General features: G+C 59.4%; 45 protein-coding genes and 1 pseudogene. 27 read left to right on the forward strand and 19 right to left on the reverse strand.

The annotated features are described in order from the left end of the window. Nucleotides 1–116: 116 nt before the first annotated feature. From msrQ to PMI32_RS05740, 6 genes are all read right to left on the reverse strand, one after another. Nucleotides 117–737, reverse strand: coding sequence for a protein-methionine-sulfoxide reductase heme-binding subunit MsrQ (msrQ, locus tag PMI32_RS05765; RefSeq protein ID WP_008033150.1), 621 nt, complete (start codon nt 735–737; stop codon nt 117–119). Then, nucleotides 737–1,750 (reverse strand): protein-methionine-sulfoxide reductase catalytic subunit MsrP, encoded by a 1,014-nt coding sequence (msrP, locus tag PMI32_RS05760; protein ID WP_008033151.1) that lies wholly within the window; start codon nt 1,748–1,750, stop codon nt 737–739. Before msrP ends, msrQ begins: the two co-directional genes overlap by 1 nt. Before the next feature lie 58 nt (nt 1,751–1,808). After that, entirely contained in the window at nt 1,809–2,663 is an 855-nt protein-coding gene (gene pssA / locus PMI32_RS05755; RefSeq protein ID WP_008033154.1) for a CDP-diacylglycerol--serine O-phosphatidyltransferase, read from the reverse strand. Nucleotides 2,664–2,807: 144 nt separating this feature from the next. Then, nucleotides 2,808–3,824, reverse strand: coding sequence for a ketol-acid reductoisomerase (ilvC, locus tag PMI32_RS05750; RefSeq protein WP_003228216.1), 1,017 nt, complete (start codon nt 3,822–3,824; stop codon nt 2,808–2,810). A 48-nt stretch (nt 3,825–3,872) separates the two neighbouring features. Next, nucleotides 3,873–4,364: an acetolactate synthase small subunit gene (gene ilvN, locus PMI32_RS05745; RefSeq protein ID WP_003205610.1), complete on the reverse strand. Its 492-nt coding sequence runs from the start codon at nt 4,362–4,364 to the stop codon at nt 3,873–3,875. Between the two features lie 2 nt (nt 4,365–4,366). Further along, nucleotides 4,367–6,091, reverse strand: coding sequence for an acetolactate synthase 3 large subunit (locus tag PMI32_RS05740; RefSeq protein ID WP_008033158.1), 1,725 nt, complete (start codon nt 6,089–6,091; stop codon nt 4,367–4,369). Between the two features lie 400 nt (nt 6,092–6,491). On the opposite strand from PMI32_RS05740, the gene PMI32_RS05735 reads away from it, so the two are divergent. After that, nucleotides 6,492–6,911 (forward strand): DUF4124 domain-containing protein, encoded by a 420-nt coding sequence (locus PMI32_RS05735; protein ID WP_008033160.1) that lies wholly within the window; start codon nt 6,492–6,494, stop codon nt 6,909–6,911. A gap of 107 nt (nt 6,912–7,018) precedes the next feature. On the opposite strand, the gene PMI32_RS05730 is transcribed toward PMI32_RS05735, so the two are convergent. The 3 genes from PMI32_RS05730 to mrcB are packed head-to-tail and all read right to left on the reverse strand — an operon-like array spanning nt 7,019 to nt 10,429. After that, on the reverse strand, nt 7,019–7,354 hold the full coding sequence (locus PMI32_RS05730; RefSeq protein ID WP_008033162.1) for a YqcC family protein: 336 nt from the start codon (nt 7,352–7,354) through the stop codon (nt 7,019–7,021). After that, the gene (locus PMI32_RS05725) at nt 7,354–8,088 is read right to left on the reverse strand and encodes a tetratricopeptide repeat protein (protein WP_008033163.1); all 735 of its coding nucleotides are present in this window, start codon (nt 8,086–8,088) and stop codon (nt 7,354–7,356) included. The genes PMI32_RS05730 and PMI32_RS05725 overlap by 1 nt, the downstream gene beginning before the upstream one ends. A 16-nt stretch (nt 8,089–8,104) precedes the next feature. Then, on the reverse strand, nt 8,105–10,429 hold the full coding sequence (mrcB, locus tag PMI32_RS05720; protein WP_008033164.1) for a penicillin-binding protein 1B: 2,325 nt from the start codon (nt 10,427–10,429) through the stop codon (nt 8,105–8,107). Between the two features lie 117 nt (nt 10,430–10,546). Between mrcB and PMI32_RS05715 the strand changes: the two genes are divergently transcribed. The 4 genes and pseudogenes from PMI32_RS05715 to PMI32_RS30775 all read left to right on the forward strand — a co-directional run. Continuing rightward, nucleotides 10,547–12,103, forward strand: coding sequence for a bifunctional aminoglycoside phosphotransferase/ATP-binding protein (locus tag PMI32_RS05715; RefSeq protein WP_008033165.1), 1,557 nt, complete (start codon nt 10,547–10,549; stop codon nt 12,101–12,103). A gap of 91 nt (nt 12,104–12,194) precedes the next feature. Next, on the forward strand, nt 12,195–12,539 hold the full coding sequence (locus PMI32_RS05710; RefSeq protein ID WP_008033166.1) for a pentapeptide repeat-containing protein: 345 nt from the start codon (nt 12,195–12,197) through the stop codon (nt 12,537–12,539). Between the two features lie 257 nt (nt 12,540–12,796). Further along, a complete protein-coding gene (locus PMI32_RS05705; protein WP_007971093.1) occupies nt 12,797–13,069 on the forward strand; it encodes a TfoX/Sxy family protein in 273 nt (90 codons plus the stop codon). 13 nt (nt 13,070–13,082) lie between these two features. Then, nucleotides 13,083–13,202, forward strand: a pseudogene (locus PMI32_RS30775) (cAMP-binding protein); the annotation flags it as partial. 372 nt (nt 13,203–13,574) lie between these two features. Here PMI32_RS30775 and PMI32_RS05700 read toward each other — a convergent pair. The 4 genes from PMI32_RS05700 to PMI32_RS05685 are packed head-to-tail and all read right to left on the reverse strand — an operon-like array spanning nt 13,575 to nt 17,119. After that, nucleotides 13,575–14,423, reverse strand: coding sequence for a ChaN family lipoprotein (locus PMI32_RS05700; RefSeq protein WP_008033168.1), 849 nt, complete (start codon nt 14,421–14,423; stop codon nt 13,575–13,577). A gap of 22 nt (nt 14,424–14,445) precedes the next feature. Then, a complete protein-coding gene (locus PMI32_RS05695; protein WP_008033169.1) occupies nt 14,446–15,213 on the reverse strand; it encodes a heme ABC transporter ATP-binding protein in 768 nt (255 codons plus the stop codon). Next, nucleotides 15,213–16,196 (reverse strand): FecCD family ABC transporter permease, encoded by a 984-nt coding sequence (locus tag PMI32_RS05690; RefSeq protein ID WP_177318892.1) that lies wholly within the window; start codon nt 16,194–16,196, stop codon nt 15,213–15,215. The genes PMI32_RS05695 and PMI32_RS05690 overlap by 1 nt, the downstream gene beginning before the upstream one ends. A gap of 50 nt (nt 16,197–16,246) precedes the next feature. Next, complete coding sequence (locus tag PMI32_RS05685; RefSeq protein WP_008033171.1) at nt 16,247–17,119, reverse strand: heme/hemin ABC transporter substrate-binding protein; 873 nt, start codon at nt 17,117–17,119, stop codon at nt 16,247–16,249. A 166-nt stretch (nt 17,120–17,285) separates the two neighbouring features. Here PMI32_RS05685 and PMI32_RS05680 point away from each other — a divergent pair, with 166 nt between their 5' ends. Further along, nucleotides 17,286–17,603 (forward strand): Rieske (2Fe-2S) protein, encoded by a 318-nt coding sequence (locus tag PMI32_RS05680; protein WP_008033172.1) that lies wholly within the window; start codon nt 17,286–17,288, stop codon nt 17,601–17,603. On the opposite strand, the gene sfsA is transcribed toward PMI32_RS05680, so the two are convergent. Then, nucleotides 17,600–18,313, reverse strand: a complete 714-nt coding sequence (sfsA, locus tag PMI32_RS05675; RefSeq protein ID WP_008033173.1) for a DNA/RNA nuclease SfsA — start codon at nt 18,311–18,313, stop codon at nt 17,600–17,602. The two genes, PMI32_RS05680 and sfsA, sit on opposite strands and share 4 nt — an antisense overlap. Beyond that, entirely contained in the window at nt 18,313–19,485 is a 1,173-nt protein-coding gene (locus PMI32_RS05670; RefSeq protein WP_008033174.1) for a pyridoxal phosphate-dependent aminotransferase, read from the reverse strand. Before PMI32_RS05670 ends, sfsA begins: the two co-directional genes overlap by 1 nt. A 335-nt stretch (nt 19,486–19,820) precedes the next feature. On the opposite strand from PMI32_RS05670, the gene dksA reads away from it, so the two are divergent. The 16 genes from dksA (at nt 19,821) to PMI32_RS05590 (ending at nt 40,799) form a co-directional block, all read left to right on the forward strand. Further along, nucleotides 19,821–20,261, forward strand: coding sequence for an RNA polymerase-binding protein DksA (dksA, locus tag PMI32_RS05665; protein WP_007902025.1), 441 nt, complete (start codon nt 19,821–19,823; stop codon nt 20,259–20,261). 195 nt (nt 20,262–20,456) lie between these two features. Continuing rightward, nucleotides 20,457–21,344, forward strand: coding sequence for a tRNA glutamyl-Q(34) synthetase GluQRS (gluQRS, locus tag PMI32_RS05660; RefSeq protein WP_008033177.1), 888 nt, complete (start codon nt 20,457–20,459; stop codon nt 21,342–21,344). 77 nt (nt 21,345–21,421) lie between these two features. Beyond that, nucleotides 21,422–21,598 carry a hypothetical protein gene (locus PMI32_RS30185; RefSeq protein ID WP_003176118.1) on the forward strand — a complete coding sequence of 59 codons (177 nt, stop codon included), beginning with the start codon at nt 21,422–21,424 and terminating at the stop codon, nt 21,596–21,598. After that, the gene (locus tag PMI32_RS05650) at nt 21,582–24,536 is read left to right on the forward strand and encodes a sensor histidine kinase (protein ID WP_008033180.1); all 2,955 of its coding nucleotides are present in this window, start codon (nt 21,582–21,584) and stop codon (nt 24,534–24,536) included. The genes PMI32_RS30185 and PMI32_RS05650 overlap by 17 nt, the downstream gene beginning before the upstream one ends. 22 nt (nt 24,537–24,558) lie before the next feature. Continuing rightward, nucleotides 24,559–25,995, forward strand: coding sequence for a sigma-54-dependent transcriptional regulator (locus PMI32_RS05645; protein WP_008033182.1), 1,437 nt, complete (start codon nt 24,559–24,561; stop codon nt 25,993–25,995). Between the two features lie 801 nt (nt 25,996–26,796). Further along, nucleotides 26,797–28,197, forward strand: coding sequence for a polynucleotide adenylyltransferase PcnB (locus tag PMI32_RS05640; RefSeq protein WP_008033187.1), 1,401 nt, complete (start codon nt 26,797–26,799; stop codon nt 28,195–28,197). 2 nt (nt 28,198–28,199) lie between these two features. After that, a complete protein-coding gene (gene folK / locus PMI32_RS05635) occupies nt 28,200–28,685 on the forward strand; it encodes a 2-amino-4-hydroxy-6-hydroxymethyldihydropteridine diphosphokinase (protein WP_008033188.1) in 486 nt (161 codons plus the stop codon). Between the two features lie 367 nt (nt 28,686–29,052). Next, nucleotides 29,053–29,853 (forward strand): 3-methyl-2-oxobutanoate hydroxymethyltransferase, encoded by an 801-nt coding sequence (panB, locus tag PMI32_RS05630; RefSeq protein ID WP_008033189.1) that lies wholly within the window; start codon nt 29,053–29,055, stop codon nt 29,851–29,853. Next, the gene (gene panC / locus PMI32_RS05625) at nt 29,850–30,710 is read left to right on the forward strand and encodes a pantoate--beta-alanine ligase (RefSeq protein WP_008033190.1); all 861 of its coding nucleotides are present in this window, start codon (nt 29,850–29,852) and stop codon (nt 30,708–30,710) included. Before panB ends, panC begins: the two co-directional genes overlap by 4 nt. Nucleotides 30,711–30,881: 171 nt before the next feature. Further along, nucleotides 30,882–31,262, forward strand: coding sequence for an aspartate 1-decarboxylase (gene panD / locus PMI32_RS05620; RefSeq protein ID WP_003228271.1), 381 nt, complete (start codon nt 30,882–30,884; stop codon nt 31,260–31,262). A 220-nt stretch (nt 31,263–31,482) separates the two neighbouring features. Then, nucleotides 31,483–33,147 (forward strand): glucose-6-phosphate isomerase, encoded by a 1,665-nt coding sequence (gene pgi, locus PMI32_RS05615; protein WP_008033191.1) that lies wholly within the window; start codon nt 31,483–31,485, stop codon nt 33,145–33,147. 172 nt (nt 33,148–33,319) lie between these two features. Then, the gene (gene acs / locus PMI32_RS05610; protein WP_008033192.1) at nt 33,320–35,257 is read left to right on the forward strand and encodes an acetate--CoA ligase; all 1,938 of its coding nucleotides are present in this window, start codon (nt 33,320–33,322) and stop codon (nt 35,255–35,257) included. Nucleotides 35,258–35,412: 155 nt separating this feature from the next. Beyond that, nucleotides 35,413–36,285, forward strand: a complete 873-nt coding sequence (locus PMI32_RS05605) for an oxygenase MpaB family protein (protein ID WP_008033193.1) — start codon at nt 35,413–35,415, stop codon at nt 36,283–36,285. A 156-nt stretch (nt 36,286–36,441) separates the two neighbouring features. Then, entirely contained in the window at nt 36,442–37,458 is a 1,017-nt protein-coding gene (locus PMI32_RS05600) for a class I SAM-dependent rRNA methyltransferase (RefSeq protein ID WP_008033195.1), read from the forward strand. Between the two features lie 93 nt (nt 37,459–37,551). Further along, nucleotides 37,552–40,503: a DUF748 domain-containing protein gene (locus PMI32_RS05595; protein ID WP_032829087.1), complete on the forward strand. Its 2,952-nt coding sequence runs from the start codon at nt 37,552–37,554 to the stop codon at nt 40,501–40,503. After that, nucleotides 40,503–40,799: a DUF2845 domain-containing protein gene (locus PMI32_RS05590; protein ID WP_008033199.1), complete on the forward strand. Its 297-nt coding sequence runs from the start codon at nt 40,503–40,505 to the stop codon at nt 40,797–40,799. Before PMI32_RS05595 ends, PMI32_RS05590 begins: the two co-directional genes overlap by 1 nt. 275 nt (nt 40,800–41,074) lie before the next feature. Here PMI32_RS05590 and PMI32_RS05585 read toward each other — a convergent pair whose 3' ends face one another. Both PMI32_RS05585 and PMI32_RS05580 read right to left on the reverse strand, forming a co-directional pair. Then, a complete protein-coding gene (locus PMI32_RS05585) occupies nt 41,075–41,434 on the reverse strand; it encodes a BON domain-containing protein (protein ID WP_008033201.1) in 360 nt (119 codons plus the stop codon). Nucleotides 41,435–41,760: 326 nt separating this feature from the next. After that, nucleotides 41,761–42,177 carry a pilin gene (locus PMI32_RS05580; RefSeq protein WP_008033203.1) on the reverse strand — a complete coding sequence of 139 codons (417 nt, stop codon included), beginning with the start codon at nt 42,175–42,177 and terminating at the stop codon, nt 41,761–41,763. A 225-nt stretch (nt 42,178–42,402) separates the two neighbouring features. On the opposite strand from PMI32_RS05580, the gene pilB reads away from it, so the two are divergent. The 5 genes from pilB to yacG are packed head-to-tail and all read left to right on the forward strand — an operon-like array spanning nt 42,403 to nt 47,011. Next, nucleotides 42,403–44,100 (forward strand): type IV-A pilus assembly ATPase PilB, encoded by a 1,698-nt coding sequence (gene pilB / locus PMI32_RS05575; RefSeq protein ID WP_008033206.1) that lies wholly within the window; start codon nt 42,403–42,405, stop codon nt 44,098–44,100. A gap of 2 nt (nt 44,101–44,102) precedes the next feature. Then, on the forward strand, nt 44,103–45,320 hold the full coding sequence (locus tag PMI32_RS05570; RefSeq protein ID WP_008033207.1) for a type II secretion system F family protein: 1,218 nt from the start codon (nt 44,103–44,105) through the stop codon (nt 45,318–45,320). Nucleotide 45,321: 1 nt separating this feature from the next. Next, on the forward strand, nt 45,322–46,194 hold the full coding sequence (locus PMI32_RS05565) for a prepilin peptidase (RefSeq protein WP_008033208.1): 873 nt from the start codon (nt 45,322–45,324) through the stop codon (nt 46,192–46,194). Further along, a complete protein-coding gene (gene coaE, locus PMI32_RS05560) occupies nt 46,191–46,814 on the forward strand; it encodes a dephospho-CoA kinase (protein ID WP_008033209.1) in 624 nt (207 codons plus the stop codon). Before PMI32_RS05565 ends, coaE begins: the two co-directional genes overlap by 4 nt. Then, on the forward strand, nt 46,811–47,011 hold the full coding sequence (gene yacG, locus PMI32_RS05555; protein ID WP_008033210.1) for a DNA gyrase inhibitor YacG: 201 nt from the start codon (nt 46,811–46,813) through the stop codon (nt 47,009–47,011). The genes coaE and yacG overlap by 4 nt, the downstream gene beginning before the upstream one ends. 8 nt (nt 47,012–47,019) lie before the next feature. On the opposite strand, the gene PMI32_RS05550 is transcribed toward yacG, so the two are convergent. Further along, nucleotides 47,020–47,235 (reverse strand): hypothetical protein, encoded by a 216-nt coding sequence (locus tag PMI32_RS05550; protein WP_008033212.1) that lies wholly within the window; start codon nt 47,233–47,235, stop codon nt 47,020–47,022. A gap of 64 nt (nt 47,236–47,299) precedes the next feature. After that, the gene (locus tag PMI32_RS05545) at nt 47,300–47,989 is read right to left on the reverse strand and encodes an energy-coupling factor ABC transporter permease (protein ID WP_008033214.1); all 690 of its coding nucleotides are present in this window, start codon (nt 47,987–47,989) and stop codon (nt 47,300–47,302) included. Nucleotides 47,990–48,173: the final 184 nt, after the last annotated feature.

The following is a 48,173-nucleotide window of genomic DNA, read 5'->3' on the forward strand; positions in this document are numbered from 1 at the left end:
GAAGCAACTCGCTGTCGAAAACTGCGTAACTCTTTGTTTACCAAGGAGTTTTCCGTTTCGACTGCGCCGGAAGTGGGGCGAATTATAGACTTCCAGAATCTGCCGTCAACACCTAATTATGCTTTTCTTGCAGAAGGTGTCTTTTTAGCTATTAAACGCGGGATTCGACGAGCGACAGGCGGTAACCGCAACACCAATAGCAGTGCGCCTATAGAGGCATAGACCGCCCACTCCTTCAGATCGGCACGCACGATCCACAACATATGCAGCAAGCCAAGACCGAGAACTCCATAAGCCAGTCGATGCAGCTTCTTCCAGCCAGCCCCCAACCGACGCTGACTGTAGCGGTTGGAGGTTATCGCCAACGCCAGCAAACAAAGGAACCCCAGCACACCGACAATAATGTACGGCCGCTTGCGCAACTCGACACCCAGCTGCGACCAATCAAAGCCAAGAATGAACGCTATATAGCCACTCAGATGGAGCACTACATAAGCGAAGCACCACAAACCCAGCTGCCTTCGGACAGCAATCCACCCCGCCCAACCAGTGAGCTTCAGCAACGGCGTGAAACTCAATGTAATAAGCAGCAGTACAAGCGCCCCCAACCCCAACCGATCAACCAGCACCTTGCCGGGATCCGGCCCCAGCACATCCGCCCAAGCCTGATAGAGCCAAAGCAGCGGCCACACCGCAGCAGCGATGAAGACACTCACTCGCCAGAACGGATATCGCATCAGTAGTTCTTCCGCAGATCGAGCCCTGTATATAGAGAAGCAACTTCGTCCGAGTAGCCGTTGAACATCTGCGTATCACGCACATTGGGCTTGAACAGACCGCTTGGCAGCCGCCGCTCCCGAGCCTGAGTCCAGCGCGGATGATCGACTGCCGGATTCACGTTGGCATAGAAGCCGTACTCGTCCGCAGCAATGCTCTGCCAGGTGGTTTTCGGCTGCTCGCTGACCAGGCTGATCCGCACGATGGATTTGATGCTCTTGAAGCCGTACTTCCACGGCACCACCAGGCGCAGAGGTGCGCCGTTCTGGTTAGGCAGCTCACGCCCGTACATGCCCACTGCAAGAATCGCCAACGGATTCATCGCCTCGTCCAGACGCAGCCCTTCTACATAGGGCCAGTCGATCAGGGCAAAACCAGAGCGCTGCCCTGGCATGGTCTTAGGGTCCTGCAGCGTTTCGAAGCGAATGAATTTTGCCTTGGAGGTTAGCTCAACAACATTGAGCAACGCAGAGATGGGAAATCCGATCCATGGAATGACCATCGACCAGGCCTCTACACAGCGAAGACGATAGATACGCTCCTCCAGCTGATAAGGCTTCATGAAGTCCTCCAGCGCATATCGCCCCGGCTTACCCACCTCCCCGTCCACCACCACGCTCCACGGTTCGGTTTTCAGAGAACCGGCGTTGGCGGCCGGATCACCCTTGTCGGTACCGAACTCATAGAAGTTGTTGTAGTGGGTCGCGTCCTTGAACGGCGTGATCGCCTCATCCTTGACGGTGACCGCCCCCCACTTGGTAGAAGGAAGTTTTTCGGCAAACCAGGATGGCGCGCTGCCCGCCTCGACATCCGCGTATCGCGCAGCATCTTCAGCACTGGCCCAACGCGGCAAGCTGCTCACAGCCAAGCCCGCAACGGCGGCACCCAAGACATTACGACGAGATAGATAGAGGGATTCAGGCGTGACATCCGACTCATGGCAGTCGGATGACTTGGGGACTTTGATCAGCATGGCAACTCCGCAGCATTGGAGGACAGATGCACCAATAGACTGCGGAGTATGAGGGAAATTACACGCTTTTGTGCCGACGAAGACGTAACAGGTATTGAACCGGGCCAGACGCTGCATAGGCGAGGAAAACCAGCAGCAGGATGCGCGGCGGATCACTGAACACGACGGCAAACACCAGCACCACGGCCAGGATCGCCACGAAAGGTACACGTCCTTTCAGGTCCAGCTCCTTGAAGCTGTTGTACTTGATGTTGCTGACCATCAGCATGCCGGCGGCCGCAACCATCAGCGCAACCAGGAAAGACATCTTGGAGCCCTGAATGCCGTAATCGCTGAACGCCCAGACAATACCCGCAACTACACCCGCCGCAGCCGGACTGGCCAGGCCGATGAAGTAGCGCTTGTCGGCGGTGCCCACCTGAGTGTTGAAGCGTGCCAGGCGCAACGCAGCGCCAGCGACATAAATGAAGGCGACCATCCAGCCGACCTTGCCCATATCGCCCAAGGCCCAGCCAAATGCCAGCAGTGCCGGCGCGACACCGAAGGCGACCATATCGGACAGCGAGTCGTACTCGGCACCGAAAGCACTCTGGGTGTTGGTCATACGGGCAACACGACCGTCGAGACCGTCGAGCACCATGGCGACAAAAATGGCGATCGCGGCAAACGCAAAATACTTGCTCGCGCCAATCGCATCACCTGCACTCAAGGCACTCTGGGCACTCATTGAATTGATGATGGAATAGAACCCTGCGAACAGGTTCGCAGTGGTGAACAGATTCGGCAGAAGATAGATACCACGATGCCGGACTTTACGGCCTTCAGCGTCATGCCCTTCTTCGACGTGTTCATCGATGGGCAGCAGGCTTTCGGCGTCAGAAGCCTGGTTTGGCTCTTCGGGACGTTCGCTCATGGACATTACCTTGCAACGGGGTGGAAAGTTTCGACAGGTGTCTGGGACGACGGTTCGGCCACAAACGATGCAGCTTTATACCAGAACCGGCCTCCTAAACGAAAAAACGCGGCCTAGGCCGCGTTTTCCGTACAAGTGTGCGACTTAGTTTTTGGCTTTGTCGACGATCTTGTTGGCACCGATCCACGGCATCATGGAGCGCAGTTGCTCGCCGATGATTTCGATACCGTGAGCGGCGTTGTTACGACGCTTGGCGGTCATCGAAGGATAGCCGGTTGCGCCTTCGCTGATGAACATCTTGGCGTATTCGCCGTCCTGAATACGTTTCAGGGCGTTGCGCATGGCCTGACGGGATTCGGCGTTGATCACTTCCGGACCAGTCACGTACTCGCCGTATTCAGCGTTGTTGGAGATCGAGTAGTTCATGTTGGCGATACCGCCTTCGTACATGAGGTCAACGATCAGTTTCAGTTCGTGCAGGCATTCGAAGTAGGCCATTTCTGGCGCGTAGCCAGCTTCAACCAGGGTTTCGAAACCGGCTTTGACCAGTTCAACGGTACCACCGCACAGAACGGCTTGTTCGCCGAACAGGTCGGTTTCGGTCTCGTCCTTGAAAGTGGTTTCGATGATACCGGTACGACCGCCACCAACGCCGGCAGCGTAGGACAGCGCAACGTTTTTGGCGTTGCCGGAAGCATCCTGATAGATAGCGATCAGGTCAGGGATACCGCCGCCTTTGACGAACTCGGAACGCACGGTGTGGCCCGGTGCTTTCGGCGCGATCATGATCACGTCGAGGTCTGCGCGCGGAACAACCTGGTTGTAGTGGATCGCGAAGCCGTGGGAGAAGGCCAGGGTGGCGCCTTTCTTGATGTTCGGCTCGATTTCGTTTTTGTACAGGGAGGACTGGAACTCGTCCGGGGTCAGGATCATGACCAGGTCGGCAGCCGCAACAGCGGAAGCAACGTCGGTCACTTTCAGGCCGTGAGCTTCGGCTTTGGCAACGGTCGCCGAACCTTTACGCAGGCCAACAGTGACGTCAACGCCGGAGTCTTTCAGGTTGCACGCTTGAGCGTGGCCTTGGGAACCGTAACCGATGATGGCAACTTTCTTGCCCTGGATGATCGACAGGTCGCAGTCTTTATCGTAGAAAACTTTCATGAATTTCCCCTATATATCCAGGCCGTTCAGGCCATTCGCTAATTTGGTTTAGATGCTGAGTACTTTGTCGCCGCGAGCAATACCGGTTACGCCGCTGCGGACGGTTTCCAGGATCGACGCGGTGCCGATGGACTGAATGAAGCTGTCGAGCTTGTCGCTGGTACCGGTCAATTGAACGGTATACACGCTAGCGCTGACATCGACGATCTGCCCACGGTAAATATCGGTGGTGCGCTTGATCTCGGCGCGCTGGGCGCCGGTGGCCTTGACCTTGACCAGCATCAGTTCGCGCTCGATGTGAGCACTTTCCGACAGGTCGACCAGTTTGACCACTTCGATCAGCTTGTTCAGGTTCTTGGTGATCTGCTCGATGATCTCATCGTGACCAACGGTGGTCAGCGTCAGACGCGACAAAGTCGGGTCTTCGGTTGGCGCCACGGTCAGGCTTTCGATGTTGTAGTTGCGCTGCGAGAACAGGCCGACTACACGCGACAGAGCACCGGGTTCGTTTTCCAGAAGCAAGGAAATAATGTGCCGCATGATTAAGTACGCTCCGTCTTGCTCAGCCACATATCGCGCATGGAGCCGTCTTTGATCTGCATCGGGTAGACGTGCTCGCTGGTGTCGACAGCAATATCGATGACCACCAGGCGATCCTTCATGGCGAATGCTTCTTCCATCTTCGACTTCAAGTCTTTCGAGTCGGTGATGCGCACGCCGACATGGCCATAGGCCTCTGCCAGCTTGACGAAGTCAGGCAACGATTCCATGTAGGAGTGCGAGTGACGGCTACCGTAGCTCATGTCCTGCCACTGACGAACCATACCCAGAACGCCGTTGTTCAGGATGACGATTTTGACCGGCAAACCATATTGCAGACAGGTGGACAGTTCCTGAATGTTCATCTGGATACTGCCCTCGCCCGTTACGCAGGCGACGTCGGCATCCGGAAAGCTCAACTTGATACCCATGGCCGCCGGGAAACCGAAGCCCATGGTGCCCAGGCCACCGGAGTTGATCCAGCGGTTCGGCTTGTTGAACTTGTAGTACTGCGCCGCGAACATTTGGTGCTGACCCACGTCGGAGGCAACAAAGGCATCGCCCTTGGTCACTTCGCACAGGGTTTCGATCACGGTCTGCGGCTTGATGACACTGCCGTCGCCCTTGTCGTAAGGGAACAGGCCGCGATCACCGCGCCACTCATCAACTTGCTTCCACCAACTGGCAACGGACTCCTTGTTCGGGGTCTCGCCGATTTCCTTGAGGATCGCGACCATTTCGGTCAGGACGCTTTCCACCGGACCAACGATCGGCACGTCGGCCTTGATGGTCTTGGAGATCGAAGCCGGGTCGATGTCGATGTGAATGATCTTGGCATTCGGGCAGAACTTCGACGCGCCGTTGATGACACGATCGTCGAAGCGTGCGCCGACTGCGAGGATCACGTCAGCATGGTGCATCGCCAGGTTGGCGGTGTAGCTGCCGTGCATGCCGAGCATGCCGATGAACTGACGGTCGGTGCCAGGGTAGGCACCCAGACCCATCAGGGTATTGGTCACTGGCAGGTTGAGCATCTTCGCCAACTCGGTCAGCGGCGCGGAGCCACCACCGAGAATCACACCGCCGCCTGCGTACATCACAGGGCGCTTGGCCGCCAGGAGCATTTCGGCTGCCTTGCGGATTTGTCCGGAGTGACCGCGAACGGCCGGGCTGTAGGAACGCAGCTTGGCTTTTTTCGGGAAGATGTATTCGAACTTCTCGGCCGGGTTGGTCATGTCTTTCGGGATATCGACAACGACCGGACCAGGACGACCGGATTGCGCCAGGTAGAACGCTTTCTTCATGACTTCCGGGATTTCCGACGCGTGCTTGATCATGAAGCTGTGCTTCACGATCGGCCGGGAGATACCGATCATGTCGGTTTCCTGGAACGCATCGGTGCCAACCATGTTGCTAGGCACCTGGCCGGAAATGACCACCATCGGAATGGAGTCCATGTAGGCCGTGGCAATACCGGTAATGGCGTTGGTTGCGCCCGGGCCGGAGGTCACCAGTACCACACCGGCTTTACCGGTGGCACGGGCGTAGCCGTCAGCCATATGGGTCGCAGCCTGTTCGTGACGAACCAGGATGTGGGTCACTTCCGGTTCTTTGAACAGGGCATCGTAAACATGAAGAAGAGCACCACCCGGGTACCCGTAGATGTACTTGACGCCTTCGTCACGCAAAAAGCGGACGAGCATCTCACCGCCAGATAAAAGCTCCACGTTGTTCACCTCTAAAACGCCAGAATACCGCCCACATACAAGAGGACGGGTCTTAATAGGTTTACTTCTCGGCAGAGCATGAGCGACGGTGGTCGCCGACTACGTCAGCACTGACTGAGCAAGTATTGGGATCGTCCCAAGTGTTGCGGGGCTTTCCCACCCAGCGCGAGGTAACGCGTTGCGGGTGTAACAGGTCGGCGCGGATGTGCGCCTCATGATCTGCCGAGTGGGTCTGCTTCTGGCAGTCCCTCTACAGCGGACTTTGGATTCTTCTGTTTCGTCCCCTGCAAGTCAAGTCGTCAATGTGCTTTATTGAAGTAAGCACATGAGAAAGCAAGAAAAAACCGCTAAACAGCAACTGTGTTAGCTTCAATTGCGCAACCCAATACAAGGAAATGGCATGCGAACGTTTTTCCTGACCGCCAGCCTGCTGATCGCCATCAGCCCTATGTGCATGGCCGCTCAGATTTACACGTGGGTCGATGAACAAGGCGTTACCCACTTCGATGCGCAACCGCCCGAGGGCCGGCAAGCCACGACCGTGGTCACGCCCTCCCCTGCAAACAAGCCGGCTACGCTGCCCCGCAGTAACGCCATTGGCGATCAACAGGCCATCGATAAGACCGTTAAAAAACAGGTCGCCGAGCAGCAAGCGCAGCTAAAGGTATTCTGCGAGCAGGCGCGGACGAACCTGGCTCAACTGCAGAACAATCCGCGGATACGGGAGGATGTCGAGGGTGAGATGCGCCGCCTGACCGACGAGCAACGTCAGGAACGGACTGCTGAAGCACAAAGACAGATCGCTGAAAACTGCCTGTAGGAGCCGAGCTTGCTCGCGATGGACGCGAACGATTACACGCTCGATCTAAAAAAACGCGTCGCCATTTCGTTTTTCGCGAGCAAGCTCGCTCCTACAGGTGATCGGGGTCAGCGGGAGGCGGTGATCAGTTGGTCGAACTCTTTGAGCAGCACCTGCAACTGCCGATCCTTGCCCTGGACATTGCGACTGGCGAAGACCATTTCCGCCATCTCCTGAATGCCCGAGGCATTGGGCAACGGCAAATCCTGCTCGAGGATCGCTTTCATGCGCGGCAGGAAGATCCATTGCAGCCACTGCTCGAAATCCAGCGTATCGACCGAGAACGGCTCGACACTGGACAGTGCTTCAGTAGAGGGCGAGACCTCGTCCCACCACCCCTGAACACGCAGTTCACGCTCGATCAACAGCAGCTGCTCGGCAATTTTCGGAAAGCGTGCGTCCATCACAGCGAAACCTTGGCCTTCTGACGGGCCAGTGTAGCGCCAGCGGAATCACCCTGCTTATCACGTGCCTGACCGATCAATTCCCACAGACTGGCCTGAAGTGCCGGACGCCCATTGGCGAGGGTCAGACCACGACGAGCGAACTGCTCGGCTTGTGCCGCATCACCTTGAGCCATGCGAACCTGCGCCAGACGATAAAGCACTTGCGGCTCACGCGGTGCAACACGCTGGGCGCGCTCCAGACTGGAAGAAGCACCGTTGAGGTCACCGCCAGCCTGTTGCTGCTGAGCAGTGGTCAACAGCGCCAATACCGGACCGTCCAGCTGTTCATCAGCTGACAGACCACCGGCGCTCGACGAAGGAATCCCGCTCGGTGTCGATGGCATGCTGTAGCTGCCCTGATTGATCGGGGCCGACTGGACTGGCGAAGTGTCGATCGGACCCGAAGTGATCGGGCCTGGCGTAATCGGCGAAGTGCTGATCGGTGCCGATGCAACTGCACCGCCACCCGGCACCATCACCACGACGCCGGTGTCACCTTGCGGGATCGCCTGGGCCTGGGATTGCACAGGACGTTTAACCGTCGTTTGACGAAAACCGCCATTGGCCGAAACACGTTCACTGTTGGAAACGGCACTGCCGGAATCCACAACCGGAATCGAACCACGCTGTACGCTGGAGCAACCGCTGAGCAAAGCCACGGCGGCAACCGCTGGAATCAACCATTTGTTCACTTGAAACCCTCTTTGCTTAATTCATCCAGCCCTTGACCCAATCCATCACCGTTTCACCGTTAATAGGGCTTTCGCCACCACAAGCAGCGCCGGGAGGCGGTTCGCTGCCGCGAATATACGGCATCTGCACGGCGCCTGGGCAGTTGGCATCAGAGCCTTGTCCGGTATGTGAATCGACCCAGGCCTGAACCACATTATCCGGCTGCGGCATGTCCAGCGGCAACGGATCGGCCTTGCGCATGAAACTGGTCCAGACCTGCAACGCGCCAGTGGCACCGGTAAACGGTGTCTTGCCGTTGTCATCGCGCCCCAGCCACACCACCGCCAGCAAGTCCTGACTGAAACCGGCGAACCAGCTGTCTCGCGAATCGTTACTGGTACCGGTCTTGCCGGCCAGCGTCAGGGTTTTCGGTAACACGTTGTAAACCGAACTGCCGGTGCCTTCGCGCATGACCCGCTGCATGGCACTCTGGATCAGGTAAATGGACGCCGGATCGAAACGCTGCTGAATCTGGAACGGATACCGCTTTAGCGGTTCGCCTTCCGCCGTCAGCACGCTACGAATCCCGCGCATCGGCGTATTGAAGCCACCATTGGCGAGAGTCTGGTACATGGTCGCCACTTCGATCGGGGTCATGCCGCCGGCACCCAGCAGCATCGACGGGAATGCCGGAAACTCGCGACTCACCCCCAGGCGCGCCAACGTCTTCAAGACATTCGGCACGCCCACCGCCAACCCGAGCCGCGCGGTCGACAGGTTGTAGGAGTGCGCCAGGCCCTGATAAAGGAAAACAGTGCCATGGGAGCGGCGATCATAGTTTTGCGGTTTCCAGACCTGCCCGTCCGCGCCTTTTACCGAGAAGGATTCGTCTGACAGCCAACTGGTCAACGTGTACTGGCTAGGTTTCTCAAGGGCTGTCAGATAAACCGCCGGCTTGATCAACGAACCGATCGGTCGCACAGCATCCAGCGCCCGGTTGAACCCGGCGAAGCTCGCCTGGCGACTGCCGATCATGGCCTGGACCTCACCGGTTTCCGGGTTGGTCACCACCATCGCTGCTTCAACGTCATCGGAACCTTTACGGCCGGACAAGCGCTTGAACGTATCGTTGACCGACGCCTCAGCTTTCATCTGCAAAATAGGATCAAAACTGGTGAAGATCCGCAGGCCTTCTTCGGTCAAGTCTTCGTCGCGATAGTCTTCGCGCAGTTGACGTTTAACCAGATCGAGAAACCCTGGGAACGAACTGTCGGCCAGTTTGCCGCGCGTCGTCACGCCCAAAGGCATTTTCTTCGCCGCAGCGACCTGCTCGGCGGAGGCGACGCCTTGCTGCTCAAGCACATCGAGCACCAGGTTGCGCCGCTCGAGCGCCCGTTCCGGATTGCGACGCGGGTTGTAATAGGACGGTCCCTTGACCATGCCCACCAGCATCGCGACTTGATGCAGTTTCAGCTCGGACAACGGCTGCCCGAAGAAGAACTGGCTGGCGAGGCCGAAACCGTGCACCGCGCGCTGGCCATCCTGACCGACGAACACTTCATTGAGGTAAGCCTCAAGAATCTCCCGCTTGTCGTAATGCAGCTCAAGCAGCATCGCCATCATGGCTTCGGTGAGTTTGCGGCTCAGGCTGCGTTCGCTGGTCAGGTAGAAGTTCTTGACCAACTGTTGCGTCAGGGTACTACCGCCCTGGGTCATCTTGCCGCCAGAGGTGTTGACCCAGATGGCGCGGACAATCGACTTCGGCGACACGCCCCAGTGGCTATAGAAGTCCCGGTCTTCTACAGCGACCAGGGTTTCCAGCAGATACGGCGGCACCTGATCGATGTTGATCAGAATGCGGTCTTCGAGATTCTTCGGATAAATCCCGCCGATCAGCAGCGGTTCCAGCCGCACCACAGAAAGCTTCGAACCGTTGGTCGCCGAAAGTTCGGCCACGTAGTCGCCGGAGAATCGCACGCGTACGGGCTGGGCGCTCTCCATGCCTTCATAGAACTGGAAACCACGGGTATTCAAGTCAACGGTGTTGCCGTTGACCGCTGCTGCGCCGGGGCCGTTGCTCACGCTTTCGCGGCGATAGCCCAGGGCGTCGAGCTCGGTGAGGAAGTCTTCCTTGCTCAGCTTCTGGCCGGTGAACAGCTCGAGCGGGCGCGCATATACCTTGGCCGGGATAGTCCAGCGCTTGCCGGAGAACTTCTCCTGAACAATAGCGTCGAGGTAAACCGCAAACCCGGCGAGCACCACAAGGCCGACCAGACTGAGTTTAAGGGCCCAGCCCAGCCAAGGGCGCAGGCCCCTGGAAGGTGGTTTTTTGGGGGTACGGGGGGATCGAGTACGAGTCATGGCGCCGGATTATACGCACTTTATTCATACTCAACAGGAGCCCGCCGAGGTTTGCGTCGGGCGGACTTGCGGCCATAATGGCGGCCGTGAATTTTCCCAGACTCTGAAGGAACGCCTGTGAGCCAGTCCCTGATCGCCGCCCTGCAAAACCCGGCCCTTTACCCGCATCCGGTAGACGGGTTTCAGCTCATCGAAACCCACATCTCCTGGGTCATTCTCACAGGTGCTTTCGCTTATAAAGTGAAGAAGCCAGTCAACTTCGGCTTCCTCGACTTCACCAGCCTCGATGCCCGCGAGCATTTCTGTGGTGAGGAACTGCGCCTGAACCAGCGCCTGACCAATGATTTGTATCTCGAAGTGTTGCCAATTACCGGCAGCGCCGAAGCGCCACAACTGGGCGGCGACGGCCCGGTCATCGAATATGCGCTGAAAATGCGTCAGTTCCCACAGAGCCAACTGCTCAGCACACTGCAAGCCAACGGCGAATTGACCACCGCGCACATCGACGAGATGGCCGCACAGATTGCGCAATTCCACCTCACCGCGCCAAAAGTGCCTGCGGAACACGAAGCCGGCACGCCGGACAGCGTCATGGCGCCGGTGCGGCAGAACTTCGAGCAGATCCGCCCGTTCCTGAGTGACAAGGCGGACCTGCTGCAACTCGATGCCTTGCAAGCCTGGGCCGAAAGCAGCTTCGAACGCCTCAAGCCACTGTTTGCCCAGCGTAAGGCCGAGGGGTTCATCCGCGAGTGCCACGGTGATATCCACCTGGGCAACGCCACCGTGATCGATGGCAAGGTCGTGATCTTCGACTGCATCGAATTCAACGAGCCGTTCCGCTTCACCGACGTCTATGCCGACACCGGCTTCCTGGCGATGGACCTTGAAGACCGTGGCCTGAAGAGCCTGGCCCGTCGCTTTATCAGCCAATACCTGGAGTTGACCGGCGATTACCAGGGCCTGGAACTGCTGAACTTCTATAAAGCCTACCGTGCGCTGGTTCGCGCCAAGGTCAGCCTGTTCAGCATGCCGGCCGAGGCCGACCCGGTGCAGCGCGCCACGACCCTGCGCCAGTACCGCAACTATGCAAACCTGGCGGAAAGCTACAGCACCATTCCTTCGCGCTTCATGGCCATCACCCACGGCGTTTCCGCTGTTGGCAAAAGCCACGTGGCCATGCGCCTGGTGGAAGCGCTGGGCGCAATTCGCCTGCGCTCCGACGTCGAGCGCAAACGCCTGTTCGGCGAACAAACTGTCGCCAACGATCCGCAAGCCGGCATTTATAGCGCCGACGCCAGCGCCGCAACCTACTCCCGCCTGCATGAAATCGCCGCAGTAATCCTGCGCGCCGGTTTCCCGGTGGTGGTCGATGCCACTTACCTCAAGCGCGACCAGCGCGACGGCGCGGCGAAAATTGCCGAAGCCACCGGCGCGCCGTTCCTGATCCTTGATTGCAACGCGCCACAAGCGGTGATCGAAAGCTGGCTGGCCCTGCGTCAGGCAGACAAAAAGGATCCATCCGACGCCAACCTGGTCGTTATCGAAGCGCAGCAAGCCAATCGTGAAGCCCTGACGCCAGAAGAGATTCTGTGCAGCAAACGCGTGCAGACCAATGAAAGCGGGACCCTCGACACCGTCGTTGCGCAAATTCGCCAACGCCTGCCGGGCCTGTAAGAAAGTATTTCAGCCGTGGAGCCTTCGCCGGCTTCACGACTGTCAAATAGTGGCACTATACTGGCGTCATAAAACCAACAGGTGATGTGACATGAGCCAGCCGAAACTTCTCGACACCCCGCTGTATGCCTTACTGCACAAAGACGACATCACAGGTTTCAACAACGAACGTCCAAAAGACGGACCTATCGACATGGTCGGTGGTGACTTCCGAGGCCTGGACCTGCGTGAACTGAATGCCGACGGTATCGACTTTACCGATGCTTACTTCCGCTCCGCCGACTTGCGCGGCATCGATTTCAGCAACTCAAACCTGGAAGGCGCAAGCCTGGCCCACGCGCAGATTTCCGGCGCCTACTTTCCGCGAGAGCTGAGTGCCGACGAAATTCTGATGTCGATGAATTTCGGTACACGCCTGCGTTATCGAACCCGTTAAAAACGACCGATAACTGACATGTCCAGTGCTCAGCCTTGGCGTCCCCGCCTTGCGCTGGACTGTGGGTGTTTTCAGCTTGAGAACTTGACGCCCTTCCGCCCTTTCCTACCTTGCTCGCGTATTTTTACGCTGCACATCGGAGTCGCTTCTTAGAAGCATTTGCTCCGAAACCGACCAAACAATCACGCTTTTCCTACTGATGGCTACACTCCTCAGAAGCTTGCCCACGCACCGTTCGGCCGTCGCAAGGAGGCTTGATGAATGATGAACTGCAGCACCTGAAGAATCTTGGCAAGACATCGGCGCAGTGGCTGCATGCCGTGGGCATCCACAGCGCCTCGGACTTGCGTCGCCTGGGGGCGGTGGATGCCTATCGGGCTGTGCGCACGCGCGGGTTCCGGGCATCCAAGGTGTTGTTATATGCGATCGAAGGCGCGCTGATGGATGTGCATTGGAACGACATCCCCGCCGAGCGCAAGGAAGCCCTGAATAAACAGTTGGAAGCGATCTCGTCACGCCACAAGAATTGAACGGAGCGAAGCAGAGTTTCCCTGCCTCACTCAAAGCAATCCGAAGATCGCCCATAGCCTGATCGAGAGCGTGGACCGAGGCATTGACCTGCTGAACAAACAGGTCACGCAGTTGAGCTCATCAGGAACATAGTCTGAAGCCCAATGATTACGGGGCTTCTCGCCAGGCAACTGACAATTTACGAGGAAATGAAAAATCAGCGGTTGACTTGGTAATGAGAATCGATATGATTATCACAACTGGTCGCGAGACTGGTCGATATTTGAAAAGCCCTTGGTTCGGACTCTCAGATATCTCCTCATCAGGCTAATCACGGTTATTTGACCCGGCTCTTGCCGGGTCTTTTTTTGCCTGCGCAAAAGTCCCCTGGCAAAACCGATCACCTGTAGGAGCCGGCTTGCTGGCGATGGCGGTGTATCAGTCAACGCATTTAGTGACTGACCCACCGCTATCGCCAGCAAGCCGGCTCCTACAAGGGATCGGTTTTGCCGTGGCTTAGGGGTTTTATTTTGGCTGGCCCTTGCGCATCTCTGCACAGTAATCCGGCGTCGGCATGGCAGGCGTGTACCAGACGTAATCGGCCATCGCCGCCGTGACTTCGCCGCCCTGCTGCGCCAGCATTAAAACCACGGGCGCTTCGGGCGCTCCCAGATCAAGCGCATGGATCGGCACGCCGACATCCTTTCGCGCGTGGTAAGCGCCGGCGAACAGCAATGAAGGGGTGGGTGCAGCCAACAGCCGCTCGGCCATGCGCCGGTCACGTTGCTGCTGGACGGCGAGCATCGCCGGCATTTGCGATTCGGGCAGCAGGCCGCAATGGGAACCGCTGATCTGTGCCAGTAACTCATCCTTGACCGACGTGGCATTGGAGCGAGCGCCGCTTAATGTCGGCGGCCGGGCGTAAAAAGCACGCACCTCGACTGTGTCCAGATTGGCGGCCAGCAGCGGATACGGTCGGGCCAAGGCGAAACGAACGATCGGCCCATACAAATTCCAGTCCCAGCCAGGTTGCCAGGCTAATGCACCAGGCAAGTCCGAGGGCAGCGTCGAGGCGTGGCGAACGTCATCGACGCGCAACTGTTGATCCGGTGTGAGCATTTCCAGCAGCAGACTGCCTTGTGGGCGCCGCTCTCCCAGCGCCTGCAATAACCAGCGTTGCAGTTCATGGTGATCGCGATTGTCATGCTGCTCCCCCACGATCAATCGCGACGGCTTGGTCAGACGCGCCAGCAGCTCCTGCGCCGTCAGCGTCTGACCACTGCGCAAGTCGCGAATCTCTCCGGTGACCGGCGGCGTCGAAACATGCTGACAAGCACTCAGCATCAGCACCGCCAGAATCACCATCACACGCATGCCCACACCCTCTATCAATGACTCAGCGGGCAATGATCAGCGGATGCCCACGCTCCGGGTGCTGTTGCACCAAGACGTCCAGCCCGAATACCGCCTTGAGCGGTTCCGGTCGCAACACGTGCTCCGGGGTATCGAGCGCGACCGGGCGCCCGCCTTCGAGCAACAACAAGCGATCACAATAGCGCGCCGCCAGATTCAGATCATGCAGGATCACCAACACGGACGCGCCACGATCGGCGAACTCGCGCACCGCTTGCAAGGTGGTGTGTTGATGCAGCGGATCAAGCATCGAAGTCGGCTCGTCGAGCAACAGCGTTTGCCCCACCTCGCCCGGCCAGAGTTGCGCCAGCACCCGCGCCAGATGCACGCGCTGACGTTCGCCACCGGACAACGCCAGATAGCTGCGACCACTCAAATGCCCGGCATCGGCGGCCTGTAACGCAGCGGCGACGATTTCGTCATCGCGGACTCGACCGGTCTGGTGCGGCAAGCGTCCCATGCCGACGACTTCCTCGACGCGAAAGGCGAAGTTCAAGGTCGAGACTTGTGGCAATACCGCCAATCGTTGTGCTCGTTGCGCGCCGGTCCAGTCACGCAACTCGCGCTCATCGAGCCACACGCTGGCATGATCAGCCTGCAACTCGCCGCACAAGGCGCCCAGCAACGTGCTTTTGCCCGCACCGTTAGGCCCCAGCACGCCGAGGACCTCTCCCGGTTTGAGTTCAAGCGTAATATCCATCAGGACAATCTTGCGGCCTCGACGGATGTGCAGATTTTGCGTTCGCAACATCAGGCACGCCCTCGCAGCAATAGATAAAGAAAGACCGGCGCACCGATCATCGCGGTGACGATTCCGATCGGCAGCTCCGCCGGAGCCAAGGCCAGTCGCGCCACAAGATCCGCGAACAACAGGAGACTGGCGCCCGCCAGCACCGAGGCCGGCAGCAACACCCGATGATCGGGACCGGCCAGCAGACGCACCAGATGCGGCACCACCAGCCCGACAAAGCCGATCATCCCCGCCGCTGCCACCGCCGCGCCGACACCCAACGCCGTGCAAAACACCAACTCACGCTTGAGCTTTTCGACGTCGATGCCCAGGTGCCCAGCCTCCGACTCGCCCAGCAACAACGCATTCAATGCCTTGGCGCGACGCGGCAACCACAGCGCCACGCCGGCACTGATCAACAGTAACGGCCAGAGTCGCGAATAACTGGCACCGTTCAGACTGCCCAGATTCCAGAAGGTCAGCGTTCGCAAAGTCGTGTCGTCTGCCAGGTAGGTAAACAACCCCACGATCGAGCCGGCCAGCGCCGTCAAAGCGAGACCCGCCAACAGCATGGTTGCGACATCGGTTTGCCCGTTGCGCCGACCCAGTCGATACACCATCGCTGTCACGCCGAGCCCGCCGAGAAACGCGCACAGCGATAAAAGGTACGGCCCGAGGAATTCCGGCAATCCACCAAACGCCGAGCCACCGACAATTGCAATGGCCGCGCCCAATGCCGCGCCACCGGAAACCCCCACTAACCCCGGATCGGCCAATGGGTTGCGAAACAAGCCCTGCATCGCCACACCCGACAACGCCAGCACACCACCCACCGCCAATCCCAACAAGGTACGCGGCAAGCGAATCTGCCCGAGGATCAGCTCGGCCTGCTCCAGTCCGTCAGGCGCAAAGGGCAGGCCGATCATGCGCAACGCTGCACGCAAGGTATCGAGCAAGGGCAGGCTCACCGGCCCGAGCGCCAACGACAGCCAGATCGCCAGCAAACACAGCAGGCTCAGGCCGATGAACAACGCCCGGGGTTTTACCAGGACGGTCATTGAGCAGCAGTGCCGGGATAGAAACCGTCACTGATCTTTTTCAATGCCTCGGGCAATCGCGGGCCTAGCCCACCCACCAGCAGCGTTGGATCGAGCTCCATGACTCGTCCGTCCTTGGCAGCGCGAGTGGAAGACAGAATAGGGTTTTCCTTGAACAGCGCCGCACGCGCCGCCTCGCCGCTCAGTGCGCGGTCAGCAAACACCAGCACCTCGGGGTCCAGGCTGATCAAGGATTCATTGGAAAAAGGTTTGTAACCGGTGTGCGTCGCCAGGTTGTGCCCACCAGCCTTTTGAATCAACCAATCAGCGGCGGTGTCCTTGCCTGCGATAAGTGGCTTGCCGCCCGCGTGACCGAGCAGCACCAGCACACCCGGTGAGGGCTGCGTCAGCTGCGCATTGGTGACCCGAACCTTTTGCTGATCGAGCTGCTGTTGATAGCTCTGGAACAGTTGCGCAGCCTTGTCCTCGGCGCCGAGCAGTTTGCCCAAATGCTGCAAGTTCGCGTGCAACGTCGGCAGGTCCGGCTGAGCCGAGAACAGTTCGACTTGCACCCCCGCCGTGCGAATCTGCGAAATCACCGGCGGCGGCCCCATTTCTTCGGTGCCGACCAGGATCTGCGGGCGTAAGCTCAAGATGCCCTCCGCCGACAGCTGCCGCTGATAACCGATGCTCGGCAACGCCTTGAGCGATTCCGGGTGCTGGCTGGTGGTGTCGACACCGACCAGTTTCGATTCGCCGCCGAGCGCGCTGACCCACTCCGACAAGGCCCCACCGGCGCTGACCCAGCGTTGTGGCAACTCGGCCGCTACGGCATGGTGGCTGACGAGAAGTCCGGCACAGAGCGCAGCAACGCGGGTACTCAGGCGCATAAACAGCTTCCTTTAATGGTTTTCCCAGGCATTGAAGTGACAGGCCAAGTATCCTCGGCATCCGGCACCTGCACCCGACGGGCGAAGCGGCCATTTGATAATTGTTTGCATTTGAACGTCAAGCTCGGACATATCCAGTCACGAGCCGCCGCACTTGAGGATAGACATGAAGTTTCTTTGCGCAGGCGCTGAGCTGGCCGAATCCAGCAGCCGCGGTTTCGAGATCGACGGCGAGAAGCTATTCGCCGTACGCCGGAACGGTCAGGTCTATGTCTATATCAACCGTTGCCCACACCGTGGCGTCGGGCTCGAATGGACACCCGACCGGTTTCTCGACTCCAGCAACAGCCTGATCCAGTGCGCCACCCACGGCGCACTGTTCCTGATCGAAGACGGCGAGTGCGTCGCCGGCCCATGCGCCGGGCAATCCCTGACCACCATTGAATGTCGCGAAGACGCTCAAGGAATCTGGGTCAGCCTCTAACCGTTGAGCAACACCTCCAGACGCCGCTCGACCCGCATTTCCTCGTGGGTCAACCGCACACCGTAAGCCAGGACTTCAACACCGCACGCCACCGCTTCTCGCAAAGCGGCCGCGTAGGCCGAATCGATTTCCTCAGCAGGACGCACGGCATCGATGCCGGTGAGGTTCACGCAATACAACTGCACCGCACGAATCCCGTCTCGCGCCAGATGCGCCAGTTCCCGCAAATGCTTGGCACCACGCTGGGTGACCGCATCGGGAAACGCCGCCACCGATGAGCCATCGAAGCCCAACGTGACACTTTTGACTTCCACATACGCCGGGCCGCTCGGGTAATCGAGGCGAAAGTCGATGCGGCTGTTCTCCTGACCGTAAGCCACTTCGCGCCTCAGTTCGCTGAAGCCGTTGAGCTCAGTAATGACGCCAGCCCGCAGTGCTTCCTCAATCAAACCGTTGGCTCGCCCGGTGTTCACGCAGAACAACCGCCCTTGAGGGGTTTCGCCGATTTCCCAGGTGCCGGGTAATTTGCGTTTGGGATCATTGGAGCGACTGAACCAGACCTGCCCGCCTTCCACCTGACAATTGAGCATCGAACCGGTGTTCGGGCAGTGAATGGTCAGCAACTCGCCATGAACGGTTTCGATATCGGCGAGAAAACGCTTGTAACGTCGGATCAGTCGACCTTCTTCAAGGTGAGGATTGAACTGCATCAGCCTTGCCAGCTCTTCAAGCCGCGAGCGATTCGTTCGACCGCTTCCTGCAAACGCGGAAGGCTTTGGGTGTAGGCAAACCGCACGTGGTGGCCGGCCTGAAAACGCCCGAAGTCGAGACCCGGCGTGATTGCCACGTGCTCGGTTTCAAGGAAATGTCGGCAGAACGCGAAGGCATCGCCGCCGAACTTGCTGATATCGGCATACAAATAGAACGCGCCTTCGGGTTCAACGGCGATGCCGAAACCCAACTCTCGCAATGCAGGCAGCAGGAAATCCCGGCGCCGACCAAACTCGGCGCGACGCTCTTCAAGAATGGCGATGGTCGCGGGCTCGAAACAGGCCAGTGCAGCATGCTGCGCCATGCTCGGGGCGCTGATGTAGAGGTTCTGTGCGAGTTTTTCCAGTTCGCCGACCGCCGCTTCCGGCGCCACCAGCCAACCGAGTCGCCAGCCGGTCATGCCGAAATACTTTGAAAAACTATTCAGCACGAAGGCGCTGTCATCGACTTCCAGCACGCTGGTGGCATCGGTGCCGTAAGTCAGGCCGTGATAGATCTCGTCCACCACCAGATGGCCATGCCGCGACTTGATCGCGGTCGACAGGCCCGCCAGCTCATCGCGGGTCAGGAGGGTTCCGGTCGGGTTGGCCGGCGATGCCACCAGCGCGCCGACGCTGTCGTGATCCCAATGACGATCGATCAAGTCCGGTGTCAGTTGGTAACGCACCTCCGGACCGACAGGAACAAGCTGTGCCGCGCCTTCTACCAACCGCAGGAAATGCCGGTTGCAGGGGTAACCCGGGTCCGCCAGCAGCCAGTGTTTGCCCGGATCCACCAGCAACGCACTGGCCAGCAGCAACGCGCCGGAACCGCCGGGGGTGATGAGGATTCGCCGCGGATCGATGCTCAAACCGTAACGCTGCTGATAGAAGCTGGAAATGGCCTCACGCAGCTCGGGAATGCCACGGGCGGCGGTGTAGCGGGTTTTCCCCGCCGTCAGCGCGGCCTGGCCGGCCTGGATGATCGGCTCGGCGGTGGTGAAATCCGGTTCGCCGATTTCCAGGTGGATCACATCGTGGCCGGCAGCTTGCAGTTCATTGGCCCGCGCCAGCAGCGCCATGACATGGAACGGTTCGATCGCGCGACTGCGGGCACTGTAGGACTGAGCCATTAGCCTTCCTTCAACAGGGTAAAAAAACCGATTCTACCCAAGCGCAGGAACGAGCGAGAACCTAAAGCGGTCAGACGCGTTAAGACCCTGGCCACAAACGACCCATGCGAGTGCGCAAGGTTTGACTAAAATCATTAATTGATCAGGTCTCCAGCACCACCGGTCAAGGCTTTGCAATCATTTGCAAGCCCTTCGGGCCACTACCTCGACATCCGGGAGTAGCGCGGCCCGATTTGATCTGGTAAGTTCGCCCGCTTGCAGCCGCAGGGCCGGCAGGTGTCGGTGATGGAGCAATCCTGCGCAGATGGATTACAAGAGTAGAGGCGGTCCATTTCATGCCCACCCAAGCAAAGCAGCAAAATCAGTCGATCAGCGGCTTCGAACCCTACAAAGAAGTTAAGGGCGAGGAGTACATGGGCAAACCCATGCGCGCTCACTTCACCAAGATCCTGAACAAGTGGAAACAGGACTTGATGCAGGAAGTCGACCGCACGGTTGATCACATGAAAGACGAGGCGGCCAACTTCCCTGACCCGGCAGACCGTGCCAGCCAGGAAGAAGAATTCAGCCTTGAATTGCGCGCCCGTGACCGTGAGCGCAAGTTGATCAAGAAGATCGACAAGACGCTGCAATTGATCGAAGACGAAGAATATGGCTGGTGCGAGTCCTGCGGCGTCGAGATCGGCGTCAAGCGACTGGAAGCACGCCCTACCGCCGACATGTGCGTTGACTGCAAGACCCTGGCGGAAATCAAGGAAAAGCAAGTCGGCAAGTAATTGCGACTTGAACGAAGAACGGAGCGTGCGAACGCTCCGTTTTTGTTTCTGAATTTCATAATATTTGTAGGAGCCGGCTTGCTGGCGATGGCGTCGTATCAATCGACAAAAATGTTGACTGACAAACCGCTATCGCCAGCAAGCCGGCTCCTACAATGTGATTTGCGCAATCCCTGACAAAGTAACATCGCCTTTATGACCGCCCCCGCCTACATCGGACGCTTCGCCCCCACGCCAAGCGGCCATCTGCATTTCGGTTCGCTGGTCGCAGCGCTGGCCTCGTACCTCGATGCCCGCTCGGTGGGCGGGCGCTGGTTGATGCGCATGGAAGACCTCGATCCGCCACGGGAAGAACCCGGTGCCCAAGCGGCCATTCTCAAGGCGCTGGAAAGCTACGGTTTCGAGTGGGACGGCGAAATGGTCCGACAGAGCGACCGTCACGATGCCTACGCCGAAGTGCTCAATCGCCTGTTCAATCACGGCCTGGCCTACGCCTGCACGTGCTCGCGCAAACAACTGGAGCCGTATCACGGCATTTATCCGGGTCTGTGTCGCAATGCAGGCCATGGCACTGAAGATGCCGCCATTCGCCTGCGCGTGCCTGAGCTGGAATACCACTTCATCGACCGCGTGCAGGGCGAGTACCGCCAACACCTGGGGCGCGACGTCGGTGATTTCGTGATCCGCCGCCGCGACGGGCTCTATGCCTATCAACTGGCGGTGGTGCTCGATGATGCCTGGCAAGGCATCACCGACATCGTCCGTGGCGCCGACCTGCTGGACTCCACGCCACGCCAGCTCTACCTGCAAGAGCTGCTGGGTTTTTCGCAACCGCGCTATCTGCACATCCCGCTGATTACCCAGCCTGACGGCAACAAGCTCGGCAAGTCCTACCGTTCGCCGCCGCTGACCGAAGACCAGGCAACACCGTTGTTGCTGCGCGCATTGCGCGCACTCGGGCAAAATCCCGGCACAGAACTGGCGTACGCCACACCACGGGAAGTGCTGAACTGGGGCATTGCCCACTGGGACGCGCTGAAGATCCCGCGCACACTCAACCTGCCCGAAGCGCAACTACAGTGATCAGACTTGCAGTGGCGCGCCCATCCGTTACCATCGCCGCACGTTTTCGGGCACGCGCATAAAAAAGAGAGGCCGGGATGTACATCTATCGCTTGGTCCTGCTCCTGGTAGTGGGGATTTACCTGTTTTCCCCGGCCATCATGGATTGGTGGATCGACGCCACTGGCGCCTGGTATCGCCCGTATCTGCTCTGGCTGATTCTGATCGTCGTGACCTTCATCCTGCAGAGCCAAAAAGATGCCGATGAGCTTTAGCCTGACCCAGATGATCCTGATCAGCGCCGCGTACCTGGCGGTGCTGTTCGGCGTCGCCTGGATCAGCGAACGGGGCATGATCCCCCGGGCGATCATTCGCCACCCCCTGACTTACACCCTGTCGCTGGGCGTTTACGCCAGTGCCTGGGCGTTTTACGGCACGGTGGGCCTGGCCTATCAGTACGGCTACGGCTTTCTCTCCAGCTACCTTGGGGTTTCCGGGGCATTTCTGCTCGCGCCGGTGTTGCTGTATCCGATCCTGAAGATCACTCGCACGTATCAACTGTCGTCGCTGGCCGACCTGTTCGCGTTCCGCTTCCGCAGTACCTGGGCCGGCGCACTGACCACGATCTTCATGCTGATCGGCGTGCTGCCGTTGCTGGCCTTGCAGATTCAGGCCGTGGCGGACTCCATCGGCATCCTCACCCGCGAACCGGTGCAACATCGCGTGGCCCTGAGCTTTTGCGCACTGATTACGCTGTTCACGATTTTCTTCGGCTCGCGCCACATCGCCACTCGCGAGAAACACGAAGGCCTGGTGTTTGCCATTGCCTTCGAGTCGGTGATCAAGCTGATCGCCATTGGCGGCGTTGGTTTGTATGCGCTGTACGGCGTGTTCGACGGCCCGCAACAGCTGGAACTGTGGCTGCTGCAAAACCAGACCGCCCTCGCCGCGTTGCACACGCCTTTGCAGGAAGGCCCGTGGCGCACGCTGTTGCTGGTGTTCTTCGCCTCGGCGATTGTGATGCCGCACATGTACCACATGACCTTTACCGAAAACCTCAACCCGCGCTCGCTGGTCAGCGCGAGTTGGGGCTTGCCGTTGTTCCTGCTGTTGATGAGCCTCGCGGTGCCGCTGATTCTCTGGGCGGGCCTGAAACTGGGCGCCACGACCAATCCTGAATACTTCACGCTGGGCATCGGTATCGCCGCCAACAGCAAAGCCTTGGCGCTGCTGGCGTATGTCGGCGGGCTATCGGCCGCCAGCGGGCTGATCATCGTCACCACCCTGGCCCTGTCCGGGATGGCGCTGAACCACCTGGTGCTGCCGCTTTATCAGCCACCGGCCGAAGGCAACATCTACCGCTGGTTGAAGTGGACACGTCGGGCGCTGATCGTCGCGATCATCATGGCCGGTTACGGTTTCTATCTGCTGCTGGGCGCAGAGCAGGACCTGGCCAACCTCGGCATCGTCGCGTTTGTGGCGACGTTGCAGTTCCTGCCGGGCGTGCTGTCCGTCCTGTACTGGCCGACCGCCAACCGCCGTGGCTTCATCGCCGGTTTGCTGGCGGGGATTCTGGTGTGGCTGGTGACCATGCTGTTGCCGCTGGTCGGCAACCTGCAAGGCTTCTACATTCCGCTGCTGAACATGATCTACGTGCTGGACGATACCAGCTGGCACATGGCGGCAATCGCCTCGCTGGCCGCCAACGTGCTGATGTTCACCCTGATTTCGCTGTTCACCAACGCCAGCCCCGAGGAAGCCAGCGCCGCCGAAGCTTGCGCCGTGGACAACGTGCGTCGCCCGCAACGTCGGGAGTTGCACGCCGCCTCGCCTCAGGAATTCGCCACGCAACTGGCCAAACCCTTGGGCGCCAAGGCTGCGCAGAAAGAAGTTGAACAAGCGCTGCGCGATCTTTACCTGCCATTCGACGAGCGCCGCCCTTACGCCTTGCGCCGCTTGCGCGACCGGATCGAAGCCAACCTCTCCGGCCTGATGGGCCCGAGCGTGGCGCAGGACATGGTCGAGACCTTCCTGCCTTATAAGGCTGGCGGTGAAAACTACGTCACCGAAGACATTCACTTCATCGAAAGCCGCCTCGAGGATTACCACTCGCGCCTGACCGGCCTGGCCGCTGAACTCGATGCCCTGCGCCGCTATCACCGCCAGACCCTGCAGGAATTGCCGATGGGCGTTTGCTCGCTGGCCAAGGATCAGGAAATCCTCATGTGGAACAAAGCCATGGAGGAGCTGACCGGAATCGCCGCGCAGCGCGTGGTCGGTTCGCGTCTGAGCACCATCGCCGATCCGTGGAAAGAGCTGCTGCAAGGCTTCATCAATCTGCCGGACGAGCATTTGCACAAGCAACATCTGGCCCTTGATGGCCAGACCCGCTGGCTGAACCTGCACAAAGCGGCGATCGACGAACCGCTCGCGCCGGGCAACAGTGGTTTGGTATTGCTGGTGGAAGACCTCACAGAAACGCAGATGCTCGAAGACAAGCTGGTGCACTCCGAGCGCCTGGCCAGTATCGGCCGCCTCGCTGCGGGCGTGGCCCATGAAATCGGCAACCCGATCACCGGCATCGCTTGCCTGGCGCAGAACCTGCGCGAAGAACGCGAAGACGATGGCGAGCTGAAGGAAATCAGCGGGCAGATTCTGGAACAGACCAAACGCGTATCGCGCATCGTCCAGTCGCTGATGAGTTTTGCCCACGCGGGCAGTCATCAGCACAACGACGAGCCCGTCTGTCTGGCCGAAGTGGCCCAGGACGCCATTGGTTTGCTGGCCCTGAACCGACGCAATTTCGAAGTGCAGTTCTACAACCTGTGCGACCCCGATCACTGGGTCGAAGGCGATCCGCAGCGACTCGCCCAGGTACTGATCAACCTGCTCTCAAACGCCCGTGACGCCTCGCCTCCCGGCAGCGCGGTGCGGGTAAAAAGCGAAGCCGGCGAACACACGGTCGACCTGATCGTGGAAGACGAAGGCAGCGGTATTCCATCGAGCATCATGGACAGATTGTTCGAACCTTTCTTCACCACCAAGGATCCTGGCGAAGGCACCGGTCTGGGCCTTGCACTGGTCTATTCCATCGTTGAAGAGCATTATGGACAAATCACCATCGACAGCCCGGCTGATGTTCAAAGCCAACGCGGCACCCGTATCCGGGTGACCTTGCCGCGTCATGTCGAAGCGACGTCCGCTGTGAACTGAGACCGTCGAGAGTATCGAATCAATGCCGCACATTTTGATCGTCGAAGACGAAACAATTATCCGCTCCGCCTTGCGCCGCCTGCTGGAACGTAACCAGTACCAGGTCAGCGAAGCCGGTTCAGTGCAGGAAGCACAAGAACGCTTCACCATTCCCACGTTCGACCTGATCGTCAGCGACCTGCGTTTGCCTGGCGCGCCGGGCACCGAGTTGATCAAACTCGGCCAGGGCACGCCGGTGCTGATCATGACCAGCTACGCCAGCCTGCGCTCGGCGGTCGACTCCATGAAGATGGGCGCGGTGGATTACATCGCCAAACCTTTCGACCACGACGAAATGCTCCAGGCCGTCGCACGCATCCTGCGTGACCGGCAATCGGTACAGGCCAGCGGTGAACCTGCCGTCGGCAAAGCCGCCAATGGCGCAGCGAAACCGGGTGTCGACAACAGCAACGGCGAAATCGGCATCATCGGTTCGTGCCCGCCGATGCAAGATCTGTACAGCAAGATCCGCAAAGTCGCGCCAACCGATTCCAATGTCCTGATCCAGGGCGAGTCCGGTACCGGTAAAGAACTGGTGGCCCGTGCCCTGCACAACCTGTCCAGGCGCGCCAAGGCACCGATGATTTCGGTGAACTGCGCGGCGATTCCGGAAAGCCTGATCGAGTCCGAACTGTTCGGCCACGAAAAAGGCGCGTTCACCGGTGCCAGCGCCGGGCGTGCAGGCCTGGTGGAAGCGGCTGATGGCGGCACCTTGTTCCTCGACGAAATCGGCGAACTGCCACTGGAAGCCCAGGCCCGCTTGCTGCGCGTGTTGCAGGAAGGCGAAATTCGCCGGGTCGGTTCGGTCCAGTCGCAGAAAGTCGATGTGCGCCTGATCGCCGCGACTCACCGGGACCTCAAGAGCCTGGCGAAGATCGGCCAGTTCCGTGAAGACTTGTATTACCGCCTCCACGTGATCGCCCTGAAACTGCCGGCCCTGCGTGAGCGCGGTGCCGACGTCAACGAAATCGCCAATGCCTTCCTGGCGCGGCAGAGCGCGCGGGTCAACCGCACCGATCTGAAGTTCGCCGCAGACGCCGAGCAGGCGATTCGTCATTACTCCTGGCCGGGCAACGTGCGCGAACTGGAAAACGCGGTCGAACGCGCGGTCATCCTGTGCGAGAGCCCGGAAATCTCCGCCGAGCTGCTGGGCATCGACATCGAGCTGAGCGACCTGGAAGACGACGAGTTCATCGGCCTGCCTCCGCAACAGGGCAACGGCGCCGGCAACAACAATCATGAGCCGACCGAAGACCTGTCACTGGAAGACTACTTCCAGCACTTCGTCCTCGAGCATCAGGACCACATGACCGAAACCGAGCTGGCACGCAAACTGGGCGTCAGCCGTAAATGCCTGTGGGAACGCCGCCAACGCCTGGGCATTCCGCGGCGCAAGACCGGGGTGGCCAGCGAGAGCTGAGCGGGTAACACATGATTGTGTGAAGAAACTGTTACCCCAGTTTTTTCACGTAACAGAAACCGGGGCTTACGGTAACGAAGCCCCGGTTTTTTTTGGCCTCAAAAAAGCCCATCCAGTGACGTAACCCCTTGTTTTGCTAGGCTTCGCAAAAGTTGGCACGCACCCTGCTATATGTTTGGTACAAGAACAATAACAAGCAATGTACAAGACAATAAAAATAAGACGTATCGACTCACGCACAATAAAAACAAGACGGCATGAGGCGTAGCTAACTGATTCTTTTGGAGAGGCGTTGTATTTGGGGCTTGCCCCACGACCAGGCCGAGAACAACAAAAAACTGTCTTGAGACAGAGCCTGAACTGGTTGGATCGCAAGATCACTGCAGCACAGCGACCAAAGCAATCCGTTTGCTCTTGGCTCCCGATTGGGAGGGTCATGAAGGAAAACTTCATGACGCGGGCACTCAACAAAAACAAGAAGCCCGAAACCAATAACAAAAATAGAACATGCAACTACTTCTTGGGGAGCTTCGGCTCCCCTTGTAGTTTCCGCGATTTGGAACGGTTACTCGCTGTAGGCTGTAGGAGCAAGCTTGCTCGCGATGGTCGTGAACGATAACGCGTTAATCCAGATTCCCAGCGGCGCCCTTCAGTTTTTCGCGAGCAAGCTCGCTCCTACAGGGGTGCTTACAGCTCATATCGGCTGTGTCCTACACCATCCCCCGACTAAATGCTAGAATCCCCGCCCATCATGCGGTCATTCTTCGTTTTGGCCGAACATTCCTTCAAACAGTGCATCCCATGCTGAAGAAGCTGTTCCAGTCATTCCGTTCTCCCAAGCGTCATACGCAACACATCCGCAGCACGCCTGAAGTGCTTAACAGCGGCCAACACTCGCTGCAAAAGGCACAATTCAGCCGTTACGCGGTGAATATCGTCGAACGCCTGCAGAACGCCGGTTACCAGGCTTACCTGGTCGGCGGTTGTGTGCGTGACATGATGCTCGGCATCACACCAAAAGACTTTGACGTCGCCACCAGTGCCACCCCTGAACAGGTGCGCGCCGAATTCCGCAATGCGCGGATCATCGGCCGCCGCTTCAAACTGGTGCATATCCACTTTGGCCGCGAAATCATTGAAGTCGCGACTTTCCGCGCCAATCACCCGCAAAACGATGAAGAGGAAGACAGCAACCAGTCTTCCCGCAACGAGAGCGGGCGCATTCTGCGCGATAACGTCTACGGCACGCTGGAAGAGGACGCGCAACGCCGCGACTTCACCATCAACGCCCTGTATTACGATCCGGTCAGCGAGCGCATCCTCGACTACGCCAACGGCGTACACGACATCCGCAACCACCTGATCCGTCTGATCGGCGATCCGAAACAACGCTACCAGGAAGACCCGGTGCGGATGCTGCGCGCCGTGCGTTTCGCCGCCAAGCTGAATTTCGGCATCGAAAAACACAGCGCCCTGCCGATCCGCGACCTGGCACCGATGCTGCGCGAGATCCCGTCGGCCCGTCTGTTCGAAGAAGTGCTCAAGCTGTTCCTCTCCGGCCACGCCGCGGACACCTTCGAGATGCTGGTCGACCTGCAGCTGTTCGATCCGCTGTTCCCGGCCAGTGCCGAGGCGCTGGAATACAACCCGACGTACACCCACACACTGATCAGCGAAGCGCTGATCAACACCGACCTGCGCATCAAGCAGAACAAACCGGTGACCCCGGCGTTCCTGTTTGCGGCCCTGCTCTGGCCTGCCCTGCCCGCCCGCGTGCTGCGCTTGCAGGAACGTGGCATGCCGCCGATTCCGGCGATGCAGGAAGCGGCGCACGAGCTGATTGCCGAACAGTGCCAGCGGATCGCGATTCCAAAACGCTTCACCATGCCGATCCGCGAGATCTGGGACATGCAGGAACGCCTGCCGCGCCGCAGCGGCAAACGCGCCGACCTGCTGCTGGACAACCCGCGTTTCCGCGCCGGTTACGACTTCCTGCTGCTGCGCGAAAGCGCTGGCGAACAGACCGATGGCCTGGGCGAATGGTGGACGGATTATCAGGACGCCAACGACAGCGAACGTCGTGACATGATCCGCGACCTCAGTGGCAAGGAAGACGGCACTGGCGCACCACGCAAACGCCGCCGCAGCGGCGGTGCCAAGCGCAAACGTGCAGCCGGCGCGCCGAGCACCACGGGCGAGTAAGCATGGAACGCATCTACATCGGCATGGGCAGCAACCTGGCTGACCCCGCCGAACAATTGCGCAGCGCCGTCGAAACGCTGGCGCGATTGCCGCAGACTGAACTGGTCGGGGTTTCCGGGTTTTATCAGAGCGATTCGCTGCTGCCTGGCCAACCGAGTTACACCAACGCAGTGGCCGCCCTCGACAGCACACTTGCCCCGCTGGAGCTGCTCGATGCGCTGCAAGCCATCGAGAACGGACAGGGCCGCGAGCGTCTTGAGCGCTGGGGGCCACGCACGCTCGACCTCGACATCGTGCTGTTCGGTGATCGGCTGATCGACGAACCGCGCCTCAAGGTGCCTCACTACCATATGCAGGAACGCGCGTTCGTTCTGTACCCGCTGGCCGAATTGGCGCCGGTGGATTTGCGTTTGGCGGATGGCCGTACCTTGGCCGAACTGCTTCAGGCCTGCCCGTTCGTCGGGTTGGAACGCCTCCCCCCGAATTAACGCACATCCCCTGTGGGAGCGAGCCTGCTCGCGATAGCGGTGGATCAGTCGGCATCAATGCTGAATGACACACCGCTATCGCGAGCAGGCTCGCTCCCACAGGGGATTAGTGTTGTGTACAGGATCTGCAGGTGCTGAATCGCATCAGTTACTTCGGTAACACCCCACGCGTAACAATGCGGTAACACACGCAATTGACTTCCCGAGTTCTCCTCACGACTATAGGCGTCCCGCTGCCGCCAACACGGCGTTAAAGGGCGCAATCCAGGCCTTAAAAGCACGACAACAGACCGTGCGCCTGTATTTAACGAAGAATCACGCGCGTTACTCGCAGTAGTTTCCACAGCGCCTGAATGAGGAACTTTTCATGCCAGCCATCACCCTGACCACTCTGCAAGGTCTCAAGCAAAAAGGTGAAAAAATCACCATGCTGACCTGCTATGACGCGACCTTCGCCCACGCCTGCAATGAAGCCGGCGTCGAAGTGCTGCTGGTGGGCGACTCCCTCGGCATGGTTCTGCAAGGTCACGACAGCACCCTGCCGGTGACCACCGCCGAGATGGCTTACCACGTCGCCGCCGTCAAACGCGGTAACACCGACGCGTTTATTCTCGCCGACCTGCCCTTCATGGCCTACGCCACTATCGAACAAACCATGACCAACAGCGCCCAGTTGATGCAGGCCGGTGCACACATGGTCAAGGTCGAAGGTGCGCTGTGGCTGGCGGACTCTATCCGTCTGCTGGCCGAGCGCGGCATCCCGGTGTGCGCGCACATGGGCCTGACGCCGCAATCGGTGAACATTCTGGGCGGTTACAAAGTCCAGGGCCGTAGCGAGAACCAGGCACGGCAGATGCGCGCCGACGCCATCGCCCTGGAACAGGCCGGTGCCGCCATGCTGCTGCTCGAATGCGTGCCGAGCGAACTGGCTCAGGAAATCACCCAGGCAGTGGGGATTCCGGTGATCGGCATCGGTGCCGGCAGCGGTACCGACGGCCAGGTCCTGGTGCTGCACGACATGCTCGGCCTGTCGATCACTGGCCGAGTGCCAAAGTTCGTGAAGAACTTCATGAACGGCCAAACCAGCATTCACGCGGCCCTGAGCGCTTATGTCACTGAAGTCAAAGCGGCGACTTTCCCTGGTATCGAACACGGATTCTCTGCATGAACACCGTAAAAACCGTACGCGAATTGCGGGCCGCCGTGGCCCGTGCCCGCAGTGAAGGCAAGCGTATCGCCTTCGTACCGACCATGGGCAACCTGCACAGCGGCCATATTGCGCTGATTACCAAGGCCTCCCAGCGGGCGGACTTCGTGGTCGCGAGTATTTTCGTCAACCCGCTGCAATTCGGCGCCGGCGAAGACCTCGACAAGTACCCGCGCACCCTGGCAGCGGACCAGGAACAACTGCTCGAGGCCGGTTGCCACTTGTTGTTCGCACCCGCCGTAGAAGAAATGTACCCCGACGGCATGACCGGCCAGACCCGCGTCAGCGTTCCACAACTGTCCGAAGGCCTGTGCGGCGCCAGCCGTCCGGGGCATTTCGAAGGCGTGGCGACGGTGGTCAGCAAACTGTTCAACATGGTCCAGCCAGACCTGGCGATCTTTGGCCAGAAAGATTTCCAGCAACTGGCCGTGATTCGCGCGCTGGTGCATGACCTGAACATGCCGATCCAGATCATCGGCGAGCCGACGGTCCGTGCGGCCGATGGGCTGGCATTGTCATCTCGCAATGGGTTTCTCAGTGAAGAACAACGGGCCGTGGCGCCGGTTGTGTATCGCACGCTGACCTCGATTGCTGATGCCATTACACAGGGTGAGCGCGATTTTCCGGCGTTGATTGCCGCACAGACCAAACAGCTTGAAGCTGCGGGTTTGCGTACCGACTACCTGGAAATCCGCCATGCGCTGACCTTGCGCCCGGCGACGGCGGAAGATCGGGACCTGGTGATTCTGGTGGCGACGTTCCTCGGCACCACGCGGTTGATCGACAACCTGCACCTGAACCTCGACACACCCGCCTGAACACCACAGCCCAAAATGTAGGAGCCGGCTTGCCGGCGATGGCGATAGTGAGGACGCCATCGCCAGCAAGCTGGCTCCTACAGGGTCTGCGTTACCTCGTCCGCTGTATTGCTGCCCACAATCGCTTCGGGCAAACTGCCCGCCGTTCGATTCCGACCTGGGAAAACACTCATGCACGCCATCATGCTCAAGGCCAAGCTGCATCGCGCCGAAGTCACCCACGCAGTACTCGATTACGAAGGTTCTTGCGCCATCGACGGCGAATGGCTGGACTTGTCCGGCATCCGTGAATACGAACAGATCCAGATCTACAACGTCGACAACGGCGAACGCTTCACCACCTACGCCATTCGTGGCGAAGAAGGCTCGCGCATGATCTCGGTCAATGGCGCCGCCGCCCACAAGGCCAAGGTCGGTGACCGTGTGATCATCTGTGCTTACGCTCACTACAGCGAAGCCGAGCTGCTCAACTTCAAGCCGCGCATGCTCTACATGGCACCGGGTAACGAGCTGAGCCACACCAGCAATGCCATTCCGGTTCAGGTCGCCTGACCGAACCTTCTCTTCCGTTTGTCGGACCGTTCCCTCTTTCATGTACAAAAAAGTACCGGGAACGGGTCAGACAAAGTCAAGACAGATCGCAGCGCGAGGTTTACTGTATTCGCCCTGTGCCATGAAATCGTGTCGACGCAGTTGACCGGACGCCCACCCACAGCGCTCCGGGATTTTTAGTGTTCAAAAGGCCGTTCAAGTAAAAAGGAAACCCGCAGCGATGGCGTACTACCGCACTCCTCAAGACGTGACCGCTCTGCCCGCCTGGCAGGCGCTGAATGACCACCGCCAAGCCATGCAGGATTTCAGCATGCGCGAAGCCTTCAATGCCGATCCGCAGCGCTTTACCCAATTCACCCTCAGCAGCTGCGGCCTGTTTCTCGACTACTCGAAGAACCTGATCAACGCCGAGACCCGCAATCTGCTGGTGGGCCTGGCCAATGAAGTCGACCTCAAGGGCGCGATCAAGGCGCTGTTCGAAGGCGAAATCGTCAACTCTTCCGAAGGACGCCCGGCCCTGCACACCGCGCTGCGCCGCCCAGTGGGCGAGAAGCTGTCGGTCAACGGCGTCAACGTGATGCCTGAAGTGCACAAGGTCTTGAACAAGATCACCGACCTCGTGGGTCGTATCCACGACGGTTTGTGGCGCGGTTACACCGAGAAGCCGATCACCGACGTGGTGAACATCGGCATCGGTGGCTCGTTCCTCGGCCCTGAGCTGGTTTCCGAAGCCCTGCTGTCCTACGCCCAGAAAGGCGTGCGCTGCCATTACCTGGCGAACATCGACGGCACCGAGCTTCATGAACTGACCATGAAGCTGCGCGCCGAGACCACGCTGTTCATCGTTTCGTCGAAGTCCTTCAACACCCTCGAAACCCTGAAAAACGCCCAGGCCGCTCGCGCCTGGTACCTGGCTCAGGGTGGTTCGGAAGCCGAGCTGTATCGTCACTTCATCGCGGTCTCGAGCAACAACGCCGCCGCCGTGGCGTTCGGTATCCGCGAAGAAAACATCTTCCCGATGTGGGATTGGGTTGGCGGCCGTTATTCGCTGTGGTCGGCCATCGGTTTGCCGATTGCCCTGGCCATCGGCATGTCGAACTTCAAGGAACTGCTGTCCGGTGCCTATACCATGGACCAGCATTTCCAGAGCGCGCCATTCGAACAGAACATGCCGGTGCTGCTGGCGTTGCTCGGTGTCTGGTACGGCAACTTCTGGGGCGCGCAGAGCCACGCGATCCTGCCGTACGACCACTACCTGCGCAACATCACCAAACACTTGCAACAGCTGGACATGGAATCCAACGGCAAGAGCGTGCGCCAGGACGGCACACCGGTGTCTACTGATACCGGTCCGGTGATCTGGGGTGGCGTGGGCTGCAACGGTCAGCACGCGTATCACCAGTTGCTGCACCAGGGCACCCAACTGATTCCGGCCGACTTCATTGTGCCGATCGTCAGCTTCAACCCGGTGTCCGATCACCACCAGTGGCTGTACGCCAACTGCTTGTCGCAAAGCCAGGCACTGATGCTCGGCAAGACCCGCGCCGAGGCCGAATCCGAGCTGCGTGACAAAGGCATGGCCGAAGCCGACGTGCAGAAACTCGCGCCGCACAAGGTGATCCCGGGCAACCGTCCGAGCAACACCCTGGTGGTCGAACGCATCAGCCCGCGCCGTCTCGGCGCACTGGTGGCGATGTACGAACACAAAGTCTTCGTGCAAAGCGTGATCTGGGGCATCAACGCCTTCGACCAGTGGGGCGTGGAGCTGGGCAAAGAGCTGGGCAAAGGCGTCTACAACCGTCTGGTTGGCAGCGAAGAAACCCCGGCTGACGATGCTTCTACCCAAGGGCTGATCAACTACTTCCGCGGTCGTCACCGCGGTTAATCTGACGCCACTCCTACAGACGGTACTAACCTTGTAGGAGCCGGCTTGCTGGCGATAGCGGTGTTTCAGTCGACGAATTTGTTGACTGATACGCCGCTATCGCCAGCAAGCCGGCTCCTACGAGGGTCGCGTAGCTCCCCTCTTGTCGCAAAAACAAGAAGAAGGAACCGTCATGTTCGATATCAGCACGTTCCCCAAAGCCGATGCCGTCCGCCGGGCCGCACACCTCAGTCAAGACGACTACAAGCGCCTGTACCGTCAATCCATCGAGCACCCCAGTGAATTCTGGGCTGAACAGGCCACACGCTTCCTCGACTGGAGCACACCGTGGAAAACCGTCCAGCGCTATGACCTGAAAACCGGCGAAGCCAGCTGGTTTGCCGGCGGAAAATTAAACGTCAGCTACAACTGCATCGATCGCCACCTGGAAAAACGCGGCGATCAGATCGCAATCCTCTGGGAAGGCGATGACCCCGCCGAATCGGCACAGATCACTTACAAAAAACTGCATCACAACGTCTGCCGCCTGGCCAATGTGCTCAAAAGCCGTGGCGTGAAGAAAGGCGACCGCGTGTGCATTTACATGCCGATGATCCCCGAAGCCGCCTACGCCATGCTCGCCTGCACACGAATCGGTGCGGTGCATTCGGTGGTGTTTGGCGGTTTCTCCCCGGACTCGGTGCGCGACCGCATTCTCGACGCCGACTGCCGCACCGTGATCACCGCCGATGAAGGCGTGCGCGGCGGCAAATTCGTACAGCTCAAGCAGAAAGTCGACCAAGCGCTGAAAAGTTGCCCGAACGTCAGCACCGTGATCGTGGTCGAGCGCACCCAGGGCGATGTCGACTGGGTCGAAGGCCGCGACCTCTGGTATCACCAGGCCCTGCGCGACGTCGATGACAATTGCCCGCCGGAACCCATGGACGCCGAAGACCCGTTGTTCATCCTCTACACCTCCGGCAGCACCGGCAAACCCAAAGGCGTGTTGCACACCACCGGCGGTTACTTGCTGCAAGCGGCGATGACTTTCAAATACGTGCTCGACTACCGCGACAACGAAGTCTTCTGGTGCACCGCCGATGTCGGCTGGGTTACCGGCCACAGTTACATCGTCTACGGCCCGCTGGCCAACGGCGCGACCACGCTGATCTTCGAAGGCGTGCCGAGCTACCCGAGCAGCTCGCGCTTCTGGCAGGTGATCGACAAGCACCACGTGAACATCTTCTACACCGCCCCCACCGCCCTGCGCTCGCTGATGCGCGAAGGCCCCGAACCGCTGAAGGAAACGTCCCGCGCGAGCCTCAGATTACTCGGCAGCGTCGGTGAGCCGATCAACCCGGAAGCGTGGGATTGGTATTTCAACGTCGTCGGCGAGCAGCGTTGCCCGATCGTTGACACCTGGTGGCAGACCGAAACCGGCGGCATCATGCTCAGCCCGCTGGTGAGCGCACAGCGGATCAAACCCGGCTGCGCCACACAACCGATGTTCGGTGTGCAGCCGGTGCTGCTCGACGAAGTGGGCAAGGAAATCAAAGGCGCCGGCAGCGGCGTGCTGGCGATAAAATCCAGCTGGCCGGCGCAGATCCGCAGTGTCTACGGCGATCCGCAACGGATGGTCGACACCTATTTCAAACCGTATCCCGGCTACTATTTCACCGGTGACGGCGCGCGGCGCGACGAGGACGGCGATTACTGGATCACCGGGCGCATTGACGACGTGATCAACGTTTCCGGCCACCGCATCGGCACCGCCGAAGTGGAAAGCGCCCTGGTGCTGCACGACAGTATCGCCGAAGCGGCGGTGGTCGGTTACCCTCACGACGTCAAAGGCCAAGGCATCTATGCCTTTGTCACGCCCATGAACGGCACCGATCCCACCGACGAACTGAAGAAGGAACTGCTGGCCCACGTCAGCAAGGAAATCGGCAGTTTTGCCAAACCGGACCTGATCCAGTGGGCCCCGGCCTTGCCGAAAACCCGTTCGGGCAAGATCATGCGACGGATTCTGCGCAAGATCGCCTGTAATGAGCTGGACAGCCTGGGCGACACCTCGACGTTGGCCGACCCGAGCGTGGTTCAGGATCTGGTGGATAAACGCCTGAACCAATAACGTGTGCACGCCTTGCCCCCTGTAGGAGCCGGCTTGCCGGCGATAGCAGTGTGTCATTCAACATTTTTGTCGATTGATACGCCGCTATCGCCGGCAAGCCGGCTCCTACAGGGGTAATGTGTGATGCCAGATCTTTTTTTCAGCAATGAGTCGCCATGGAATTCATCCGCAGCCGCATCGAAACACAGGTCATGAGCCTCACCGGCCTGTCCCTCGGCAAGCTCGACCTGGAAAACCCCAAGGGTGATCCCGGTCTGTTCGGCCCTGATTCGGTCAGTTGGCAAGTCCACGGCGACTTCAGCAGCATGCTCATCGGCGGCATCAGCGCGTTGATGCTGCAAGCCCTGCACCCCTTGGCACTGGCCGGGGTCTGGGACCATTCGAATTTTCGCCAGGACATGCTCGGTCGCCTGCGCCGCACCGGGCAGTTCATTTCCGGCACCACTTTCGGCTCGCGTAAAGATGCTGACTGGCTGATCGAGAAAGTCCGCTCCATCCACCTGCAAGTGACCGGCACCGCACCGGATGGCCGGCCTTACGCCGCCAGTGATCCAGATCTGCTCACCTGGGTACACGTGGCCGAAGTCAGCAACTTCCTCGCGGCGCATTTGCGTTATCGCAACCCACACCTTTCGCTGGCCGATCAGGACCGTTACTACGATGAAATCGCCTTGGTCGCCGAACGCCTGGGCGCGCGTGACGTACCGCGTTCGCGGCAGGAAACGGCTGAATACCTTGAGCGCATTCGTCCGCAATTGCTGTGCGACGAGCGCAGTCGCGAGGTGTTGCGACTGTTGTTGAACGCACCCTCCCCTAGCCGTCTGGCCAAGCCGTTCGGCGGGTTGATGATGCAGGCAGGCATTGACCTGCTGCCGGATTGGGCCAGCGACATGCTCGGCGTGCGCCAGAGCTCGCTGCAACGCAAACTGATCCGCGCCAGCGTCAACCGCAGCGCACCGATGCTGCGCTGGGCCGTGCGTAATGGCTCGGTGCATCGGGCCAAGCGACGGATGGGATTATTGACCTGACTCATATTTGTAGGAGCCGGCTTGCCGGCGATGAACGATAACGCGGTTCGTCAGGATGAACCGTATTGCGCCCATCGCCAGCAAGCCGGCTCCTACAGGTTCTGCGCAAGCTGTTAAACTCCCGCGCCAAATTCCCTCCCCTGCAAGGCGCCCAGCATGTCTTCCTTGAATCAGGCGCTGTGCGCCGCCCTCGAACATCGCCAGGACCTGCTTGCCGAACTGCATCAGCAAGGCACCGATTGCTATCGCCTGTTCCACGGCAGCCAGGAAGGCGCTGGCGGCCTGACCATCGACCGCTACGGCCCGCAGCTGTTGGTGCAGAGCTTTCATCAGGCGCTGGAGCGCGACGCCCTGCTGCAAGTGCATGAAACGATCAACCAACATCTGGGCCTCGACACCCTGCTGGTCTACAACGACCGCTCCCGGGGCAACTCGCGCATCGACCGTGAAGACACGGTCTACCGCGCCGACGAAGCCGCCCTGCAAGACTTGGTCGGTCACGAATGGGGCCTGAATTACCGGGTTCGCGGCCGTCACGCCGGCCAGGATCCGCTGCTGTTTCTCGACCTGCGCAACACCCGCGGCTGGGTCAAGGATCACAGCAAGAACAAAAGCGTGCTGAACCTGTTTGCCTACACCTGCGGCGTCGGCCTGAGCGCTGCGGCCGGTGGCGCGAGCGAGGTGTGCAACCTGGACTTCGCCGAGGGCAACCTGGCGGTCGGCCGCGAAAACGGTCTGCTCAATCCGCAATTGCCGACCATGCAATTCATCCAGTCCGATTATTTCCCGGCCATTCGCCAACTCGCCGGCCTGCCCATCAGCCAGCGTCGCGGGCAGAAACTGCCGAGCTATCAACGCCTGGAACAACGTCAATACGATCTGGTTTTGCTGGACCCTCCGGCCTGGGCCAAGAGCGCTTTCGGCACCGTCGACCTGCTGCGCGACTACCAGAGCCTGCTCAAGCCCGCGCTGCTGACCACCGCCGACAATGGCGTGCTGATCTGCTGCAACAACCTGGCAAAAGTCAGCATGGACGACTGGCGCGAACAGGTTTTGCGCTGCGCGGAGAAGGCCGGCCGCCCGGTGCGCGAGTGGACGGTGATGAAACCGGGCGCCGATTTCCCGTCCATGGATCAACAGCCGCCGCTGAAAACACTGATCCTGCAGCTCTGAATCACGTCAGATAAATCTGAAAAATCCTGGGCTGAGCGAATACTTCGGAACCGGATTGGCGTGCCATACTCCAAGGCACTCCGATTCAGACAGATGAAGCCGCACATGCCCAAAGGATTGATCCGCGCTATCGGCGCCTTGTTGACTGCTCTGGCCCTCTACAGCCTGCTGGGGTTTCTGATTTTGCCGGGCATCGCATTGCGGGTGGCCAACCAGCAACTGGCCAACTACGCGACGACGCCCGCCACAATTCAGCGAATCGAACTCAACCCGTTCAGCCTTGAAGTCACCCTGTGGGGCCTGATCATCGGCGAACCGGGCAAGGAACAGGTCGGTTTCGAACGGCTTTACGCCAACCTGCAGATCGACAGCCTCTGGACCAAGGCGCTGCACCTGTCCGATATCGAACTGGACAAGCCGAAGACCGAAATCCTTTTCGGCAAGGACGGCAAACTCAACTTGCTTGGTCTGTTCAAACTGCCGGCGAGCGAGCCGACGCCGACAGACCCGGACGCCAAACCGTTTCCGCTGCGCATAGAGCGAATCAAACTGGCCGGCGGTGCCGTGCACTTCAAGGATGAACGCCCCAGCGAAGCCATCGAGTTCCTCTACGACAAACTCGATTTCGAGCTGAACAACCTCAGCACCCTGCCCGATGACAATGCCGACATGACCCTTGTGGCCATCGGCCCGAACGGTGGGCAGATCGACTGGACCGGTAACTTCAGCCTCATCCCGATCGCCTCCGAAGGTAAGCTGAAAATCACCGACGGACAGATGAAAACCTTTTGGCCCTATGTGCGTGACGCGCTGCCGCTGGTGCTGGAAAACGGCGTGCTGAACCTGAGCATCGACTACAAACTCAACCTGTCCAAGGAAACCGAGCTGCTGCTGAACAACGTCGCAGTGAGCGTGGCGCCCTTCGCCATCAAGGCTCCGGACGGTCGGCCACTGGCGAAACTTGAACGCCTGGACGTGACTGAAACCACGGTCGACCTGGCCAAGCAGCAAGTTGTCGTCGGCAAGATCCGCAGCAACAAACTGGAAACCTGGGCGGCACTGGAAGCCGACGGGCAACTCGACTGGCAGAAATTGTTCGCCAGCCAACCGTCCAAGGCCGCCGCCAAGGCCAAAGCCGAGCCGGCCAGCACGCCAGCGGCCGCCGACTCGCCAAAACCAGAACCGACGCCGCCGAGCAAACCTTGGCAAGTGCTGTTGAAAGATGTGCAGTTGCGCAATTACCAGGTGCACCTGGCTGACCGCAAAACGCAACCCGCCGTGACGCTGGATTTGAATCCGCTGAACCTGGACCTGCAGAATTTCGACAGCCTCAATGGCTCGCCTTTTACCCTCAAGCTCGACACCGGCGTGGGCAAGCAAGGCAAGATCTCTGCGGATGGCGAGGTCAATCTCGCTCCCGTCAGCGCCAAATTGAACGTGCAGACCAAGGACATCGACCTGCGGGTCGCCCAGTCCTACATCAATCCGTTCATTCGCCTTGAACTGCGCAGCGGCATGCTCGGCAGCGATCTGGCGGTCAACCTGAAAAGCACCGAGCCGTTGGCGCTCAGCGTCACAGGACGGGCGCAGATCGATCAGCTGCACACCCTCGACACCCTGAAAACCCGCGACTTTCTCAAGTGGCAGCAGGTGGTGGTTGAAGGCCTGAATTATCAGCACGGCGACAGCCTGTCGATCGACAAGGTCAACCTGTTCCAACCGTATGTGCGCTTCATGATCAACGATGATCGCACCACCAACATCGATGACCTGCTGATCCCGCAACCGCCCGATTCCGGCGCAAAAACCGCTGCGGCCAAACCCGTCAACAAGGACAAGCCGCTGGGCATCCACATTGGCGGCATTGCCATCAATGACGGTTCGGCCAACTTCGCCGACTTCAGCCTGACCCCGAACTTCGCCACCGCCGTGCAACAGCTCAACGGCCAGATTGGCACCATCGACAGCCGTCAGGCGAAACCGGCGACCGTCGACATCAAGGGCAAGGTCGATCGTTACGCGCCGGTGACCATCAAAGGTTCGGTCAACCCGTTCGACCCGATGGCCAGCCTCGACATCGCCACCAGTTTCAAACGGGTGGAACTGACCACGCTGACGCCCTACTCCGGCAAGTTCGCCGGCTACCGTATCCGCAAGGGCCGACTCAACCTAGACCTGCATTACCTGATTACCAAAGGCCAGCTCAAGGCTGAAAACAAAGTGGTGGTCGAGCAATTGCAACTGGGTGAAAAGGTCGACAGCCCGGACGCCGTCAGCCTGCCGCTGAAACTGGCGATTGCGCTGCTCAAGGACGTCGACGGCAAGATTTCCATCGAGCTGCCAGTCACCGGCGACCTCAACAATCCGCAATTCAGCGTCATGCCGATTGTCTGGCAGACCCTGCGTAACCTGATCGTCAAAGCCGCTGCCGCACCGTTCAAAATGATTGGCGGGCTGGTCAGTGGCGGTGGGGCGGAAGACCTGGGTACGGTGTCGTTCGCGCCGGGCTCAAGCGATCTGAGCAAGGACGCCGAGGGATCGCTGGTCAAACTGTCCAATGCACTCAAGGAACGCCCGGCCCTGCGCCTGGAGATCGAAGGCACCGCTGCCGCCAGCAGCGATGGCCCACTGATCGCCGAGCAACGCCTGGAACGGGAATACCAGTACAACTACTACAAAATGCTCCAGCGTCGCGGCGACAAGGTGCCGGCGCAGGCCTCGTTGCTGCAAGTACCGGAAGGCGAGAAAGGCCCGCTGCTGGAAGGCATTTACCGCACCCGCCTGAAAACCCAGCCACCCGCCGAATGGAAGGACCTGGGCAAGGAAGAACGCACCGCGAAAATGCGCGCAGACGTGATCAAGTTCTGGAGCACCAGCGACGTGCTCTTGCGCCAACTGGGCCAGGATCGCGCCAGCAGCATCAAGGATTATCTGGTCGACAAGGGTCAGTTGGCCGATGACCGCGTGTACTTCATCGATGCCAGCCTCGGCGAGGCCGAAAGTGACGGTCGGGTGGTAACGCCGTTGCACCTGGATGCCGAGTGATGATCAGTCGGTTGCTGATCAGCCTGACACTGGCAATGGCTGCCAGTCAGGCCTCGGCCGCCGATACCCTGCGCTGCGGCAGCCAGTTGGTCAGCGTCGGCGACCGGTCCAGCGAAGTACTGCAAAAATGTGGAGAGCCGGTCAGTCGAGACCTGTTGGGGTACAAGCGCAGCGCCAACCGTCGGGAAGAATTCCAGGTCGAGGAATGGACCTACGGGCCCAACGGCGGGATGTATCAATACCTGCGGTTTGAAGGGAATCGCTTGAAGCAGATCACCAGCAAACGCGGAAATTGATTTTACACGGCCCCTGTAGGTGCGAGCTTGCTCGCGAAAAATGCCCAGGCGATACCTTGATCCAGGCAGCCAGCATTATCGTTGACGTCCATCGCGAGCAGGCTCGCTCCTACAGTTGTTTTGAGTTGCTGCAAATAGAACAGGCCCCGGACACGAATGTCAGGGGCCTGTAATGGCCACATCCTTGTGGCCGTCGCATGAACTCTCAAGTTGCGGCAGACGCATGACTCGGCTCGTCTACCGCGCCTTCTCCCGTTCAGGCGAGAAGTCTTGCCTTACTCGGCTTTCAGGCCGTCAGCGGAGACCGCCTGGACGCCTTTGATTTTCTTGGCGATGGCCACGGCGGTGGCTTTCTGAGCGTCAGTCACCGCGACGGTGGACGACAGGGATACAACACCTTTGTTGGTTTCGACTTTGATATCGGTACCAGGAATGCCTTTTTCGGTCACCAGGTCAGCTTTGACTTTGGTGGTGATCCAGGTATCGGAAGTGGCTTCTTTAGCCTTGGTCACTTCACCGGCAGCCAGCACCATTGGGGCTTGGGTAGCCTGGGTTTGAGCGAATGCAACGTTGGCCATGGTCAGGGTCAGCGCGGTAGCGGTAGCAGTAGCGGCAGCGATAGCGAACTTCTTCATACGAGTAACTCCTGTTTTTTCATAAAGTCTGCTGCGTGTCTTGTCAGCAGGGTTACTGGGTATAGTGCGAACGCTGTGCCAACTTTGAAACAGCCATTAACCACTTACAAATCAACAACTTAAAAAATTTACTGATTTTCGGAATCATGCAAATTGCATGACTTCGACATTCTCTACATGCAAGTTGCAGGTTTTAACGTGGGCCTAAGGCCATGAATTTGTGAGGTTTTCCAAATCTCACCAAGAAACGCAGCGAACTTGGAGCTTCCCCCCCAAAAATGCCCCATCCGACGATGGGGCATTCTTCTATCTAGCCGTTTTCAGCATTAAGTTGCAGAGGCTGTGCAACCAGGCGGTGCGTAATCGGCTGTCACGCCGGTCGCGCATGACCAGCCTGCAGTGGCACTGCGAGTCAGCGTGATGGTTTTACCTGCCACAGGGGCCGGTGCTTTCTGCAGCGTGCAGACAATGGTGCCAGCGCCTGAGGCAACCGTGCCGGTGACAGCAATTGCACAGTTCTGCGTCGTCGTGCCGGCGCCCGTCAGTGTGGTGGGTTCTGCAGTGCCGGCATTCATCAGGTCTTCAAACGAAACCTTCAATGCTGAAATTTCCGCCAACCCCGCGGTAACTTTCGCCCGCGCTTGATACTTCGAGTAAGCCGGCAACGCAAACGTCGCCAGAATCCCGATGATCGCCACCACGATCAACAATTCAATAAGCGTAAAACCTTTCTGAGCACTCATAGACAAGCTCCATGCATGAGTCGAAATCTCATGATCTGAACCAGTCTCAGCACAGCCCATGCCAAGCCCGTTGCCCCCTGTTAGCGGGGCGCGAGAACGACGCAAGGCCTTGTCCTGCCCTCAGGATCCGCACTATCTGACACTTTTTGTCACCAGAGCAGCGCTGGTTTGGCGCCACCGGTTGACTAGGCTATAAGTCATGAACTGTCTGTGTCCGGTATCCCCATGAATGACATCGCCCTTAGCGGTCTGGCCAAGCAATTGGTGCTTGCCGAGCTGCTCACCGACCAAAGCGCGCAACAGGCGTATCAGCAAGCCCAACGTCATAAAATCACCCTGGTCAGTTATCTGGTGCAGAACAAACTCGTGAAAAGCCGCCAGGTCGCCGAGATCGCCTCGGAGCATTTCGGCATGGCACTGCTCGACCTCAACTGCCTGGACAAGGAAACCCAACCCAAGGGTCTGGTCAGCGAGAAACTGGTTCGCCAGCACCACGCCCTCCCCCTCTGGCGGCGTGGCAACAAGTTGTTCGTGGGGGTTTCCGACCCGACCAATCACCAGGCCATCAACGACATCCAGTTCAGTACCGGGCTGAACACCGAAGCCATCCTGGTGGAGGACGACAAGCTCAGCGATGCCATCGAGAATTTCTTCGACAGCCATGCCAGTGGACTGGAAGACATGGCCGACGTCGACCTCGATGGCATGGACATCGAGTCGATCGATGACGACCAGGGCGCCATCGCAGGACAGGATGCCGACGACGCGCCGGTGGTGCGCTTCGTTCACAAGATGCTGCTGGACGCGATCAGAAGTGGCTCTTCCGACCTGCATTTCGAGCCCTACGAAAAAACCTACCGCGTGCGGATGCGCACCGACGGTATGTTGCGTGAAGTCGCCAAGCCGCCGATTCAACTGGCCAACCGCATCGCCGCCCGCCTGAAAGTCATGGCCAGCCTCGACATCTCCGAGCGGCGCAAACCCCAGGACGGGCGGATCAAGATGCGCCTGTCGAAGAGCAAGTCCATCGACTTCCGGGTCAACACCCTGCCGACCCTGTGGGGCGAGAAAGTGGTGATCCGGATCCTCGATCCATCGAGCGCGCAAATGGGTATCGACGCCCTCGGCTACGAGCCCGACCAGAAAGACCTGTACATGGCCGCGCTAAAGCAGCCGCAGGGGATGATTCTGGTGACCGGCCCCACGGGGTCGGGCAAGACCGTGTCGCTCTACACCGGCCTGAACATTCTCAACACCGTGGACATCAACATCTCCACCGCCGAAGACCCGGTAGAGATCAACATGGAAGGCATCAACCAGGTCAACGTCAACGCCAAGCAAGGTCTGGGTTTTGCCCAGGCGCTACGCTCCTTCTTGCGGCAGGACCCGGACGTGATCATGGTCGGCGAAATCCGCGACCTGGAAACCGCCGAAATTGCCATCAAGGCCGCCCAGACCGGGCACCTGGTGCTGTCGACCCTGCACACCAACAGCGCCGCTGAAACCCTGACCCGCCTGCACAACATGGGCATTCAGGGGTTCAACATCGCGACGTCAGTCAGCCTGATCATCGCCCAGCGCCTGGCGCGCAAACTGTGCAGCCAATGCAAGAAGCCCATCGATATTCCCCGCGAGGCATTGATCAAGGAAGGCTTCCCAGAGGAACGGATTGGCGCATTCACGATCTATGAGCCAGTCGGTTGCGATCAGTGCAACGGTGGCTACAAGGGGCGCGTGGGGATTTATGAAGTGGTGAAGAACACAGCAGGCCTGCAACGGCTGATCATGGCCGAAGGCAATTCGCTGGAAATCGATATCCAGATGCGCAAGGACGGCTTCAACGACCTGCGTACTTCCGGGCTGATCAAGGCCATGCAAGGCATCACCAGCCTTGAAGAAATCAACCGGGTCACCAAGGACTGAACATGGCGGTCAAAGCAGCGAAAATCAGTGTGTACGCCTGGGAAGGCACCGACAAAAAAGGTACGAAAATAACCGGCGAACTCAGCGCTCAGAACCCGGCGCTGATCAAGGCGCAACTGCGCAAGCAAGGCATCAACCCCGGCAAGGTGCGCAAGAAATCCGCCTCGTTTTTCAGCCTCGGCCAACGCATCAAGGCGAATGACATTGCCCTCTTCACCCGGCAGATGGCGACCATGATGAAAGCCGGCGTACCGCTGTTGCAATCGTTCGACATCATCGGCGAAGGCTTCGAAAACCCGGCCATGCGCAAACTGGTGGACGAGGTGAAACAGGAAGTCGCGGCGGGTAACAGCTTCGCGGCAGCCCTGCGCAAAAAACCGCAGTATTTTGATGAGCTCTACTGCAATCTGGTGGATGCCGGCGAACAGGCCGGCGCGCTGGACACCCTGTTGGAGCGGGTCGCGACCTACAAGGAAAAGAGCGAAAGCCTCAAGGCCAAGATCAAGAAAGCCATGACTTATCCACTGGCGGTGGTGGTCGTCGCGATCATCGTCACCGGGATTCTGCTGGTCAAGGTGGTGCCGCAGTTCGAGTCGGTGTTCAAAGGTTTTGGTGCGCAACTGCCGGCGTTCACGGTGATGGTCATCGGCCTGTCGCAGTTCATGCAGGATTGGTGGTGGCTGATGCTTGGCGTGCTGCTTGCGGCGATATTCGGTGTGCGCCACGCCTTCAAGACATCGCAAGGCTTTCGGGACCGGACAGACACCTGGCTACTGAAACTGCCGTTGATTGGCGCATTGATGTACAAGTCCGCCGTGGCCCGTTACGCCCGTACGCTGTCGACCACTTTCGCCGCGGGTGTGCCGCTGGTCGAGGCGCTGGAGTCAGTGGCGGGCGCGACCGGCAACATCGTGTTCAAGCGGGCGGTGCTGCGTATCAAGCAGGACGTTTCGACGGGGATGCAGCTGAATTTCTCCATGCGCACCGCCGGCGTCTTTCCGAACATGGCGATCCAGATGACGGCCATTGGCGAAGAGTCCGGCGCACTGGACGACATGCTCGACAAGGTCGCCAGTTTCTATGAGGCGGAAGTCGACAATATGGTCGACAATCTCACCAGCCTGATGGAGCCATTCATCATGGTGGTGCTGGGTGTTATCGTCGGCGGCCTGGTGGTTGCGATGTACCTGCCCATTTTCCAACTCGGCAATGCGATCTGACATGCCCTTGAACGAAATCCTGACCGTGTACCCGTTGGCGTTTGTCGTCATTGCACTGCTGGTCGGCTTGCTGGTCGGCAGCTTCCTCAATGTGGTGATCTGGCGCCTGCCGAAAATGCTCGAGCGTGAGTGGCAATTGCAGGCCCGGGACATTCTCGGTTTGCCTGGCGAAACACCGCCCGCGACCTACAACCTGATGCTGCCCCATTCCGAGTGCCCGCATTGTGGGCACCGAATTCGCGCCTGGGAAAACATCCCGCTGCTCAGTTATGTGTTTTTACGTGGACGATGCTCAAGCTGCGCAACGCCCATCAGTAAACGCTACCCGTTGACCGAACTGGCCTGCGGCCTGCTGTCGGCGTTCATTGCCTGGCATTTCGGTTTCGGCTGGCAAGCCGGGATGGTGCTGGTCCTGAGCTGGGGTTTGTTGGCCATGAGCCTGATCGACGCCGAGCATCAACTGTTGCCGGATGTGCTGGTGCTACCGCTGATGTGGCTGGGACTGGTCGTCAACAGCTTCGAATTGTTCGTGCCATTGCACGAGGCGCTGTGGGGCGCAATTGCGGGCTACATGGCGCTGTGGTCGGTGTTCTGGCTGTTCAAGCTGATCACCGGCAAGGAAGGCATCGGCCACGGCGATTTCAAGCTGTTGGCCATGCTGGGCGCCTGGGGCGGCTGGCAGATTTTGCCGCTGACCATTCTGTTGTCGTCCCTTGTGGGCGCGATTATCGGCATGATTTTGCTGAGCCTGCGCAATGCGAAAACCTCGACCCCGATCCCCTTCGGTCCCTATCTGGCGATTGCCGGCTGGATTGCATTGCTCTGGGGTGGTCAAATAACCGGCTTCTATTGGCAGTTTGTCGGTTTGAAATGAATACCCCTGTGGATAAACCCTGGATTCTCGGCCTGACCGGCGGCATCGGCAGCGGCAAAAGCGCGGCCGCCCAGCACTTCATCGACCTGGGCGTGCACGTGGTCGATGCCGATCATGCGGCGCGCTGGGTGGTGGAACCGGGTCGCCCGGCGCTGGCACAGATCGCCGAACATTTTGGCCCCGGCGTGTTGCAAGCCGACGGGCAACTGGATCGCGCAGCGTTGCGCAAACTGATCTTCGAAGTGCCTGAGCAACGCCTCTGGCTCGAAGCGCTTTTGCATCCGCTGATCGCCAGGGAAATCGCCGATCACCTGGGCAAGGCACAATCGCCTTACGCGATTCTGGTTTCGCCGTTGCTGATCGAGTCCGGGCAGTACGCCATGACCCAGCGAGTACTGGTGATCGATGCGCCCGAACAACTACAGATCGAACGCACCCTGCAGCGTGACCAGACCAGCGAACAACAGGTTCAGGCGATCCTCAAGGCGCAATCCAGTCGCCAGGATCGCGTGAGCCATGCCGACGATGTGGTGGTCAACGACCGCGACCTCGCCTGGCTGCACAGCGAGGTCGAACGCCTGCATCACTTTTACCTTACATTGCGTGGAGGCCAGTCATGAGCCAGATCCCAACCGTCGAATGCCCAACCTGCGGCGCCCCTGTGGAATGGACCCCGGAAAGCACATTCCGGCCGTTCTGTTCAGACCGCTGCAAACTGATCGACCTGGGGGCGTGGGCATCGGAAGAGCACAAGATTCCAGTGGCACCCGATGCCGAGGACGAGTTGTTCAGTGGTGATTTCGACCCGCGTCACTAAGTGACGGTTCAGGGCCGCATGAAGCCGTAGTCCTGACCGTCATCGAGGTTCTCGGCGAGAAACTGCAACTCATCGGCCAGATCCTCGACACTGCGCACGGCCTTGCTCTGCTGCACCACCGCGCTGAGCAGGGCGCGCAGGCTCAACCCCGGATCAAACCCGACTTCCTGCGCTGCATCCAGACTGTGGCGCAACTCCTGCCTTGCCCATTCGTAGACACTCATTTTCGATGCTCCTGAAGGTTTTTCGGAGCATGGATTCGTCGACGTTTTTTGGATTTGATGTGGATCAAGATTTCGGATCGTCGTCCTTCCAGGGTGCCGAAAGATAACGTGTGCGGTTGAAGGTCTCCAGCCATTCGGGGCTGAACACAACCAGCGCGCTGACGACCATGCCGTTGATGAAGGCTTCGGGAAAGATGATCAGCCACAGGTAACCGACAAAATCTTCCAGCCAGTAAGGCATGACGAACAGCTCGTTGAACCACAGCAGCCACAGGGCCAGCAGCAGGCACAGCAAGGCCGATAGCGCCGCTGCGAAGAAACCGGAAACAAAGATATACACGAAGGGATTACGCGGCTGCGCTCGCTCGACCAGGATTGCGCAGCACTCGGTGACCAGCACGGGCAGCAGAATCAACAAGGCGCCGTTCACGCCGACGGCGGCGAGGTCCTGGCGTCCGAGTATTACCAGGCCTGCTTGTGCGACCAGTCCTCCGACGATCGCCAAGGGCCAGTCCAGGAGCAGGGTTACGGCGGTCATGCCGATGAAGTGATAGGACACGCCGGTGTCGAAATCCCGTCGTACCAGCCACAGCATGAATAGCGCGAACACGGTGCCGAACAACAGATGCTGGCGGCGGCTGTCGCTGAACAGCTCGACCCACGGGGCACGTGCGATGGCCCAGATCAGGGCCGGGACGTAGATCAGCCAGCCGACGGTGAGGGTTTCGGGGGACAGCAGCTCGGCGCCGATCATGGCTGGGTGGGCTCCCTTGTCTTTGCCGGAATAGGGTGGGGTATCAGTTTACACCGGTGTTTGGTTGGTCTTTGGTTGGTGGGCATATCCGTTTTTGCGGTGATGGCGGCTATTGGTTTCGCCCTTACGGCGAGTCACTTTCGAAAAGCGCGAAAGTAACCAAAGCGCTCTTGCCCCTTTCGTT

This window comes from Pseudomonas sp. GM60 (assembly GCF_000282415.1).
Taxonomy (GTDB): Bacteria; Pseudomonadota; Gammaproteobacteria; order Pseudomonadales; family Pseudomonadaceae; genus Aquipseudomonas; species Aquipseudomonas migulae.

Excerpts from the sequence above, each read along its gene's own strand:
- msrQ (WP_008033150.1), bottom strand. The coding sequence starts at position 737 with ATGCGATATCCGTTCTGGCGAGTGAGTGTCTTCATCGCTGCTGCGGTG.
- msrP (WP_008033151.1), bottom strand. The coding sequence starts at position 1,750 with ATGCTGATCAAAGTCCCCAAGTCATCCGACTGCCATGAGTCGGATGTC.
- pssA (WP_008033154.1), bottom strand. The coding sequence starts at position 2,663 with ATGAGCGAACGTCCCGAAGAGCCAAACCAGGCTTCTGACGCCGAAAGC.
- ilvC (WP_003228216.1), bottom strand. The coding sequence starts at position 3,824 with ATGAAAGTTTTCTACGATAAAGACTGCGACCTGTCGATCATCCAGGGC.
- ilvN (WP_003205610.1), bottom strand. The coding sequence starts at position 4,364 with ATGCGGCACATTATTTCCTTGCTTCTGGAAAACGAACCCGGTGCTCTG.
- PMI32_RS05735 (WP_008033160.1), top strand. The coding sequence starts at position 6,492 with ATGCGAACGTTTTTCCTGACCGCCAGCCTGCTGATCGCCATCAGCCCT.
- PMI32_RS05730 (WP_008033162.1), bottom strand. The coding sequence starts at position 7,354 with ATGGACGCACGCTTTCCGAAAATTGCCGAGCAGCTGCTGTTGATCGAG.
- mrcB (WP_008033164.1), bottom strand. The coding sequence starts at position 10,429 with ATGACTCGTACTCGATCCCCCCGTACCCCCAAAAAACCACCTTCCAGG.
- PMI32_RS05710 (WP_008033166.1), top strand. The coding sequence starts at position 12,195 with ATGAGCCAGCCGAAACTTCTCGACACCCCGCTGTATGCCTTACTGCAC.
- PMI32_RS05705 (WP_007971093.1), top strand. The coding sequence starts at position 12,797 with ATGAATGATGAACTGCAGCACCTGAAGAATCTTGGCAAGACATCGGCG.
- PMI32_RS05700 (WP_008033168.1), bottom strand. The coding sequence starts at position 14,423 with ATGCGTGTGATGGTGATTCTGGCGGTGCTGATGCTGAGTGCTTGTCAG.
- PMI32_RS05695 (WP_008033169.1), bottom strand. The coding sequence starts at position 15,213 with ATGTTGCGAACGCAAAATCTGCACATCCGTCGAGGCCGCAAGATTGTC.
- PMI32_RS05685 (WP_008033171.1), bottom strand. The coding sequence starts at position 17,119 with ATGCGCCTGAGTACCCGCGTTGCTGCGCTCTGTGCCGGACTTCTCGTC.
- PMI32_RS05680 (WP_008033172.1), top strand. The coding sequence starts at position 17,286 with ATGAAGTTTCTTTGCGCAGGCGCTGAGCTGGCCGAATCCAGCAGCCGC.
- sfsA (WP_008033173.1), bottom strand. The coding sequence starts at position 18,313 with ATGCAGTTCAATCCTCACCTTGAAGAAGGTCGACTGATCCGACGTTAC.
- PMI32_RS05670 (WP_008033174.1), bottom strand. The coding sequence starts at position 19,485 with ATGGCTCAGTCCTACAGTGCCCGCAGTCGCGCGATCGAACCGTTCCAT.
- dksA (WP_007902025.1), top strand. The coding sequence starts at position 19,821 with ATGCCCACCCAAGCAAAGCAGCAAAATCAGTCGATCAGCGGCTTCGAA.
- gluQRS (WP_008033177.1), top strand. The coding sequence starts at position 20,457 with ATGACCGCCCCCGCCTACATCGGACGCTTCGCCCCCACGCCAAGCGGC.
- PMI32_RS30185 (WP_003176118.1), top strand. The coding sequence starts at position 21,422 with ATGTACATCTATCGCTTGGTCCTGCTCCTGGTAGTGGGGATTTACCTG.
- PMI32_RS05650 (WP_008033180.1), top strand. The coding sequence starts at position 21,582 with ATGCCGATGAGCTTTAGCCTGACCCAGATGATCCTGATCAGCGCCGCG.
- PMI32_RS05645 (WP_008033182.1), top strand. The coding sequence starts at position 24,559 with ATGCCGCACATTTTGATCGTCGAAGACGAAACAATTATCCGCTCCGCC.
- PMI32_RS05640 (WP_008033187.1), top strand. The coding sequence starts at position 26,797 with ATGCTGAAGAAGCTGTTCCAGTCATTCCGTTCTCCCAAGCGTCATACG.
- folK (WP_008033188.1), top strand. The coding sequence starts at position 28,200 with ATGGAACGCATCTACATCGGCATGGGCAGCAACCTGGCTGACCCCGCC.
- panB (WP_008033189.1), top strand. The coding sequence starts at position 29,053 with ATGCCAGCCATCACCCTGACCACTCTGCAAGGTCTCAAGCAAAAAGGT.
- panC (WP_008033190.1), top strand. The coding sequence starts at position 29,850 with ATGAACACCGTAAAAACCGTACGCGAATTGCGGGCCGCCGTGGCCCGT.
- panD (WP_003228271.1), top strand. The coding sequence starts at position 30,882 with ATGCACGCCATCATGCTCAAGGCCAAGCTGCATCGCGCCGAAGTCACC.
- pgi (WP_008033191.1), top strand. The coding sequence starts at position 31,483 with ATGGCGTACTACCGCACTCCTCAAGACGTGACCGCTCTGCCCGCCTGG.
- acs (WP_008033192.1), top strand. The coding sequence starts at position 33,320 with ATGTTCGATATCAGCACGTTCCCCAAAGCCGATGCCGTCCGCCGGGCC.
- PMI32_RS05605 (WP_008033193.1), top strand. The coding sequence starts at position 35,413 with ATGGAATTCATCCGCAGCCGCATCGAAACACAGGTCATGAGCCTCACC.
- PMI32_RS05600 (WP_008033195.1), top strand. The coding sequence starts at position 36,442 with ATGTCTTCCTTGAATCAGGCGCTGTGCGCCGCCCTCGAACATCGCCAG.
- PMI32_RS05595 (WP_032829087.1), top strand. The coding sequence starts at position 37,552 with ATGAAGCCGCACATGCCCAAAGGATTGATCCGCGCTATCGGCGCCTTG.
- PMI32_RS05590 (WP_008033199.1), top strand. The coding sequence starts at position 40,503 with ATGATCAGTCGGTTGCTGATCAGCCTGACACTGGCAATGGCTGCCAGT.
- PMI32_RS05585 (WP_008033201.1), bottom strand. The coding sequence starts at position 41,434 with ATGAAGAAGTTCGCTATCGCTGCCGCTACTGCTACCGCTACCGCGCTG.
- PMI32_RS05580 (WP_008033203.1), bottom strand. The coding sequence starts at position 42,177 with ATGAGTGCTCAGAAAGGTTTTACGCTTATTGAATTGTTGATCGTGGTG.
- pilB (WP_008033206.1), top strand. The coding sequence starts at position 42,403 with ATGAATGACATCGCCCTTAGCGGTCTGGCCAAGCAATTGGTGCTTGCC.
- PMI32_RS05570 (WP_008033207.1), top strand. The coding sequence starts at position 44,103 with ATGGCGGTCAAAGCAGCGAAAATCAGTGTGTACGCCTGGGAAGGCACC.
- PMI32_RS05565 (WP_008033208.1), top strand. The coding sequence starts at position 45,322 with ATGCCCTTGAACGAAATCCTGACCGTGTACCCGTTGGCGTTTGTCGTC.
- coaE (WP_008033209.1), top strand. The coding sequence starts at position 46,191 with ATGAATACCCCTGTGGATAAACCCTGGATTCTCGGCCTGACCGGCGGC.
- yacG (WP_008033210.1), top strand. The coding sequence starts at position 46,811 with ATGAGCCAGATCCCAACCGTCGAATGCCCAACCTGCGGCGCCCCTGTG.
- PMI32_RS05550 (WP_008033212.1), bottom strand. The coding sequence starts at position 47,235 with ATGAGTGTCTACGAATGGGCAAGGCAGGAGTTGCGCCACAGTCTGGAT.
- PMI32_RS05545 (WP_008033214.1), bottom strand. The coding sequence starts at position 47,989 with ATGATCGGCGCCGAGCTGCTGTCCCCCGAAACCCTCACCGTCGGCTGG.